A 56,335-nucleotide genomic window follows, 5' to 3' on the forward strand; every position below is an offset into this window, starting at 1 on the left:
TGTGCTTGAGATGGAAGGCGCGGCCGTGCGCAGCCATCCGTGGCCGGCCGCCAATGACTTGTTTGACCTGGACATGGACGCGGACGAGCTTTCATGGCGCAAGTGCCCCGGCCTGAGGCACGCGCCCGCCGCCAACCGATCTGTGGAGAGCCGCGCCGCCTAGAGTGGCCAGAAGCGGCAACACACCTTACTGAACCGCCGGATTGGCGGTTTTTTTTGTGCCAAGAGCGGTTGCCAACGGCTACAAATGCGGGTCGTGACAGTACAATTTTTCGCCATGAACTCGCCCGCAGACTCCCGCGCGCCCGAAGGCGCAACCCTTGTCGATTGCACGCTTGAACGCCACGCGGATCAGATCCTTGCCATCTTCAACGATGCCATCGTCAACTCCACCGCGTTGTACGACTACAAGCCCCGGCCGCGCGAAGCGATGCAGGGCTGGTTCCAGGCCAAGCAGCAGGGTGGCTTTCCAGTGGTCGGGTTTGAAAACGCTGCCGGCGAACTGATGGCGTTTGCCAGCTACGGGACCTTCCGCGCCTGGCCCGCGTTCAAGTATTCCGTTGAACATTCCGTCTACGTGGACGGGCGTTTTCGCGGCCGTGGCCTGGGCGAAGCGATGATGCGCGTGCTGATCGAGCGGGCGCGCGTCAATCAAGTGCACGTGCTGGTTGGCGGCATCGACGCCTCCAACGATGGCAGCATCCACCTGCACGAGAAGCTGGGGTTCAAGCACGCGGGCACGATCCGCGAAGCGGGCTTCAAGTTCGGCCGCTGGCTGGATCTGGCGTTTTATCAGTTGACGCTGGATACGCCCGAACAGCCGGTGGATGGCTGACGAGCCGCCCAGGCCTTATTTGGATAACACCCGCATCGCCTGTTCCAGCCCGGCGACGGTGACCGGATACATGCGGTCCTGCATGATGTCGCGCATCAGCGCGATGGACTGACGGTATTGCCACGACGCAGTGGGCTCGGGGTTGAGCCACACCGATTTCGGCCAGGCATCCAGCAGCCGCCGCATCCACTGTGCGCCGGGTTCCTTGTTGTAGTGTTCGACTGACCCGCCGGGCTGCAGGATTTCGTAGGGGCTCATGGTGGCGTCGCCGACGATGATCAGCCGCCAGTCCGGGTTGTACTTGCGCAGCACGTCCCAGGTGTCGAAGCGTTCGTTCTGGCGGCGCCGGTTGCTTTGCCACAGGCTTTCATACGGGCAGTTGTGGAAGTAATAGACTTCCAGGTTGCGGAATTCGCTGCGCGCCGCTGAAAACAATTCTTCCACGCGGCCGATGTGGTCGTCCATGCTGCCGCCTACGTCCAGCAGCATCAGCACCTTCACGGTGTTGTGGCGCTCGGGCACCATGCGCAGGTCCAGGTGGCCGGCGTTGCGGGCGGTGCTGGCGATGGTGTCGTCCAGGTCCAGTTCCATGTCGGCGCCTTGGCGCGCAAAACGGCGCAAGCGCCGCAGCGCCACCTTGAAGTTGCGCGTGCCCAGTTCGACCTGGTCGTCGTAGTCCTTGAACTGGCGCATGTCCCAGACTTTGACCGCCGAACGGTTGCCGGCCGACGCGCCGCCCACGCGGATGCCTTCGGGGTGATAACCGCCGTTGCCGAACGGCGAGGTGCCGCCGGTGCCGATCCATTTGCTGCCGCCCGCGTGGCGCTCTTTCTGCTCTTCCATGCGTTCCTTGAAGAGCTCCATCAACTTGTCCCAGCCGTGCTTTTCAATGGCGGCTTTTTCTTCGGGCGACAGGTTCTTCTCGAACTCCTTGATCAGCCAGTCCAGCGGGATTTCCTTGTCCGCCGGCAGTGCGGCCTGGATGCCCTTGTAATAGGCGCCAAAGGCCTTGTCGTAGCGGTCGTAGAGTGATTCGTCCTTGACGAGCGTGGCGCGCGCCAGGAAGTAGAACTCGTCCAGCGTGGGCGCCATCAAGTCGTGGCGCAGGGCGTCCACCAGGGTCAGGTATTCCTTGACCGAGACGGGCAGCTTGTGTGCCCGAAGGTGGTAGAAGAAGTCGATCAGCATGGGCGGGCGGCCGGTGGCGTTGTGATCAGCGGCGCTGGCCGCCGCGGGTCATGGCCGCCAGGCGTTCCAGCAGATGCACGTCTTGCTCGTTTTTCAAAAGCGCGCCGGCCATCAGCGGCACGGCGGTGGCCGTGTGGGCGTCGATCTCGGCCGCCGTGGCGTTTTCGGCCAGCAGCAGGCGCAGCCAGTCCAGCAGTTCGGAGGTGGACGGCTTTTTCTTCAGGCCGGGCGCATCGCGCAGCGCAAAGAAGGTGTCCAGCGCCGCGCGCAGCACGTCCTGCTTCAGGTGCGGGTAGTGCACGGCGACAATGTCGCGCATGGTGTCGCGGTCGGGGAAGCGGATGTAGTGGAAGAAGCAGCGGCGCAGGAAGGCGTCGGGCAGGTCTTTCTCGTTGTTGGACGTGATGATGACCAGCGGACGATGGCGCGCCGAGATGGTCTCGCGCGTTTCGTACACATGGAATTCCATGCGGTCCAGTTCGCGCAGCAGGTCGTTGGGAAACTCGATGTCGGCCTTGTCGATCTCGTCGATCAGCAGCACCACCGGTTCGTCCGCCTGGAAGGCTTGCCATAAGGTGCCTTGCACGATGTAGTTGCGGATGTCGCGCACTTTCTCATCACCCAGCTGCGAGTCGCGCAGGCGCGACACGGCGTCGTATTCGTACAGGCCCTGATGCGCCTTGGTGGTGGACTTGATGTGCCACTGCAGCAGCGGCCGGCCCAACGCGCGCGCCACCTCTTCGGCCAGCATGGTCTTGCCGGTGCCCGGCTCGCCCTTGATCAGCAGCGGGCGCTGCAAAGTCAGGGCGGCATTGACGGCCAATTTGAGGTCGTCGGTGGCGACGTAGGAGTCGGTCCCGTTGAAGCGGGCAGGCGTGGCGGAGTGTGCGGACTGGGCTGCGGACATAGGCTTATGGCTTCCGAGGATTGACGGTGATCAATACCCAACGCAAGGTATTAATCCTGAGCAATTATCGTACAATCAGGCGGTTTTGCAGTTGGGTTCGACCCGCAACGTGTTTGCAGGGGGCCGACGTGTGAGCAGGCCCTAGTCCTTAAGCCATACCAAGAAGAGCCATTCCAATGAAGTTGCGAACCTCTCTGAAGTGCACGGTTTCCGTGTTGGCCGCGATAGCATCCTGTGCGATCGCCGGTCAGGCTGTTGCTGCTGACGCAGCGCCTGTCGGTAACATCCAAAACGCCCGCGACAAGGTTTCCATGTGCATCGGTTGCCACGGCATCGAAGGCTACAAGGCGACGTTCCCCGAGCTTTATCACGTGCCGATGATTGCTGGCCAAAATGCCAAGTACATCGAAACCGCCCTCAACGAGTACAAGAAAGGCGCGCGCAGCCATCCCACGATGGACGCCATTGCCGGCAGCCTGTCCGACCAGGACATCGCCGACCTGGCCGCGTACTACTCGAATCTTAAATAAGGGGCAAACAATGAATCGCACGATGCTTGCCCTTCTGGGCGCGACTTTCGCCATGGCGGGCGCCTCCGTCCAGGCGCAGGATCTGGCCGCCGGCAAAGCCGTTTTCGATAAATTCAATTGCGCGTCGTGCCACGGCGCCGACGCCAAGACCGCGGTGGATCCATCCTACCCAACGCTGGCGGGCCAACATGCTGATTACCTGGTTCACGCGCTGAAGGCCTACAAGCGCGGCGCCTCCGGCAGCGCAGCCACCGCCAACGTGCGCAAGAATCCCATCATGGGCGCTTTCGCCACGCAGTTGTCCGACCAGGATATCTCCAACGTCGCAGCGTGGCTGGCGTCCCTGCCCAGCGACCTGGGCGTGCGCAAGTAATTACGCCTTACAGGCTGGCGCGGCGGCGGATCAGGTCGATATAGCTGTCGCTGTCCAGCGGCGTACCCAGCCGCTGCGCTTCCCACACCACTTGCCCCAGGCATTCCATGATTTCATGGGCTGCGTGGTGGGCGTCCGAGCGTGCGGTCAACTGCTGGTAGGCCAGACGGATACCGGGCGGATGGTCGATGGACAATTGTTCCGCAATGGCCAGGTGCATGGACAGGTGCAGGAACGGATTGGTGCGCCCCTTTTCCACCGCGTACTCCATGGTCATGGCCTCAGGACTTTCAAGGTCGCCGTGGTATTCGGGGTGCTCGATGATCCAGTCCAGCGCAATGGCCTCGAGCGGGGTCAGCACCTCGTTGGCGCGGTGCTTGCGCCAGGTGTCGATAAAGAATTCGCGGACTTGGTCGCGTGAGGGATTGAACATCGGCTGGGGACGGAATGCGGTGTAGGACGCATTATTTTACCGCGCGCCCGATGGCGGCCGCTTGCCCCGGGCCTTTGCGATATAGAATTGGTTGCTATCCGCCATCCGGTGTGCGGTTCGCGAGGGCGATTTTCCCCGCGAAATCGGACGCTTTCCGATGCGGCGCGTGCAGAAAACCACCCGGAGCAAATGGAGCATTCATGTCCTACCAACATATCAAGGTTCCCGCTGGCGGCCAGAAAATCACGGTCAACGCTGATTTCTCGCTGAATGTGCCTGAACAACCCATCGTTCCCTTCATTGAAGGCGACGGCACGGGCGCTGACATCACCCCGGTGATGATCAAGGTTGTCGACGCCGCGGTGCAAAAAGCCTACGGCGGCAAGCGCAAGATCCACTGGATGGAAGTCTATGCCGGCGAGAAGGCCACCAAGGTCTACGGCCCGGACGTCTGGCTGCCCGATGAAACCCTGGAAGTCGTCAAGGACTACGTGGTGTCCATCAAGGGCCCGTTGACCACCCCGGTTGGCGGCGGCATCCGCTCGCTGAACGTGGCGCTGCGCCAGCAACTGGACCTGTACGTCTGCCTGCGCCCGGTGGCGTACTTCAAGGGCGTGCCCTCACCGGTGCGCGAACCCGAAAAGACCAACATGGTGATCTTCCGCGAAAACTCGGAAGACATTTATGCGGGCATCGAATACATGGCCGAAAGCGAGCAGGCCAAGGAACTGATCCAGTTCCTGCAGACCAAGCTGGGCGTGAAGAAGATCCGCTTCCCGAATACCTCGTCCATCGGCATCAAGCCCGTGTCGCGCGAAGGCACCGAGCGCCTGGTGCGCAAGGCCGCGCAGTACGTCATCGACAACGACCGCACGTCGCTGACGCTGGTGCACAAGGGCAACATCATGAAGTTCACGGAAGGCGGCTTCCGGGACTGGGGCTACGAGTTGCTGCAGAAGGAATTCGGCGCGCAACTGATCGATGGCGGCCCGTGGTGCAAGTTCAAGAACCCCAGGACGGGCCGCGAGATCATCGTCAAGGACGTGATCGCCGACGCCTTCCTGCAGCAGATCCTGCTGCGTCCGGCCGAATACGACGTGATCGCCACGCTGAATCTGAACGGCGACTACATCTCGGACGCGCTGGCGGCGCAGGTGGGCGGCATCGGCATCGCGCCGGGGGCCAACCTGTCGGACTCGGTCGCCATGTTCGAAGCCACCCACGGCACGGCGCCCAAGTACGCCGGCAAGGACTACGTGAACCCCGGTTCCGAGATCCTGTCGGCTGAAATGATGCTGCGCCACATGGGCTGGACCGAAGCCGCTGACCTGATCATCTCCAGCATGGAAAAGTCCATCCTGTCCAAGAAGGTCACGTATGACTTCGCCCGCCTGCTGGAAGGCGCGACTCAGGTGTCGTGCTCGGGCTTTGGCCAGGTCATGATCGAAAACATGTAAACCCGCGGTCCCTCCGCGATGCTCCGCCGAACCCGTCCGCCGTCATGGCGGGCGGGTTTTGTCTACCTAATCCGCATGAAGCGCGCTGCGCTTGCGCTGTTCTTTCCAGGCTGATCGCTGTGCCCCGAATGTATGTTTCCTTAGCCACCTGGCTGGTGTTGCTGGTTCCCGCGCTGGCCTTGACCAGCCCGGTGGGCGGACCCGCCGTGCTTTATCTCAGCGCGCCGATCGCGCTGGCCGCGCTGGCGATGAACGCCATCAAGCGGTACGAACCCATGAATTTCGGCGCCTTGTGGCCGATGTCATTGGTGCTGCTGCTGCCCCTGGCCTGTATGTTCACCACGTCCGCGGTGCGAGGCGTGTGGAGCGATTCCGAACTTGAAAAGCTGCTGCGCTTTGCGCTGGCGCTGCCGGTGCTGTGGCTATTGCTGCGCGCGCCGCAGCGCTGGCTAAAAATGGTGCAGTGGAGCATCCTGGCGGGCGCCCTTGCCGGGTCGATACTGCTGATCGTCACCATGCAGACCGAGGGCCGCGCCGCTATGATCGACGTGGGCGGGCGCTATAACGCCGTGGCGTTCGCGAACATAACGCTATTGTTCGGCGGCATGACGCTGCTGTCCCTGGGCTTTGGGCCCGCCACGCGCTGGCCGCGCGTGGAGACGGCGGTCAAGCTGTTGGTGGTGGTGTTGACCGTCATTGCCACCTGGATGTCCGAGACGCGCAGCAGCTGGATGCTGCTGCCCATCCTGGGCGTGGTGTTCCTGTTGGGCCTGCGCAATTGGAAGCGCCGCCACAAGGTTTACTGTGCCTTGGCCGTCTGTGTAGCGCTGGTGGCTAGCGCCGCCGCCATCTGGACGTTCAGCAGCCGGATGCACGAGATCTCGAAAGACGTCCAGGGTTTTGCCACGTCGGCCAACCGCGATACGTCCTTCGGCATTCGCTTGCAGCTGTGGCATGCGTCGATCCTCATGTTCGAAAAGAGCCCGATCGTGGGCGTGGGCCCCAGCAAATTCCGCGATGAACTGCGCACCATGCAAACCCAGGGCATCGTCACGCAGGAAGTGGTCGAGGGCTTTGGCGAGCCCCACAATGACATGCTTGGCGCCTTGTCCGGGTATGGCCTGTTGGGCCTGATCACGATCCTGCTCCTGTACCTGGTGCCGGCGGCCGTGTTCTTCCGCCGTTTGGCCAGCGATGACCGGGTGATTCGCGTTGGCGCGCAGTTGGGGCTGTTGTTCTGCCTGGGTTACTGCGCCTTCAGCCTGACCGAGATGATGTTCCGCAACATGCGCAGCGTGCCCAACTATTCGTTGATCGTGGTGACACTGATTGCCTTGACGACGCCGCGCGCCGTGCAGGTGGCCAAGAGCGCATTGCAGCGCTGACGGCAAGCGGAGAACGCTCCGCAATGCAAGCACTACCGAACGCAAGGCCCACCGGCCTTGCGTTTTTCTTATGGGCCTTGCGTTAGATCAAGCACCCTGCGCCTTCCTGGTGAAAACCCTGCTGCGTCACCGTATCCTGACGGATCGCAATACATAAACCGTCACATTCTGCCGTCAAAAGTTTCATGTGGCAGATTGGAAAATAACGAGGAGAGGCTGTGAAAAATTCCAGTCTGCGCAGGGAGCTGTTGTGGTTCGTATTCGCCATTGGCGCTGCCGTTCTGATGCTGGGCGCCTGGGATGCCTGGCAGCGCCGCGCCGAGATGCTGGCCGAGCGCAAGACCGAATTGCGCCACGTGCTGGATCTGTCGGCAGGCATCCTGCGCAATGGCAAGCAAAGCGTCAGCGAGGGCATGCCGCTGGCGCAGGCCAGGCAGAATGTGGCGCGGCGTCTGGCGCAACTGCGCTACGGCGCTGACGGCTACGTGGGCGTGTTCGGCGATGACTATGCGCTGCTGGTGCACCCGGACGCCAAGCTGGTGGGCACGAACGTGCGCGGCATCAATGATGTGGACGGCTTGCCGATCTTCGAAAACCTCTATGCCGAAGGCAAGGCGGGCGGCGGTTATGTGGAGTACCGCTTTCCGCGGCCGGGCGCCGACGAAGCCTTGCCGAAGATCAGCTACGCGGCCTATGACTCGGATTGGGGGTGGCTGATCTTTACCGGGCTCTATGTGGATGATGTCGACGCCGCGTTCACCAGCACCTTGTGGCGCCAGGGGGGAGTGACGCTGGGCCTGCTGGCCTTGCTGCTGATCGGGGCGTTGCGCTTTTTCCGCACGCATGTGATTGGCCCCTTGGATGAGGCCGTGGCGCTGTGCGAGCGCGTGGCCAATGGCGACTTGTCCGGCAGCGTGTCGCACCATCATCGCGGCGAAATCGGCCGCCTGTTTGAAGGCATGGGGCGCATGCAGGACCGCCTGCAAGCCGCCCTGCGCACGATCGTGCAGTCCACGGGATCCATCGCGGCGGCCTCGCGCCAGATCGCCGCGGGCAGCATGGACCTGTCCGATCGTACCGAGAAGCAGGCCGCGGCGCTTGAACAAACCGCCGCCAGCGTGGAAGAGATCACGGCCACCGCCAAGCAAAGCGCGCAGCACGTGCGTGAAGTCAGTTCCCTGGCCGGACAGTCGGCGCAACTGGCCCGTCAAGGCAGCGAAGAAACGCAACACGCCATCGACGCCATGCGCGAGATCTCGCACAGTTCGCAACGCATTGGCGAGATCATCAGCGTGATCGACGGCATTGCCTTTCAAACCAACATCCTGGCCTTGAACGCGGCGGTCGAGGCGGCGCGGGCGGGCGAACAGGGACGCGGCTTTGCGGTGGTGGCGGGTGAAGTCCGGGCATTGGCGCAGCGTTCCGCCACGGCCGCCAAAGAGATCAAGGGCTTGATTGAAACGTCGTCGGATTCCGTCGCGCGCGGCAGCGAACGGGTGGGCCAGGCCAGCGCAACCATGGGCAGCGTGCTGGAATCGGCGGCCACCAGCGCGCCGCTGATGGGCGAGATTGCCACCGCATCGGCCGAGCAAAGCGTGGGTATCGAACAGATCAACCAGGCCGTCACGCACCTGGACAGCGTGACGCAGCAGAACGCGGCGCTGGTCCAGGAGTTCGCGGCGTCGGCGGCCACCCTGCACGAGCAGGCCGACGGCCTGGCGCGCGCGGTGTCGGTATTCAGGCTGTCTGCAGCCGGCTAGGCAAGCCTTGCAGGGCGCTCATTGCCCGTTGCAGGCGAGGGGTCAGGTCACGGCTGGCGGGCATCATGGGCATGCGCAGTTCGTCGGCGATCAGCCCTTGCAGGGCTAGCGCTCGCTTGATCGGTGCGGGATTCGGTTCGGCGAACAGCAGCCGGATCAGCGCGCGCAACGGTTCGAAAAGCTCGCGCGCGGCTTGTGCCTGGCCTGCGTGCGCAAGCTGCATGATTTCCACATAACGCTCCGGAAACAAGTGTGCGGCGGCCGGGATGGCGCCGCGTCCGCCGGCCAGCCAATGGTCCAGCAAGGACAGGTCATCGCCGCACAGCGCATCCAGCTTGCCGCGCGCGTTCAGGGCGGCAAGCACCGCCGGGTTGCATTCCTTGACGGCGGAAAAGTTGGGTAGCGAGGCCAGTGCTTCCATGGTCTCGACCGTCATGGTCACGCCCGTGCGCTTGGGGATGTTGTACAGAATGATCGGGCGTTCGGTGGCCCACGCGATCTGCCGGTAATGCCACAGGATGCCGGCTTGCGACGGGCCCAGGTAATAAGGCGGCGGCACCAGATAGCCCGCCGGGCAATGCTTGTCCAGGCGCCGGATGGCCGTGGCCACGCCTCGCGTGTCGACGCCGCCCGCGCCGAATATCAGCGGCAGCGCATGCGGGTCGCTGGCAATGGCCTGGGCCATGTCGATCTTCTCTGACAGGCTGAGCAGATTGCCTTCGCCGGTGGAGCCGAACAGCACCAGGCCGGCGATGCCCGCGTTGCGGTAGTAGCGGGCCAGCGCCTGCGCGGCGTCCATGTCCACGTAGCCGCCGCGCAGCGGCGTGACCATCGGTAGCCAGATGCCTTCAAAACGCGGAGTCAGTGGCATGTGAGGCAGTGGCATGTGAGTCAGCGGCATGTCCATGGCCTAGCGCCCCGTGATGGCGGTGGCCGCGCGCACCGGTCCGAATTCCGCCTGGGGCAGCCCGCGCATGACGGCATGCATCATGTCGTCCAGTTCGTGGCGGGCGCATTGCAGTTGCAGCGTACTTTGCGCGTGCGCATGGTCCACCGACAGCAGGTAGATGCCGATACGTGCACCCAGCGCCTGGTGCAGCGCCAGGCGCACCTTCAAGGCATCCAGCGTGTCGATCCTGACCGTCAGCGCCACCTGTTGGCTATGCGGCAGCGGCAGGCTTGGGGTGAGATCGCGCGTGGCAGGGGGGCAAGCGTGCAGTCGGGGAATCATGGCGTCGATGGAGCGGAGACGCCGCTGGCGGCACTCCGCGTTTCCTGTGGTTGATGACGATTCCACTATAGGAATCGCGCCGTAAATCCTGCCGAAAAAGGCGGGCGCGGCGCGTAAAAATCGCGTCAATGTACGGGCTGATCAGCCCGCGAAGCGGTAGCCCACGCCGATCTCGGTCATCAGGAAGACGGGTTGCGCGGGGTCGGCTTCCAGTTTCTGGCGCAGGTGCCCCATGTAGATACGCAGGTAGTGGTTGCTTTCGATGTGCGAGGGGCCCCAGACCTCGCGCAGCAGCTCGCGGTGCGTCATGACTTTGCCCCGGTGCGCAAGCAGCGCGGCAAGCAGGCGGTATTCCATGGCGGTCAGATGCACGTGCTGGCCGGCGCGTTCGACGACGCGCTTGGCGAAGTCGATGCGGACGTCGCCGAACGTGATCTCGGCCGCGTTGCCGGCGCCCGCCCGCGCATGGCGGCGCAACAGCACGCGCAGCCGGGCCAGCAGCTCGCTGACGCCAAAGGGCTTGGTCAGGTAGTCGTCCGCGCCCGCGTCCAGCGCGGCCACCTTGTCAGGCTCGGCGCTGCGGGCGGACAAGACCAGCACGGGTACTTGCGTCCAACTGCGCAGTTCGCGGATCAGCGTCATGCCGTCTTCGTCAGGCAGCCCCAGGTCCAGCACGATGGCGTCGGGCTGGCGCGTGCCGGCTTCGATCAGGCCGCGTTTGACGGTGTCGGCCTCGTGCACGACGCAGCCCTCGCTTTCCAGGGCCTGGCGCACAAAGCGCCGGATGTTGGCGTCGTCTTCGATGATCAGAACGATAGGCTGGTAGTCGAACATGCTGGCCGTGTCTTCAAGGGATGTCGGGTTGAGTTTCGGGTTGAACGTCGGGCGGCGTTCCCAGCGGCAGGCTGAAGACGAATTGCGCGCCCGAGGCTTGGCCTGGGGCGTGTTCGACCCAGATGCGGCCGTGGTGGGCCTGGATGATGGCCTCGCACACCGCCAGGCCCAGGCCCACGCCAGGCGTGGCGGACTCGCGGTCGCCGCGTGTGAATTTTTCGAAGATGCGGCGTTCTGTGCCCGGCGCGACGCCAGGGCCGTTGTCGCACACGGCCACGCGCATCATGCCGTCGTGAACCGCTGCGTGGATGTGCACGGTGCTGCCGGGGGGTGTGTACTTGGCCGCGTTTTCAAGCAGGTTGCACAGCACGCGTTCGATCAGCACCCCATCGCACTCCACCAGCGGCAGGTTCGACAGGGGGGCCACGGTCACGCGGTGCGCGGCCAGGGGTTCGCGCATGGCGGCCAGCGACGCGCCGACCAGCTCTTCAATGGATTGCCATTCCAGGCGCAGCGGCGTGTCGTGGCTTTGCAGCCGCGCCATATCCAGCAGATTCACCACCAGCGCATGCATGCGCTGTGCCTGGTCGCGCATGGCGCGGATGGTCTCCTGGACATCGTCGGGCAGCGATCCTGGCCGACGCGTCAGCGTGTCGGTCATGCCGACCAGGCTGGTGAGCGGTGTGCGCAGATCATGCGACACCGCCGCCAGCAGCGAGTTGCGCAGCCGTTCCGATTCCATGCTGACCAGCGCCTGCTGGGCCACCTCGACGTAATGCAGTCGTTCCAAGGCAATGGCGATAAGCGTTGCGTAGGCTTCGATCTGGCGGCGTGCGTCGGGATGCGTGAACAGGCTGCGGCGGGGCGCGGCCAGGGCCAGCACGCCGCGTGTGCGCATCGGCGCCTTCAAGGGCAGATACAGCAGTTCGCTATTGGACAGCGTGGTGGTGCCCGCGCCGGCGGGCTGGCCGTGGTCATACACCCATTGGGCCAGCGCCGATTCCAGGGCCGGCATGTCGGCGGCGGGCGAGGCCAGCTTCAAGCGGTCGTCCAGGGCCAGGATATAAAGCGCGCAGCGCGAGCCGAAGGTTGCATGCACGAACGCGCCGGCCAGGGCCACGATCTGCTCGGGCAACAGCGCCGACGACAATTCGCGCGCGAACTCATACAGGCTGCGCGCGTCGGCTTCGCGCTTGACCGACACCTGCGCCTGCAGCCGCAACCCCGCCGTCAGTTGCCCGATCAACAGGCCCACGGCCAGCAGCACGGCGAACGTCAGCAGGTATTGCACGTCTGACACGGCAAACGAGGCCAGCGGCTGCACGAAGAAAAAGTCGAACAACCCGACGCTGACGACGGATGCCAGCGCGGCCGGACCGCGCCCATGGCGCAGCGCCACCGCTACCACCGCCAGCAGGAACAGCATGACGATGTTGGTCTGGTGCAGCGCGGGAAACGCCAGCATCGACAAGCCTGTGGCCGCCGCGCAATAGCAGAGCGCCCAGGCATAGCCCGGCCAGGGGCCGGCGCCACGGTCGTCGGCGTTGATGCGCGCGCCACGCCCCAGTGTCAGCGGGTCGCGCCCTGGCGGGGCGCTGGCGGGCAGCGAGGGGGCGCCCAGCCGGATGATGTCGATTTCGGGGCAGCCCGCGGCCAGCATGTCGGCAAAGCTGTGCCGGCGCCACAGCCAGCCCGGCGCGAGGGCGGCGGACAGCAATGCGGACAGCGACACGCGCAGGCGCTGCAAGCCGCTGGCGCGCGTACGGCCCACGACGGCCTTGGTGATGTTGTGCCGGCGCACGTAGCGCACCACCGCATCGACCATGTCGCCGCCCGGCAGCGTTTCCGTGCGCGCGCCCAGGCTGTCCGCCAGCGCCAGGCTGCGTTGCATGCGGTCTTGCTCGGCTTGAGGCGTGGGCGCCGCGCGCGGCGTGTCGATGGTGACCACGTGCAGGTCGCATTCCAGTTGCTGGCTCAGGCGGTGGGCGCTGCGGATGATGTATTCGGCGTCGGCGTCCGACCCGATGCAGGCCACCACGGCTTCGCGCGTACGCCATACCGGTTCGATGGCGCGGTCGCGTCGATAGGCCTGCACGTCGTCGTCCACGTGGTCGGCGGTGCGGCGCAACGCCAGCTCGCGCAAGGCGATCAGGTTGCCTTTGCGAAAGAAATTGCGCGTGGCGTGGCGGGCTTGTTCGGGCAGATAGACCTTGCCTTCTTTCAGCCGGCGCAGCAGTTCATCGGCCGACAGGTCCACCAGAATGACTTCGTCGGCGGTGTCGAAGACCTCGTCGGGCACGGTTTCCCAGACGCGTACGCCGGTGATGCTGCCCACTGCCTCGTTCAGGCTGTCCAGGTGCTGCACGTTCAGCGTGGTCCAGACGTCAATGCCCGCGGCCAGCAGTTCGTGGATGTCTTGCCAGCGCTTGGCGTGGCGCGAACCGGGCGCGTTGGAATGCGCCAGTTCGTCCACCAGCACCAGGCCGGGGCGCGCGGCCAACGCGCCGTCCAGGTCAAACTCTTTCAGCACGTGGCCTCGGTACGCCACGTCTTTCAGTGGCAGGGCCGCGATGCCCTCCAGCAAGCTGGCCGTTTCGCGGCGGCCGTGGGTTTCGACGATGCCGGCCAGCACGTTCACGCCCTGGGCTGCTTGGGCGCGGGCAGCCACCAGCATGGCGTAGGTCTTGCCGACGCCGGCCGATGCGCCGAAGTACACGCGCAACTTGCCGCGCGCCGCCTCGCGCGCGGCGTCGTCCAGCGTTTTCAAAAGCGCGTCCGGATCGGGACGCTCGCCAGCAATGTCAGCCATGAACGCGCAAGAGTGGGGTGGGAAAGGCTGGCGATACTATACGCCGCGCCATCATTGTGCCGGGTGCAATTTGTCCAGCGCCAGGTTCAGCGTCAACACATTGACAACCGGCTCACCCAATACGCCCAGCCAGGGCTTTTCGGTGTGGGCCTGGATCAGCGCATCCACCTGCGCGCGAGGCACATGGCGGGCGCGCGCCACCCGCGCGGCCTGGTAGTTGGCGGCGGCAGGGCTGATGCTGGGGTCCAGGCCACTGCCGGAGGCGGTGACCAGGTCCACCGGCACGGGCGTGGGGTTGTCGGGGTCTGCCGCTTTCAAGGCCGCGATGCGAGCCTGGATGGCCTCGGCCAACGCGGGGTTGCGCGGACCCAGGTTCGAACCGCCCGAGGCCGCGCCGTTGTACGGCATGGGCGCGGTGGCCGACGGCCGGCCCCAGAAGTACTGCGGCGCGGTGAACGACTGGCCGATGAGTGCCGACCCGACCACCTTGTCGCCTTGCCTGATCAGCGAGCCGGCCGCTTCGTGTGGGAACACCACGGCGGCCACGCCGCGCGTCAGAAAGGGGTAGGCCAGGCCAGTCACCAACGACAGCGCGGCGAATACGACCAGCGCGGGGCGCAGCACGCCGCCTTGGCGCACTTGGCCGGAGGGAGAGGTAGTGATGGATTTCATGATGGATTCCTTGTTTGTAGGGAGAGGCGACGGCGGGACTCAGGCTTGGCCAGGTCAGGCGCGGCCGGCTCAGGCGCGGCCGGCCTAGGCGCGGCCGGCCTAGGCGCGGCCGGCCTAGGCCCACCCCAGCGCGGTCAGCACCATGTCGACCAGCTTGATGCCGACGAACGGCACCAGCAGACCGCCCAGCCCGTAGATCAGCAGGTTGCGGCGCAGCAGCACCGATGCGCCCAACGGCCGGTAGCGCACACCCTTGAGCGCCAGCGGAATCAGCACCACGATGATCAGCGCGTTGAAGATCACCGCCGACAGGATGGCCGAGGCGGGCGTCGTCAGGTGCATGATGTTCAGCACGTTCAACTGCGGGAAGACGGTGGCGAAGGCGGCGGGGATGATGGCGAAGTACTTGGCCACGTCGTTGGCCACGCTGAACGTGGTCAGCGCGCCGCGCGTCATCAGCATCTGCTTGCCGATCTCGACGATCTCGATCAGCTTGGTGGGGTTGGAGTCCAGGTCCACCATGTTGCCCGCTTCCTTGGCGGCCTGCGTGCCCGAGTTCATCGCCACGGCTACGTCCGCCTGCGCCAGCGCGGGGGCGTCGTTGGTGCCGTCGCCCGTCATCGCCACCAGGCGGCCTTCGGCCTGGTAGGCGCGAATCAATTGCAGCTTGGCTTCGGGCGTGGCCTCGGCCAGGAAGTCGTCCACGCCGGCTTCGGCCGCGATGGAAGCGGCGGTCAGCTTGTTGTCGCCGGTGATCATCACGGTCTTGATGCCCATGCGGCGCAGTTCGGCAAAGCGCGTCTGAATGCCGGGTTTGACGATGTCTTTCAGTTCCACCACGCCCAGCGCGCGGTTGCCGTCGCTGACCAGTAGCGGCGTGCTGCCGCGCCGCGCCACGTCTTCGGCCTGATGCAACACGGCGTCGGGCACGCTGGCGGCCAGCGCCTTGAGCCAGGACTGCACGGCGTCGACCGCGCCTTTGCGGATCATGCGTTCGCCCAGGTTCACGCCGCTCATGCGGGATTGCGCGGTGAAGGGAACGAACTCGGCGTCTTCAACACGCGCGGCCGGAGCATGGGTGGTCTTGTCGGCCAGCGCCACGATGCTGCGGCCTTCCGGTGTTTCGTCGGCCATGGAGGCCAGGCGAGCCGCGTCAGCCAATTCACGCGCCGATACGCCCGGCGCGGGCAGGAACGTGGATGCCTGGCGGTTGCCGAAAGTGATGGTGCCGGTCTTGTCCAGCAGCAGCACGTCCACGTCGCCGGCCGCTTCGACCGCGCGGCCGGACGTGGCGATGACGTTGGCGCTCATCATGCGGCTCATGCCCGCCACGCCGATGGCCGACAGCAGGCCGCCGATGGTGGTCGGGATCAGGCAGACCAGCAGCGCCACCAGTACCGTCACCGTGACCACCGCGCCGCCACCCGCCGCGGTGACCGCGTAGATGGAGAACGGCATCAGCGTCACGACCACCAGCAGGAACACCACGGTCAGCCCGACCAGCAAAATGGTCAGCGCGAGTTCGTTGGGTGTCTTCTGGCGCTTGGCGCCTTCCACCATCGAGATCATGCGGTCCAGGAAGCTTTCGCCGGGGTCGGCCGCGATGCGCACGAAGATCCAGTCGGACAGCACCCGGGTGCCGCCCGTGACGGACGAGAAGTCGCCGCCCGACTCACGGATGACGGGCGCGGATTCCCCGGTGATGGCGCTTTCATCCACGGAAGCGACGCCGGCGATGACCTGGCCGTCGCCGGGGATGGTGTCGCCCGCTTCGACCAGCACCACGTCATTGCGCCGCAGCAGTCCCGAGGCTTGGCTCGACGCCTGGCCGCGCCATTGGTCCGGGTGCGCATCGCGGACATCCACGTCGCGAAAGCCCTTGAGCAAACGCGCGTTGATGGTGGTGCGCAAACCGCGCAGGGTCGCGGCCTGCTGTTTGCCACGGCCTTCGGCCAGTGCTTCGGCGAAATTGGCGAACAGCACCGTGAACCACAGCCATACGGCGATGGCCAGGATGAAGCCCGCCGGGGCTTCGGCCTGGCCGCGCAGGGCCATGACCCACAGCACGGTGGTCAGGATGCTGCCCACGTACACGACGAACATCACTGGGTTCTTCAACTGCGCGGCGGGCGACAGCTTGCGCAGGCTGTCCAGCAGGGCGGGCGCGACCAGCGAGCGGGACCACATGCCGAAGGGGCGCTCTTCCAGGGTGACCGCGGGGGCGTGGGCGGCGGCGCCGCCTGCGCTTGAGGTTGGCATTTCAATCTTGGCCATGTTGTTTCCTAGCCTGTTGTATTCAGGGTTGCAGGTGTTCGGCGACCGGCCCCAGGGCCAGCGCGGGCACATACGTCAGCGCGCCCACCAGCAGCACCGCGCCGATCAGCAGCACCACAAAGAGGGGGCCGGTAGTGGGCATGCTGCCGGGGCCAGCGGGCAGGCGCCGTTTGGCCGCCAGCGAGCCAGCCATGGCCAGCACCGCGACAATCACGGCGAAGCGGCCGAACCACATGGCGATGCCCAGCAGCACGTTGTAGAACGGCGTATTCGCGGACAGCCCGGCAAACGCGCTGCCGTTGTTGTTGGCCGCCGAGGACAGCGCATACAGAATTTCCGAGAAGCCGTGGATGCCCGGATTCAGCACACCGGCCTGTCCGGCCGACACGGAGACGGCCAGCGCGGTGCCGCCCAGCACCAGCAAGGGCGTGGCCAGGATGATGATGGACACCATCTTCATGTCGTAGGCTTCGATCTTCTTGCCCAGGTATTCCGGGGTGCGGCCGATCATCAGGCCGGCGATAAAGACCGCCAGCACCGCAAAGGCCAGCATGCCGTACAGCCCGGAGCCCACGCCGCCGTAGACCACTTCGCCCAACTGCATTTGCAGCATCGGCGGCAGCCCGCCCATGGCGCTGAATGAGTCATGCATGCCGTTCACGGCGCCGCAGGACGCGGCCGTGGTGATGATGGCAAAGAGCGAGGTGGCCGCGATGCCGAAGCGCGATTCCTTGCCTTCCATGTTGCCGCCCGGTGTCAACGCGCTAAGCGCGCTGCCGGCGCCTGCCTGCGCGGCCATGGGGTTGGGCTGCTGTTCGAAATAGGCGGTAGTCAGCGCGAAGACGGCGAACAGCACCGTCATGGCCGCCAGGATGGCGATGCCCTGGCGACGGCTGCCGACCATTTCTCCGAACGCAAAGCAGAGCGCGGCGGGAATCGCCAGTATGGCCAGCATCTGCAGGAAGTTCGACAGCGGCGTGGGATTCTCGAACGGATGCGCCGAGTTTGTATTGAAGAAGCCGCCGCCGTTGGTGCCCAGCAGCTTGATGGCTTCCTGCGAGGCCACGGGGCCCATCGCGAGCGTCTGCGTCGAGGTGGTCACGGGATCCATCACGGGCTGGCCGGCGGCATCAAGCACGGGCTGGCCGTCCGCGTTCATGCGCGGCTGCTCGTAGTGCAGGGCTTGAACGGTCTGCACGTCTTGATACGGGCTGAAGTTCTGGATGACGCCCTGGCTCACCAGAGCAAGCGCCAGCACGAAGGACAGCGGCAGCAGCACATACATCGTGCAGCGGACCATATCCGCCCAGAAGTTGCCGATCGTGGCCGAGCTGTGACGCGACAGGCCGCGTATCAGCGCGAACAGCACGGCGATGCCGGTGGCGGCCGATACGAAGTTCTGCACCGTCAGCGCCAGCATCTGCGTCAGGTAGCTCATCGTGGTTTCGCCGCCGTAGCCTTGCCAGTTGGTGTTGGTGACAAAGCTGATGGCGGTGTTGAGCGCGGAATCGGGAGTGACGGCACCCATGGCGGCGGGATTCAGCGGCAGCATGCCCTGGAAGCGTTGCAGGCCATAGACCATCGCGACGCCGATCAGGTTGAAGGCCAGCACTGCCACGGCATAGCGCTTCCAGCCCATTTCAGCCTGCGGGTCGATGCCCGCAAGCCGATAAATACCGCGTTCCAATGGGCGGCCCCAGGCGGTCAGCCTGGACTGGCCGTTTTCCATGGCAATGCGGATGTAGCGCCCCAGCAGCGGCGCAATCGCAAGCAGGACCGCCAGGTACAGGACCAGCAGTCCGATGAATTCGGCGGTCATCAGAATTTCTCCGGTTTGAACAGCGCCACCAGCAGGTAGACGAACAGCGCGGCGGCCGTCAGGCCGCTGAATGCATAGAGCCAGTTCATGACGGCTCTCCCGACGACAAGCCGGCGCAGAACCGCAGCAGGCCGAATGTCAGCCCGGCCATGACGGCGAAGGCGGCGATATAGATGGCATCCACGTTTTTCCTCCCGGGAGCGATGCTCCCTTCGAACGACGGGCCTGCGCGGCAAAAGCGGATGCGCGCCGGGCAGGCCAGGTGACCAATGCAGGACACCGGCAGGTTACGGAGCGGGGGGTAAAAACGGGGTATAGCTTCGGGGGCGGCGCGTAAACAAGAAATAAACGCCGCCGGCGGCAAGGCGGCCACCGGTGATGAGCGGCCGCGTGCATGCCTGGCACGCCGCGCCCGATTCCGGGCATGGCGCGGTGGCAAGCGTCATATTCCGGGACGGGCGAGATTCCTGAATTCGGCTCAATTTCGGGATTTCAGCCGCAAAATCCCAATATTTAGAACTTTGCAGTCGTTCGGCACCAACATGGGGCAGGAAATATGTAAATGAATGCTCCGTCTTAGGGCATTCCCCTAGTGTGACAATCCCGCACATGGTGCAGAATCTCTTCCCATGCAGGTGAGGAGACAAAGCCCTGCATGGGCAAATACCGGCGGCACCGGTACATAAAAAAAGTAAAGCAGTACTCAAAAAAAGCAAAACGCACAACGGCTGGCACCAGGCAGTGCCAGCCGTTGTCGCATAAAAAGCCTGAATTTCTTCCGCAAGGGCTTTTCAGACGCAGCGTTTCGCGCTATCCAGGTAGGGTCTGAAAACATCCTAGCCATGCCGAAATCCCGCGCACCTCTTCCTGTTACCACCCCGACTCCCTATTGGCGCCGCAACTTGCGGCTGATCCTGTTGCTGCTTGCCGTCTGGGCGGCGCTGACGTTCGTGCCCACTTTCTTCGCGCGCCGCCTCAGCTTTGATTTCATCGGCTGGCCGTTCGCCTTCTGGATGGCGGCTTATGGCGCACCGCTGGCTTATCTGATCATCATTGGTATCTACGCCCGGATCATGAACAGCGCCGATGAGGTGGCCGAAGAGTCGTCCATCGACAATGCCGGGGGAGAGCGCTGATGCCGTTTTTCAGCGGAGACACGCCCCAGGAATTCAAGATTCGGCTGCGGCGTATCTACGTGCTGTACACGGCGGGCTTTGCGCTGATGATCCTGTTGCTGGCGCTGGCCGAAGTGCTGGGCATGCCCCGCAACTGGATCGGCTACGTGTTCCTGCTGGTCACGGTGAGCTTGTACGCGGGCATCGGCATCGTCTGCCGCACGTCCGACCAGGTGGAATACTACGTGGCCGGGCGGCGCGTGCCGGCCATCTACAACGGGATGGCCACGGCCGCCGACTGGATGTCGGTGGCGTCCTTCATCGGCGTGGCGGGCACGCTGTACCTGACGGGTTATGGCGGGCTGGCTTACATCATGGGCTGGACGGGCGGCTATGTGCTGGTGGCCATGCTGCTGGCCCCCTACCTGCGGCGCTTCGGTCAGTACACCATCCCCGACTTCATGGGCGCGCGCTACGGCGGCAACATGCCGCGCCTGGCCGGCGTGGCCTGCGCCATCCTGTGCTCGTTCACGTATCTGGTCGCGCAGATCTACGGCGTGGGCATCATCACCACGCGCATGACCGGCATTTCGTTCGAGTTGGGCATTTTCGTCGCGCTGGGCGGCATGCTGGTGTGCTCGTTCCTGGGCGGCATGCGCGCCGTCACCTGGACGCAGGTGGGCCAGTACATCATTCTGGTCATTGCCTACCTGGTGCCGGTGGTGTGGCTGTCGGTCAAGCATACGAACATGCCCCTGCCACAGTTGTCCGCGGGCGTGGTACTGCAGCAGGTGACCGAAAAAGAGATTTACCTGCAGAACGATCCGTCCGAGATCGAAGTGCGTCGGCTGTGGCAGCAGCATGCGGATGAAATGGCCAAGCGTGTGCAGGCATTGCCGGAATCCTGGACGCTGGAAAAGGACAAGCTGCGCAGCCGCCTGGCGCAGTTGAATGCCACCGACGCGCCCATGGTCGACATCCGGTCGGTCGAGCGTGAACTGGCCACCTACCCGCCCAGTGTTGAAGACGCGCGCGTGGCCTGGTCGCAGGCGCGCGCCACGTTCGAGGCGCGTGCCGCGCCCGCCACGCCTCATGCCGAACCATTCCCCGCCAAGGACCCCGAGGAACAGCGCAACATGCGCGTCAACTTCCTGGCGCTGGTGCTATGCCTGATGCTGGGCACGGCCGGCATGCCGCACATTTTGATGCGCTCATACACCACGCCTTCGGTGATCGAGGCGCGCAAGTCGGTGTGCTGGTCGCTGCTGTTCATCCTGCTGCTGTACTTCATGGCGCCCGCGCTGGCGCTGCTGGTCAAGTACGAGGTTTACACGCAAGTGGTCGGCTCCAACTTCCTTAGCCTGCCCAACTGGGTGCATGCCTGGAGCGCGGTCGACAGCAACCTGCTGGATGTCACCGACATCAACCGCGACGGCGTCGTGCAGTTAAGCGAAATCAGCATGGGGGCGGACGTTGTGGTGCTGGCCATGCCGGAAATCGGCGGCCTGCCTTATGTGATCTCGGGCCTGGTCGCGGCGGGCGGATTGGCCGCGGCCTTGTCCACGGCCGACGGCCTGCTGCTGACCTTGTCCAATTCCCTGTCGCATGACATGTGGTACCGGATGGTGTCACCGCGCATGTCGGCCGCGCGCCGCGTGATGGTGTCGAAGATTCTGCTGCTGGTGGTGGCGTTTGGCGCGGCCTGGGTGGCCGCGCGCAAACCCGCCGACATCCTATTCATGGTGTCGGCCGCGTTCTCGTTCGCGGCCTCGTCATTCTTCCCGGCGTTGGTGATGGGCGTGTTCTGGCGCCGCGCCAACAAATGGGGCGCCACATTGGGCATGGCGGCGGGCTTGTTGGTGACCTTCGCCTATATGACCTACACGCATCCGTGGCTGCGCGAATCGGTGCTGGGCATCTCGCGCATACAACCGGTGGATCTGTGGTGGGGCATACAGCCGATCGCGGCGGGCGTGTTCGGCGCGCCGGTGGCCTTCCTGACGATCATCGTGGTGTCCTTGCTGACCCCGCCACCCGACAGCGCGACGGTGGCGCTGGTGGATTATCTGCGTCGTCCTGGCGCGACCCGGCCGCCGGCCGAAAGCACCTAGGCAGCATCCAGGGAACGTTTAGGGGGCTTTGCAGGCGCCTGGCTGGCGGTTATCCGGGTTGGTGCAGGCCTGCCAGACCGGGTCGGGCAGGGCTTGCAGCAGGGTGTAGATCTGCCCCGGCGCCCACAGCCATTGCACGCCGCCGGGGTGTCGGCCCGCTGCTTCCCAGACCTGACGGCGCTGTGCCGCGCTTAGCGTGAAGCGGCCGTTCGCGCCGCTGTTGCCCTGCGCTAGCACGGCGGTGGGGTCTCGGCGGGCGGCATAGACCTCGCGGCCATCGCCCTTGGGCCGCACGATGGCCCAGTCGTAATGGAACGACGCCAATGCCGGCGCCGCCCAGTCCGGGCCGGGCAGCACCAGGATGGAATATTCCGACGCCTGCTCCTGGTGGGGCAAGCCCAGCACCACCTTGTCGTTGTCCCAATCCAGCCGCTGGCGCAGAGTGCGCTGGCCAGGCTGGCCTTGCGTGTCGAACTCCCTGACTTCGAGCGCGTCGCCTTGTCCTTCCTGGTAGGAAATCGTGCGCAGCAGGCGGCCCGCCGTATCGTGCACATAGCGCATCAGCGGCCGCGACGGCTTGTTGCAGGCGTTGGCGCCATGTTCGGCCAGCCAGCCGTTGCGGTCATAACGCAGGCAGTAATGCTGCGTGGGGTTGGCACGGCCCGCGGCATTGCGCGAGCGCAGTTCATAGCCTGCAAGCCGCCCCGCGTCGTCGTAAAGAAAGCGGGTTTCGTTGTCGGGCATGGGCAGCGAGGGCTGCCTGGATTCCATTGCCTCGTGAACGGCGCGGGCACTGTATTCGGCGATGCCGCAAATGTGCTTGACGCCATCCGGGCCACGCTCGAAACGCAGCAGGGTAGGGCCGATGGTGGCGCCCGGTTCGGCGGTGTACACGGACCACTCCACGGCTTCAGCCCAAATGTAGGGCGTGGCGCGTGGGCCGGTACGCACACCCACGGGGGGCTCCCATGTCTTGATGCGCGAGCCATCCAGCGCCAGCAGGGTGTTGGTGTCGTTCAAGCGCACGTCGGCGACCACGGTTTCCCGTTGGCCGGATGCCGCCATGGGCTGGCACAGTGCGTGTGCGAAGGGGGACGCCAGCGGTAGCGTGGCCACGGCAATCAGGCGCAGGGCGGACTTAATACGCGGCATTGTGCAAATACACGATCAGGCCCCAGAGTTCGCTGCTGACACCGCCCAGGCGCAAGGCGCCGTGGTCGGTCTGCATCAGCAGGAAGGGGTAAGCCTTGCGTTCCAGCTTGCCGGGCGGGGGCAGCCGGTAGGGCGTGAAATGGTCGGGCGACAGCAGGTACGTATTGGTCATGTCGCCCACGTCCACATGCAGGTACCAGACCGTCAGGTCGCCGACGTCAAGCGCCGGATCTGTTTCGGGGTATATGCCGCCTTGACCGGCTGGAATGCCGCTTTCCAAAACGCCCAGGAACACGCGGCGTGGCCCGGTTTGGGGAATGTACGACCCGTCCTTGGCGCGCCGCGCAAAACTCTGGCGGATGAAGCCGGCGGCGCGCGAGCCGGGCACGACCGTGCGCGCGAACATCTCGTCCAACTGGGCGTCGCTAAGCGGGCGCCGCGTGGCGGACAGCCGGTCGAGATCTCGTGTGAAGTCTTTCAGCCACGCGCGGTAGCGGGAGAGTTCGGCGGCGCGGTTGAATTCCTGCGCGGCGGCGTTGGCGGCCGGCAGGTAGCTCAGGCAAGCCAGCCAGGCCAGGCAAGCCAGGCAAATCCAGGCCGCCTGCCTGCGCCACAACGCGGGCCACCCAAACCGCCCGGTGCGCGCCGTCAATGCGAGACCGATTTCGAAAACACGTTCATCACCACCACGCCGGCGATGATGAGGCCGATGCCGATCAGCGCGGGCGTGTCCAGATGCTGCTTGAACAACACCGCGCCCACGATGGAGATCAGCACGATGCCCACGCCCGACCAGATGGCGTAGGCGATGCCGACGGGAATTTCGCGCAGCGTCAGCGACAGGAAGTAAAACGAGATCAGGTAGCCGAACACGGTGATGAGGGACGGCATCAGGCGCGTGAAGCCTTCGGAGCCCTTCAAGGCGCTGGTGGCGAAGATCTCGGCAATGATCGCCACGCCCAGGTATAGCCATTTCATTTGCGCGATCCTTCGGATTGCCGCAGCAGCACCAGCAGCGCGCCGGCGCCGCCTTCGCGTTCGGGCGCTTCGGAAAACGCCAGCACCTCGTTCTTCTGCACCAGCCAGGTGCGCGCCTTGTCTTTCAGCACCGGCTCCAGCCCTTCCGAGCCATAGCCCTTGCCGTGCACGATACGCACGCAGCGGATGCCGTGGTCCTGGCATTCATCCAGGAACGACAGCAGCGCATGGCGCGCCTGTTCCACGCGCAAGCCGTGCAGGTCCAGTTCGGCGCCCGCGCGCCATTGGCCGCGACGCAGATTGCGCGCGGTATCCGGCGCCGCGTCACTGCGCACGAAAGCGGTGCCGCCTTCGGACAGCAGGTGCGTGATTTCTCCACCGTCGGACACGCCGATATCGGCGCGTGACGGCGTTTCGCCCAGCGCGTTGGCCCGGCGCAGCGCGGGCGCGGGTTCCACCACGGGCTTGTGTTCCACCCGGGCGGCCTGCTTGATCGGCGTGACGGACTTCATGGTGCGCTGAAACGCCGCCATGTCGTCCATGGGGGCCGTTTCAGGCTTCTTCAGAACAGCAACCCGCTTGGCAAGCGCTTCGCGTTCGCGCTCGGCTTGCAGGTCTTTCTTCAGGCGTTTCAGGTCGGCCAGGCCGACCTTACTGCCCCGCATTCTCCAACCACCGTTGCGCGTCCAGGGCGGCCATGCAGCCCGTGCCGGCGCTGGTGATGGCTTGGCGGTAGACGTGGTCCTGCACGTCGCCCGCGGCGAACACGCCCGGGACGGAGGTCATCGTGGCCATGCCGGACAAGCCGCTCTTGGTGACGATGTAGCCGTCTTTCATTTCCAGTTGGCCCTGGAAGATTTCGGTGTTGGGCTGGTGGCCGATGGCGATGAAGGCGCCCGTGACGGGCATATCTTCGGTAGCGCCAGTGTCCACGTGGCGTACGCGCACGCCGGTTACACCGCTGTCGTCGCCCAGCACCTCTTCCAGGGTGTGGAACAGCTTCAGCTCCATGTTGCCGTTCTCGACCTTGGACATCAGCTTGTCGACCAGGATGGGTTCGGCGCGGAACTTGTCGCGGCGATGGATCAGGGTGACCTTGCGGCAGATGTTCGACAGGTACAGGGCTTCTTCGACGGCGGTGTTGCCGCCGCCCACCACGACCACGTCCTGGTTGCGGTAGAAGAAGCCGTCGCAAGTGGCGCAGCCGGACACACCGCGGCCCATGAAGGCCTCTTCAGAGGGCAGGCCCAGGTATTTGGCCGATGCGCCGGTGGCGATGATGAGGGCGTCGCAGGTGTAGATCTTGCCCGTGTCGCCCGTCAGCGTGAAGGGACGCTTGGACAGATCAACCTTGGCGATGTGGTCGAACAGCATTTCGGTGTTGAAGCGTTCGGCGTGCTTCTGGAAACGCTGCATCAGGTCGGGCCCCTGGACGCCATCCGCGTCGGCGGGCCAGTTATCGACGTCCGTGGTGGTCATCAACTGGCCGCCTTGGGCCAGGCCGGTCACCAGGACGGGGCTCAGGTTGGCGCGTGCCGCATAGACGGCCGCCGTGTAACCGGCGGGGCCGGAACCGAGTATCAAAACTTTAGCGTGCGTGGGCGTGGACATGGGCGGGTATCTTTAGGTTAACGCCCAATTATAATGAGCCGCATGCCGCGTATCTCGACTGCTTCCCCGCGCGCCTCGCGCAACACCCGCAACGGTCCCTCGCCGCTACAAACGCGTATCTCCGCGTTGCTGCGCGAAGCCCGCTGGATCCTATTTGCCGCCCTGGCGGCCTGGCTCACCCTGGTGCTGGCCACCTGGAGCGCGTCCGACCCTGGCTGGTCGCACTCCGTGCCCGGCGACGTCGTGCGCAACCATGGCGGCCGGCTGGGCGCTTATTTGGCGGACATCCTGCTTTATCTCTTCGGTTTTTCCGCCTGGTGGTGGGTCATCCTGCTGCTGCACCGGGTTCGGGCAGGCTATCGGCGCCTGGCCAGCCAGCTTAAGGTAACTAATGGTAAGCAGCCGGAAGTGCTGCCGCGTGTCCATTGGGAAGAGGGCATCGGCTTTTTCCTGCTGCTGGTGGGGTCGCTGGGCATGGAAGCCTTGCGACTGGCCAGCCACGGCACGCATTTGCCCGGCGCGTCCGAGACCGCCAGCGGCGCGGGCGGCGTCATCGGCCACATGTTGGCCGATCTGATCAGCCGCAGCATCGGCTTTACCGGCAGCACGCTGGCCTTCCTGGTCATGCTGGCGATTGGCCTGAGCCTGTTCTTCTCGTTTTCGTGGCTGGCGGTGGCCGAGCGCGTGGGCGCGTGGCTGGAAGGCCTGGTGCGCCGCGTTCGCGATTCCTACGCCGCGCGCGAAGACCGCAAGGTGGGCCAGGTGGCCAAGGCCGTGCGCACGGAACAGGTCGTGGCCAAGCAGGAAAAGCTGGTGCACGAGCAGCCGGTGCGGATTGAACCCGCCATTACCGTCGTGCCCAAGTCCGAACGGGTGGAAAAGGAAAAGCAGCAGTCGCTGTTCTTTGCGCCGTCCGGCGGCGCCGAGGGCGACCTTCCCGCCATCAGCCTGCTGGACCCGCCGCTTACCAACCAGGAAACCGTCTCTGCCGAGACCATCGAATTCACGTCGCGCCTGATTGAAAAGAAGCTGGCCGACTTCGGCGTGTCTGTTACGGTCGTGGCGGCCCAGGCTGGCCCCGTCATCACGCGCTATGAAATCGAGCCCGCCACCGGGGTAAAGGGCAGCCAGATCGTGAACCTGGCCAAGGACCTGGCCCGCGCGCTCAGCCTGGTCAGCATCCGGGTGGTGGAAACCATTCCGGGCAAGAACCTGATGGGCCTTGAACTGCCCAACCCGCGCCGCCAGATGGTGCGCCTGTCCGAGATCCTGGGGTCGCAGACCTATCACGCCAGCCATTCGGTGGTGACCATGGCGCTGGGCAAGGACATCGCCGGCAACCCCGTGGTGGCCGACCTGGCCAAGATGCCCCACCTGCTGGTGGCCGGTACGACCGGTTCGGGTAAGTCGGTCGGGATCAACGCCATGATCCTGTCGCTGCTCTACAAGGCCGATGCGTCGCACACCCGCCTGATTTTGATTGACCCGAAGATGCTTGAAATGAGCGTCTACGAAGGGATTCCGCACCTGCTGGCGCCGGTGGTCACCGACATGCGCCAAGCCTCCAACGCGCTGAACTGGTGCGTGGGCGAAATGGAAAAACGCTATCGCCTGATGAGCAAGATGGGCGTGCGCAACCTGGCGGGCTACAACACCAAGATCCGCGACGCCATCAAGCGCGAGGAACCCATCCCGAATCCGTTCTCGCTGACGCCCGACCAGCCCGAGCCGCTGGCGCCGTTGCCCACCATCGTGGTGGTGATCGACGAGCTGGCTGACCTGATGATGGTGGTGGGCAAGAAGATCGAAGAACTGATCGCCCGCCTGGCGCAGAAGGCGCGCGCGGCTGGCATTCACTTGATTTTGGCCACGCAACGCCCCAGCGTGGACGTCATTACCGGCCTGATCAAGGCCAACATCCCGACGCGTATCGCGTTCCAGGTGTCGTCCAAGATTGATTCCCGCACCATTCTTGACCAGATGGGCGCCGAAACCCTGCTGGGTCAAGGCGACATGCTCTACATGCCGCCGGGCACCGGTCTGCCGGTGCGGGTGCACGGTGCGTTCTGCAGCGATGACGAAGTGCACCGCGTGGTGGAAAACCTGAAGGCGCAGGGCGAGCCGAACTATATCGAAGGGCTGCTGGAAGGCGGCGTCGAAGGCGACAACGGCGAAGGCGCCAGCAGCGTCACCGGCATCGGTGGCGACGCGGAATCCGACCCGATGTACGACCAGGCCTGCGAAGTGGTGCTCAAGCACCGCCGCGCGTCGATTTCGCTGGTGCAGCGCCACCTGCGCATTGGTTACAACCGCGCCGCCCGGTTACTCGAGCAGATGGAGCAATCGGGTATGGTGTCGGCGATGCAGTCCAATGGCAACCGCGAGATCCTGGTCCCCGCCGCTGCCGCTGCCCGAGAGGAAGCATGATGAAGACGTTTCGCCGCCTGGCCGTCGTAGCCGCTTTGAGCCTGGCGCCCGCGCTGTCGTTTGCCGCCAGCGCGCAAGAGCAGTTGAAGTCGTTTGTGGCCACGGTCACGTCGGCGACGGGTTCGTTCTCGCAATACACGGTGAACAACCAGGGCCGCACGCAGCCCGCGCAAACCGGCGTGTTCTCGTTCCAGCGTCCGGGCAAATTCAAGTGGGCGGTGCAGAAGCCCTATGAGCAACTGGTGGTGTCCGACGGCCGCGTGCTGTTCCAGTTCGACCCCGACCTGGCGCAGGTCACCGAACGCAAGGTCGACGCCGCCATCGGCACGTCGCCCGCCGCGATTCTGTTCGGTTCGGGCTCGCTTGAGCAGTCGTTCGATGTGTCGGCCTTGCCATCCAAGGACGGCGTAGACTGGCTGCGCGCCAAGCCGCGTACGGCAGACGCCGGCTTTTCGCGCGTGGATATCGGCATGAAAGACAACTTGCCGGTGCGTGTGGAATTGTTGGATTCGTTCGGCCAGACCACGCGCGTGGACCTATCGGCGATTAACGCCAACCCCACGCTACCCGCCAAGGAATTCCAGTTCACGGCCCCCCAAGGCGTAGACGTAGTGAAAATGTAGGATGGGTGAAGCGCGGGAGATTGGTCGCAAGAACCCCGGCGTCGAACGCGCGTAACCCATCAAGCAACGCCCCGGTTCTTCTGGGGTTTTGCCATACCGCCACCTTCGTCTGATGGGTTACGCGCGTTGGGCAGCGGGGTTCTTGCCTCCTGCCTTCCGCGCTTCACCCATCCTACGACAAGCCGGCGCTGTCCAGTTACGACGAGCCGGCATTGTCCAGTTACGACAAGCCGGCGTTGGCCGGTTACGGCAAGCCGGGCGTTGGCCAGTTACGACAAGCCGGCGTTGGCCAGTTACGGCAAGCCGGGCGTTGGCCAGTTACGACAAGCCGGCGTTGGCCGGTTACGGCAAGCCGGGCGTTGGCCAGTTACGACAAGCCGGCGTTGGCCAGTTACGGCAAGCCCGCGTTAGCCGGTTACGGCCGCTTGTACGCCACGCAATCCACTTCCACCTTGGCGTCCACCATCAGGCTGGACTGCACGCAGGCGCGGGCGGGTGGGTTTTCGCCGAAGTATTCCTTGAAGACCTTGTTGAACGACGGGAAATCGCGGGCGTCGTCCAGCCAGACGCCGCAACGCACCACGTGTTCCGGGCCGTAGCCGGCTTCCTTCAGAATGCCCAGCAGTTGCTGGATCGCCTTGTGGCATTGCGCGACGGTGCCGCCTTCAATCACTTCCCCGTTTTCCATCGGCACCTGGCCGGACACGTACAGCCAGCCGTCGGCGGCGACCGCGCGCGCGAACGGCATGTGCGAACCGCCTTGGCCGGTGCCGCCGGCGACGCCGTAGCGGGTGATGCCGTTGTTGTCGGGGGTGGGGGCGTTGCTCATGAGTGCACTCCTTAAATTTGGGTGGATGCGGAAGAATAGGGCGATGCGGCGGCAAAGCTGGCGCGCAGGTCGCCGTTGCGTGGCAGCCAGCGGCCGGCGCGCTCGCCCGTGGATTGCCCGTGCCGATAGGACAGCGCGCCGTTGACCCACACGGCCTCGATGCCCGCGGCGGTTTGCACGGGGGCGGCGAAGGTGGCGCGGTCGATGACGGTATCCGGGTTGAACAGCACCAGGTCGGCGTGATAGCCCTCGCGCACCAGCCCGCGCTCGGCCAGGCCGAAGCGGGCGGCGGACAGGCCCGTCATCTTGTGCACGGCCTGGATCAGCGGCAACAAGCCCACGTCGCGGCTGTAGTGGCCCAGCACACGCGGGAAGGCGCCCCACAGGCGCGGATGCGGCATCGGGTCGTTGGGCAAGCCGTCCGAACCCACCATCGTCAGCGGATGCGACAGCACCCGCCGCACGTCGTCCTCGTGCATGTTGTGATAGACGGCCCCGGCCGGTTGCAGGCGGCGCGCGGCGTCCATCAAGGACACGCCCCAGTCGGCCGCGATGTCGGCCAGCTTGCGGCGGGCTTGCTCGGGGTGCGGCACCGACCATGTGATGTCGATATCGAATTCGTCGGTGACCTGCTTCAAGTCCAGCGTGGACGAGCTGGCCGAATAGGGATAGCAGTCGCAGCCCACGTGCTGCATGCGGCCGGCGTTCTCCAGCGCAAACAGCACTTCCTTCGTGCGGCCCCAGTTGCCCGCGCCCGCGCATTTCAGGTGCGACACCACCACCGGCACGCGGGCGTGCTGGGCGATGTCGAAGGCTTCCTGCATGGCGTCAAGAATGGCCGCGAATTCAGAGCGCAGATGCGTCGTGTACAGCGCGCCGAATTCGTCCAGCGCTTCGGCCAGCAGCTTGACCTCGTCCGTGTCTGCCTCGATGGCAGAGGCGTAGGCCAGGCCCGTGCTCAGGCCGATGGCGCCATGCGCCAACGCCTCTCGTAGTTGCTCGCGCATGGCCAGGACTTCGTCGCGGGTGGCGACGCGGTCCAGGCGGTCCATGTGATTGCTGCGCAACGCGGTATGGCCCACCAGCGCGGCCACGTTGACCGCGGGCTGGGCTGCTTCGATGGCGCGCGTGTAGTCGCTAAAGCTGGGGTAGGCGAAGTCCTCGCGGCTACCCAGCAGATTCATCGGGTCGGGCGGGTCGGCGCGCAGCGACACGGGCGATGCGCTGATGCCGCAGTTGCCCACCACCACGGTGGTCACGCCCTGCGACAGCTTGGGCAGCATGCCCGGCGTGCGGATGACGTTGGTGTCGTCGTGCGTATGCACGTCGATAAAGCCGGGGGCCAGGGCCAGGTCCGTGCCGTCGATGATCTGGCGGGCTTGCGCGCCGGGCAGGGCGCCGATGGCGGCAATGCGGCCGTCGGCCAGCGCCACGCTGGCGCGATATTCGGGGCCGCCCGTGCCGTCCAGGACACGGACGTTGCCGATAAGGGTGTCGTACATCTTGGGTTCCAGGTTCAATCGCCCAGCGGTAAACGGTTGGGGCCGCCGCGATGCTCGTCCAGCGCCAGCTTGATGCGGCGCAGCCGTTCGCGGTTTTCCTCTTGGTTCAGCATGGCCAGTTCAGTCGATAGCAAATCAATGGCCAGCATCATCGCGTAGCGCGATGCCGAGGGTTTGTAGATGAAGTCGGTTTCGTCCGTGCGGATGGGCAGTACCACGTCGGCCAGCTTGGCCAGCTCGGACGTGGCGTCGGTGATGGCGACGATGCGGGCGCGGTACTGCTTGACGATGCGCGCCGCGCCAAGGATTTCCGGCGTCAGGCCCGATGCCGACAGCACCAGCACGGCGTCGCGCTCGTCCAGCGTGGCGGCCACCATGCGCAGCAGCACGGCGTCGCTGTACACGGCGATGGGGTAGCCCAGCCGCACCAGCCGCGATTGCACTTCCTGCGCCAGCACGGCCGACGCGCCGCCCATGCCGAACACGTAGATCATCCGCGCGCCATCCACGATGGAGGCCGCCTGTTCGAAAAGCTGTTCGGTAAACGTGGGCAGATGTGCGCGTAGCGTGCTTTCGATGTCGGCGTAGATGCGCGCGTAGAAGGTGCTTTCCTCGGCCGGCGCGCTGGGGTCCAGAAAGCGGCTGCCCACCGTGCTGGCTTGCGCCAGTTTCATCTTCAGGTCACGGGTGTCATCGCAACCCACCGTGCGCGCAAAGCGGGAAATCGTGGCGATGCTGACGCCGGCCTTCGTGGCCAGCTGGTCCACGGTGGCGCTGGCGCCCCAGATGATGTCGTCAAGAATGGCGTCGGCCACCTTGCGTTCGGTCACGCTCAATGCGTCCCGCCGACTGCGTATCTGGAAGACGATGTCGCGGATGATGTTCATGTGGGATTCCTGGGTCGGATCGTTTGGTGCAGTGGCTAGGCCGCCAGCTCGGGGGCGTCAAGGCGCGTACAGGCCACAAAGTGGCCCGGACCCACTTCCACCGCTTGCGCCTCGATGGTGGCGCAGGCGTCGGTGGCGTGGGGGCAGCGTGTGCGGAACACGCAGCCGGACGGCGGATTGATCGGGCTGGGGATGTCGCCCTTGAGCAGAATACGCGAACGTGGCGCACGCGGATCCGGCACGGGGGCGGCCGACAGCAGTGCGCGAGTATAGGGGTGGCGCGGGCGTGCGTAGACTTCGCTGGTCGGGCCGCGCTCCATGACGCGGCCCAGGTACATCACGACGACTTCGTCGCACAGGTAGTCCACCACGGCCAGGTCATGCGCCACGAACAGCATCGTCAGGCCCAGGTCGCGTTGCAGGTCTTGCAGCAGGTTCAGCACCTGCGCCTGCACCGACACATCCAGCGCCGACACGGGTTCGTCCGCCACGATGAAATCGGGTTCCACCGCCAGCGCGCGCGCAATGCCGATGCGCTGGCGCTGGCCACCCGAGAATTCATGCGGGTAGCGGCGGCTGTGGTCCGCGTTCAGGCCCACGCGCTCAAGCAGTTCGCCGATGCGGGCCGAGTGGCGGTGTTGCGCCAACTTGTGCGTGTCCAGCGCCTCGCCCAGAATCTCGGCCACCGTCATGCGGGGGTTGAGGCTGGCGTAAGGGTCCTGGAACACAATCTGCATGCGGCGGCGCCACGGCAGCATCTGCTTTTCGTTCAGATGCGTGATGTCCTGGCCGTCGAACAGCAGGCGGCCGGCGGTGGGCTTGAACAGGCGCAGCAAGGCGCGGCCCGTCGTGGTCTTGCCCGAGCCGGATTCACCGACCAGGCCGACGATGGTGTTGCGGGGCACGTCGAAGCTGACGCCGTCCACCGCACGCACGACGGGCGCATTACGCGCTTGCGACGTGGGGAAGTGGACTTTCAGATCTTCAATGCGGACCAGCGGGTCTTCGGCCCGCACGGTGGCTTGGGGGCTAGTCATATCGGGTTCACCTTGATGCAGCGCGCGCGGTGTTCGGCCTGCACGGCTACCAATTCGGGCACGGCGGCGCGGCAATCGTCGGCCGCCATGTCGCAGCGCGGCGCGAAGGTGCAACCGGCCGGTAGCGACAGCACGCTGGGCACGTTGCCCGGAATGGCGCGCAGGCGCTCACCGGAAGCCAGCAGCGCCGCCGTGGGCAGACAGGACAAGAGGCCGCGGGTATACGGATGCGTGGGCTTCTCGAACAGGTCGTACACGCCCGCGTCTTCCACCACGCGCCCGGCGTACATGACCGCTACGCGATGCGCGATTTCTGCCACCACACCCAGGTTGTGCGTGATGAACAGGATGCTCATGTTCATCTCTTTTTGCAGCCGGCGCAGCAGATCAAGAATCTGCGCTTGCACGGTGACGTCCAGCGCGGTGGTGGGCTCGTCGGCGATCAGCACCGCCGGGTTGCAGGCCAGGGCCAGTGCAATCATCACGCGCTGGCGCATGCCGCCCGACATCTGGTGCGGGTATTCGTTGACGCGCCGATCGGCGGCGGGAATCTCCACGCGTTCCAGCATTTCGCGGGCGCGCTTGATGGCCGCCGCGTAGGAGCCGCCTTCGTGCTGCAACACGGCTTCGGCGATCTGGTCGCCCACCGTGTACAGCGGGTTCAGGCTGGTCATGGGCTCCTGGAAGATCATGGCGATTTCGGCGCCGCGTATCTTCTGCAGGGTGGCGGACGACGCATGGGCCAGGTCGTGCTGCACGCCCTGGCGGTCGCGGAACAGGATCTTGCCCGCTTCGATGCGGCCCGCCGGCTTGGGCAACAGGCCCATGATGGACAGGCTGGTCACGGATTTGCCGGAACCGGATTCGCCCACGATGGCCAGCGTTTCACCGCGTGCCAGATCGAAGGTGACGCCGTCCACGGACTTGGCGATGCCGTCGCGGCTGTGGAACCAGGTCTTGAGCCCTTCCACGGACAGCACGACGTCTCGGGTGCTTGCCGTCATGATTACAGCTCCTTGCGCAGGCGCGGGTCGAGTACGTCGCGTAGTCCGTCGCCCACCAATTGCAGCGACAGTACGGACAGCACAATGGCAATGCCGGGAAAAACCATGATCCAGTCGGCCGAGCCCACGTATTGCTGGCCGGCGTTGATCATGGTGCCCCAGGTGGGAATGTCGGGCGAAACGCCCACGCCCAGGAACGACAGACCGGCTTCGGCCAGAATCGCGTAGGCGAAGATGAACGTGCCTTGCACCAGAATGGGCGACACCAGGTTGCGCAGCACGTGCACGGTGACGATGCGCCACGTAGGCACGCCCAGCGCGCGGGCAGCTTCCACGAAAGGCAGTTCGCGGATCACCAGCGTCGAGGCGCGCACGATGCGGGCCAGGCGCGGCGTGTAGACGATGCCCAGCGCAATCACCACGTTGATCAGCGACGGCCCCAGCGCGGCCACCAGCGAAATCGCCAGCAGGATGTCCGGGAAGGCCATCATGGCGTCGATCAGGCGCGACACGAACTTGTCGGCCGAGCGGAAGAAGCCGGCGATGAGGCCCAGTGCAATGCCCAACACGCTGGATACGATCACCACGGAAAAGCCCACCATCAGCGACAGGCGGCCGCCGTAGATGACGCGGCTGAACACATCGCGGCCGAAGTCGTCGGTGCCGAACCAGTGCGCGGCGCCCGGCGCTTTCAGCCGGTTCATGATGGACAGCTTGAAGGGGTCGTAGGGGCTGACCCACGGCGCCAAGAGCGCGGCGGCCACCAGCACGATGATCACGATCAGGCTCAACAGTACGGTCTTGCGCGACACCAGCAGGCGCAGCACCTGCCAGCGGTCCGCGCCGCCGGTGGATTGGGGGGAAGTTGCAATAGCCATATCAGTAGCGCACCCGGGGGTCGACCAGCAGGTACAGCAGGTCGATGATCAGATTGATCAGGACGTAGATGGCCGCGATGATCAGCAGCGCGCCCTGGATGACGGGATAGTCGCGGCGCAGCACGGCCGACACCACCAGGCTGCCCACGCCGGGCAGGCCGAACACGGTTTCGGTCACGACGGCGCCGCTGATCAAGAGCGCGGTGGTCAGGCCCAGCACGGTCAGGATGGGGATCAGCGCGTTGCGCACGGCGTGCTTCAGGATGACCTTGCTTTCCGGCAGGCCCTTGGCCCGCGCGGTACGCACGTAATCATCGCGCAGCACGTCCAGCATGCTGGCGCGGATGAAGCGGGTGATCAGCGCGGAATTCACCAGCCCTAGCACCACGGCGGGCAGGATCAAATGCGACAGGCGCGTGGCCAGCGAGGCGTCCGGGCCGCCATAGCCCGACACCGGCAGCCAGCCCAGCTTCACCGAGAAAATCTGCATCAGCAGCAAGCCAAGCCAGAAGCTGGGCACGCTGGAAGTAAACATCGAGAACGACAGCACCGACTGGTCCAGCGTGGTGCCGCGCTTGACCGCGGACAGAATGCCCACGGGCAGCGCGATGGCGCTGGCGATCAGCAGCGACATCAAGGTCAGGAGTATCGTGGGCTCGGCGCGGTCGGCCAGCGCCGACAGCACGGGCTTGTTCATGAAGATGGACTGGCCCAGATCACCCTGCACCAGTTTGCCCAGCCACGACACATACTGCAGCGCCATGGGCTGGTCCAGCCCCAACTGCGCGCGCAGCGCCGCGATGTCTTGCTGGCTGGCCTGCGGCCCGAGCATCACCGCGGCCGGGTCACCGGGCGTGACGCGAATAATGACGAACACAATGGTCGCGACGATAAACATCACAGCCACCAGCCCGACCAAGCGGTTTAAAAGATAACGCAACACGATAAAGTCCTAAAAAGCGTCATTCGACACGGCGGCTCGTTCGGCACGGCGATTCGTTCGGCACGGCGGCTCGTTCGGTACGGCGATTCGTTCGGCACGGGGGCTCGTAGGATGGGTGGAGCGCGGCAGGCGGGGAATCAGAACAACGACCTCCATCGCGCGTAACCCATCAAGCAGCGGTGATGTTGTGGCTGAAACCGTTAAGAACCCACCGCTGCTTGATGGGTTGCGCGCGGCAGGCAATCGGGTTCTTGCCCCGAGCATGCCGCGCTTCACCCATCCTACGTGCTTTGCAGGGGTTACTTCGGGGCCTTCCAGGCGTTCCAGAAGAACGGCCAGGGGGCGGGCTTGGTGCCTTGCAGTGACGGCGAGCGGGCGGATTGGGCGTTGAAGTCACCGACCTTCACGAAGGGCACTTCGTCATACACGGCTTGCTGCACGTCGGCCCAGCGCTTGATCCGTTCTTCCTGCGTGCGGGCCTGGTTGAAAGCGTCCATGACTTGAGCGCGACGCGGCGTATCCCACCAGCCCGGCGCATCTTTCGACGGGAAGTCGATCAGCGCGGGTTCCGGCAGGAACACGCTGTGGGTGATGAAGATGTCCCACACGGCGGGGTCCTGGCGGCGTTGCGTCAGCGTGGCCCAGTCCACCACCTGCATGTCCACCGTGAAGCCGGCGGCCTTCAGGTATTCCGCGGCCACCAGCGCCATCTTGTAATGGAACTCGTACTGCTGGCTGGTCAGGATGCGGATCTTCTTGTCGGCCACGTTGGCGCTGTCCAGCAGCTTCTTGGCAGCGGCGGAGTCGGCCTTGTTGTAGACCTTGCCGCCCAGCGACGTGGCCCACGGGTAGCCTTCCGGATAGAGGTCGCCGTTGAGCTTGTAGAAGTCCTTGTTGCCGAAGGCGGCGTACAGCATGTCTTCTTCGTTCAGCGCCAACTGCACGGCCTGGCGCACGGCCAGGTTGGACATGATGCCTTGCTTGGTGTTGAGCACCAGGCGCGGCCAGCCGAAGGGCTTGAGCATTACCGGATCGGAACGGCCGCCCTTGAGCTTGTCCAGCGCTTCCACGGGCAGCGAGTCGACGTAGTCGAACTGGCCGGCGGCGGCGGCTTCGGAACGGGTGTTGGCGTTGCTGACCGGCACGAAGCGAATTTCGTCCAGGTATTGCTTGCGCGCGCCGCCGTAACCGTCGGGCTCGCCTTCGCGTTGCTTGTAGCCTTCGAAGCGGACCAGTTGGATGTACTGGTCCGGCATGCGGGCCTTCAACTGGTAAGGCCCCGTGCCGACGAATTCGGTCAGCACCGGCGCGATCTTGCTCTTGGGCATGATGACGGCCGCGGCGTTGTTCATGGCCAGCAGCGCGGTCAGCGGCGCATAGGGTTGTTTCAGCGTGATGCGGATGGTGTTGGCGTCAGGCGCTTCGATGCTGCTGATGACTTTGGCCGCGCCCTTGCCGCGCGTGGCGGTTTCGGTCCAGCGCTTCAAGGACGCCAGCACGTCCGACGAGTCCATCTTCGACCCATCATGGAAGGTGATGCCCTGGCGCAGCGGGATCGTGTAGACCAGGCCGTCGGGGGTGACGTCCGGCATCTTCTCGGCCAGCAGCGGTGTCAGGTTCCACTTGGCGTCGAAGGTGTATAGCGTTTCAAAGAAATGCTGCGTCAGGATGCCCACCAGGTCGGCGGTGCTGCTCATCGGGTCCAGCGTCGGGGGTTCACCGATGGTGGCGACGGATATCGTGCCCCCCTTGACCGGCGTGGCACTCAGGGCGGGGGACGTCAATGCGGTCAAGCCAATAGCGCCGGCCGCGAGCAGGCTGGTCAGCCCACTGCCTCGCCGGGAGGGTCGGAAGTTCATGATTCTCTCTCCAGAGGGTCAAAAACAGGTTGTCGCGTGATTGGGTATGCGCCGGGATCCCGGTTTTTTGCAGCAGCCCCCTCGGGCCAGGCGCGGTGCGGCGGGCGGGGGGCGGTCAGAAAAAGGTTTCGGCCACGTCGGTGACGCGGTATTGCTCGTCCACCAGCAGCACCTGGCGCCACTTGTCGAACGTCAGGCAGGGGTGGGAAATGTCGAAGGCGATCATGTCGCCGACCTGGATGTCGTCGCCGTCGGCGAGCTGCATGAAGGCGTGCTGGTCCATCATGGCGGTCAGCTTCCAGGCTTGCGGCGCGGCGCTGGGCGTGTCTTGGTCGGGCCGCGTCAGGCCGGGCCGCGTCAGGCCGGGCCGCGTCAGGCCAGGACGGAAGTGCAGGGCGGGAGTGGGCAGGCCGGCGTCGAACGCGGCATCGCGCTTGCCCAGGGCAATGATGGCGCGGCCGGGTTCGGGCAGCGATTGCACATAGGCCCAGACCTGCAAGGCGGGCAAGAGGCCCGGTTCCATTTTTTGCGCCACGGGGTTGTGGGCGTTGATGCGCTCAGCGGCCGATCGGTACACGCCAACGTCGTGCGACAGGTAGCAACCGGGGCGCAGCACCACTTCCAGCGGCGCACCGATATCCAGTTGCGAGAATTCCTCGGCCACCACGTCGAACCAGGCCGAACCCGCGCCAGAGATGACGGCGGGGCCGTTCTTGCGCAGGCGGCCCGAGGTGGCCAGGCCGCGCAGGGCGTCGGTGGCGCGGCGCAGGAAGGCGCGGATGGCGCTTTCTTCCTGCAACACGCCTTCATAGACTTCAATGCCGGCCAGCGCCAGGCTGGGCCAGCGGCCAATCTCGTCGACCACGGCCTGCAATTGCGCGTCGTCGCGCACGCCGGTGCGTCCGCCCGTGGGACCAAGCTCGATCAGCACCGGCAGGGTCAGGCCTTGCTCGCCGAAGAACTGGCCCAACTGGGCGGCGTTGGCGGGTGAATCGACGATGCAGAAGAAGGTGAATGCGGGGTCTTGCAGCAGGCGCGCGATGATGGCCATGTTGGCGCGGCCCACCAATTGGTTAGCCATCAGCACGCGGCGGATGCCGTGTTGATACGCGGCCAGCACTTGCGGCGCGGTGGCCAGCGTGATGCCCCACGCGCCGTTGTCGATCTGGCGCTTGAACAGGGCGGGGCTCATCGTGGTCTTGCCATGCGGCGCCAGCTTGACGTGGTACGCCTCCATGAACTGCTGCATCCATTGCAGGTTGTGGCGCACGCGCGCTTCGTACAACACCGCCACGGGCAGGCTCACGTCTTCGTTCAGCAGGTTCCAGTTCAGCGCGGCCACACCGGCCGTCGTACAGGACTCGGGGAACGCGCCCAGGCCTTTGCCGTTCACATCCAACAAGGCGGCGGGGGAAGATGAATTCGTCATGGCGGGCGCTCGATTCTGGAAAATATTTACGTGAAAGTTTGTTTTTTTCATTATCGTGAAAGAAATTTACAAACGGCAGCTAGGGCTTACCCGTAGGCTGTGTCGAGGGCTGGTTGGCGCGACAATAGGAAATCCGCGAAAGCACCGCGCTCCTTGAAGGAAAAGCCATGTTGAAAGTCGCCTTGGGCCAGTTCGCCGTAAGCCGAGTCTGGGAAGAAAACGCGCAGGTCTGCATTGACCTGATGGAGCGCGCCCGCGCAGGCGGCGCGGGGCTTTTGGTCTTGCCCGAAGGCATCCTGGCCCGCGACATAACCGACCCGCAAATCGTGCTGAAAGCGGCCCAGCCGCTGGACGGTCCATTCATGACCCGGCTGCTTGAAGCCAGCCGTGGTTCGTCCCTTGCCACCATGATGTGCGTGCACGTTCCGACGGGCGAAGGGCGGGTCTGGAATACTTTGGTTACCGTCCAGGACGGGCGGATCGTGTCGCAATACCGCAAGTTGCACCTGTATGACGCCTTCACGATGAAGGAATCCACCAACGTCACGGCCGGCACCGAGCTTCCCCCGCTGCTGGACATTGGCGGCCTGCGCGTGGGGCTCATGACCTGCTACGACGTGCGATTCCCTGAACTGGCGCGCCGCCTGGCGCTGGATGGCGCGGACCTGCTGGTGCTGCCGGCAGCCTGGGTGCGCGGCCCGCTGAAGGAAATGCACTGGGAAGTGCTGGTTACGGCACGCGCGCTGGAAAACACCTGCTACGTGGCGGCCACCGGGGAATGCGGCGAGCGCAATATCGGTTGCAGCATGGTCGTGGACCCCCTGGGCGTGGTGACGGCGCGCGCGGGCGAGGGCCCGGCGCTGGTGTTTGCCGATATCGACCCCGAACGTCTGGCGCATGCCCGCAAGGTGCTGCCGGTGCTGGCGAACCGCCGCTTCGCACCGCCCGAACTGGCCTAGGCGCCTCCGCCCGCTCCACGGGGCGGAGGCGGCGGTCATGGTGTAATGCTGACTTGTATTTCTTGCCGTCTTCCCCCATCTGCTGCCAATGAGCAACGATCTCTTCGCGGCCGATCCTGCGCATCGGCCCTATGTGCCCCTGGCCGAGCGCCTGCGCCCGCGTTCCTTGTCCGATGTGGTCGGGCAATCGCACCTGCTGGGTCCTGACAAACCGCTGCGCGTGGCGTTTGAGTCCGGCCGTCCGCATTCCATGATCTTCTGGGGGCCGCCCGGCGTGGGCAAGACCACGCTGGCGCGCCTGATGGCTGATGGCTTTGATGCGCAATTCATCGCCATTTCGGCGGTGCTGGGCGGCGTGAAGGACATCCGCGAAGCCGTCACGGTGGCGCAGGTGGCGCAAGGCCAGGGCCGCCGCACCATTCTTTTCGTGGACGAGGTGCATCGCTTCAACAAGGCGCAGCAGGATGCTTTTCTGCCTTATGTGGAAAGCGGGCTGTTCACCTTCATTGGCGCCACGACCGAAAACCCGTCCTTCGAAGTCAATTCGGCGCTGTTGTCGCGCGCGCGGGTGTATGTGCTGCAGTCGCTATCGCCCGAAGAATTGCAGCAGTTGGTCGATCGCGCGGTACACGCGCTGAACGAAGGGCTGGATGAAGGCGAGTCAATCCGCATCGAGCCCGACGCGCGCGAGCAATTGGCCGCCTGGGCCGACGGCGACGCGCGGCGCTTGATCAGCGCAGTGGAAGTGGTGGCGGAATCCGCGCAATCGGCGGGCCGCGACACCGTGGATGCGGCCTGGCTGGAAATATCGCTGTCGCAGAACCTGCGCCGTTTCGACAAGGGCGGCGACGCCTTCTACGACCAGATCAGTGCGCTGCATAAATCGGTGCGCGGCTCCAATCCCGACGCCGCGCTGTATTGGTTCTGCCGCATGATTGACGGTGGTGCCGATCCCAAATACCTGTCGCGCCGCCTGGTGCGCATGGCGGTGGAAGACATCGGCCTGGCCGACCCGCGCGCCACCGACCTGGCCGTGAACGGCGCCGACATCTACGAACGACTGGGTTCGCCCGAAGGCGAGCTTGCGCTGGCGCAAGCGGTGGTCTACATGGCCTGCGCGGCCAAGTCCAACGCCGTCTACAACGCCTACAACCAGGCGCGCCAGTTCGCGGCCGAACACGGCAGCGCGCCGGTGCCCATCCACCTGCGCAACGCGCCTACCAAACTGATGAAGCAGTTGGGCCACGGCAAGGCCTACCGCTACGCCCACGACGAGCCGCACGGCTACGCCGCCGGCGAACAATATTTCCCTGATGGACTCAAGCCTTCCTTCTATCGGCCGACCGATCGCGGCCTGGAGGCTAAAATCCAGCAAAAGTTGGCATTCCTGCGCGAGCTGGACGCACAGGAACGCGCCAAGAACCGGTAACAGGCCCCGCCCGTTGCTTTCACAAGAACCTCAACCGACATCAACATGCTAGACCCGATACTGCTGCGCAAAGACCTGCAAACCGTCGTCGACCGCCTCAAGAGCCGTGGCGTGTCCTTCGACACGGAACGGTTCAACGACCTGGAATCCCGCCGCAAGGCCGTCCAGACCGAAACCGAGTCCCTGCAAGCCCGCCGCAACGCGCTGGCCAAGCAGATCGGTCAGTTGAAGGCCAAGGGCGAAGACGCCAGCGCCGTCATGGCGGAATCGCAGGCGGTGCCTGTCCGCCTGAAGCAGTTGGAAGAAGAGCTGGCCGCCTTGCAGGCGCCGCTTAACGACCTGCTGATGTCGGTGCCGAACTTGCCGCACGCCAGCGTGCCCTTGGGCGAATCCGCTGACGACAACGTCGAAGTCCGTCGCTGGCTGCCGGGCGAAGCGGGGGCCGACGGCAACCCGCCGGCGCTTGCGTTCGAGGCGCGCGACCACGTCGCCATTGGCGAACCGCTGGGCCTGGATTTCGACATGGCCGCCAAGCTGTCGGGCGCGCGCTTCTCGTTCATGCGCGGCCCCATCGCCCGCCTGCACCGCGCGCTGTCGCAGTTCATGCTGGACCTGCAAACGGGCACGCACGGTTATACCGAGTGCTATACGCCTTACATCGTCAACGCATCCACCTTGTACGGCACGGGCCAGTTGCCCAAGTTCAAGGACGACATGTTCGCCGTGTCCAAGGGCGGCGGCGATGACGACCCCAAGGTTGATGCCGCGGGCAATCCTTATGTGCGTGAAGACCAGTACCTGATCTCCACGTCGGAGATTACGCTGACCAGCGTGGCGCGCGACACGATCCAGGCCGCCGCCGACCTGCCGCTGAAGCTCACCGCGCACACGCCGTGCTTCCGTTCCGAAGCCGGCAGCGGCGGCCGCGACACCCGTGGCATGATCCGCCAGCATCAGTTCGACAAGGTCGAAATGGTGCAGATCACGCAGCCGGACCAGTCGTACGAAGCCCTTGAAGACATGGTCGGCCACGCCGAGCGCGTCCTGCAATTGCTGGGCCTGCCGTACCGCGTCATGCTGCTGTGCACCGGTGACATGGGCTTTGGCTCGGCCAAGACCTATGACCTGGAAGTGTGGCTGCCGGCGCAAAATACCTGGCGCGAAATTTCGTCGGTGTCCAATTGCGAAACCTTCCAGGCCCGCCGCATGCAGGCGCGTTTCCGCAACGCCCAGGGCAAACCGGAATTCGTGCATACCTTGAATGGTTCGGGTTTGGCCGTGGGCCGCGCGTTGGTCGCCGTGCTGGAAAATCATCAGCAGCCGGATGGCAGCGTTTTGATTCCCGAGGCGTTGCAGCCATATATGGGTGGTTTGACGGTGCTGAAACCCTGACGCGCTGTGCGTCTATCGGCCAAATGGCTGATAAGAAAACGGAGCCTTTGGGCTCCGTTTTTTTTTATCATGTCGACATATTGCTGTCGTTTTTGCTCATTATGCTACGCGGGTGAGTGCATGATTTTGATGTGAGCAATTGTGTATTTTTAATAAAAGGGCCGGATAGATGCGGCACAATACACCCGCGTTCTACACGCTTCATTCACTTATATAACAAGGAGTTGTCCATGACTTCAAGAATGATTGGAGATTTTCGTGTGAGATGCTCTGTCGCTCGTGAAGACGAACAGGGCTACCGCGTGCAGATATGGACCCGCCGAGTTGGCGGAACCGCGCCGGAAAAATGCTGGACTGTGCCCGGACAGGCGCCGTTCTCAGACTTGCACGAAGCAGAACAGGAAAGCCGTCAATTGTTCCAAGAAATCAATGGTGTGCGTTTTAACGGTGAGCCGGAGTTTGCCCATGCGTCCGCATAATGGTTGGTGGCGGGCGTCCAGTGCGCCCCGCAGATGGATTGATCTTGTTCAGGAATCCCCGCGTTGGGTTGATGGCAAGCCCGCGCAGGTATCCCAAAAATCCGCCGTCGTGGCGGAAAAGCCGGTACGGGTCCCCGCGGCCTGATCGTCATTCCAACGGGGCACCGGACAATGTCCCAATGGAAAAAAGGCCACTCGCTAGAGTGGCCTTTGCTTTTAGCGACGCCAGTCGCCGTGTCCCTTGCCGTGTCCATGACCACGGTAATGGCCGGGGCCCGGACCGTAATAACGCGGGGGCGGGCCGCCGCGCCAGTGGGGGCCGCCACGGTAATAAACCGGGGCGGGATAAACCACCCGGGGAGCCACATAGACGGGCGCGGGCCGGTAGTACACCGGTGGGGGAGGCGCCACGTAGACGGGCGCGGGCGCCACGTACACCGGAGCGGGATACACCACGCCGGGCACGCCGATTGAGATCCCCACGTCCACCCGGGCAAGGGCCACGCTGGAAATCAGCAGACCCGCGGCACCGGCACCAGCAATAAGCCATTTTTTCATGTTGCACCTGCCTGCTGCGCGACACAGCAAAGTTGAGTATTCGACGCCCCTATTTTCGGGCTTTTCGGCTGCGGATTCGTAAGCGTCGCCTCCTCAATAGCGACAATCCGCAACCGGTGCATCCACTGCGCAACGCGCGCCTGCTGCGGTGCGGGATAGTGCTTGCGCTCTGGTAAACGCAGACCTGAAATCGATTGAAATGCAGTGGAATCAGATGAAGTCAGACCGCTGCGTTACACACGGTCACTATCATGGCGGGCAGCGCGGCCCGAATAGGTCAGACCGATAAGGTCAGATCGACTGCGCGCCGCGGAACTCCACCACCCAAACCCAGGGATTGGCCGCCCAGGCATGCGAGCCATAGCGTTCGCACCACGTTAATGCAAACGCTGTTTGAAGTGGAACGCCGGGCAATAGGGCGGAAGATTGGTACAGGGCTTCCGTGCCTTCGGCGCGCGCATCGGCTTCGGTCAGGTTTTGCAGGCGCTGGATGCGGACCCCGACGATAAGCGCGGTGGCGAACTCATTACCCGCTTCGTCGGTCAGGATGATGGTTTCACCGATTTTCCCGTAGGGACACCTGACCCAACTGGACGTCTTTCGTAATTCTGAGGGGTTATCGCGAACGGGACCCATTGCTACCCAGCGGCCCGAATCGGCGGCATCCGCATACCAAACCGTCGTGAGTTTGGTGGGTTGCGGCTTCAGAATGCGGCGGCTCTGCACTTTCAAGCCTGCCAGGACGGCTTGCTTGAGCGGCTCGCTGAATTGAAGTGACTGCCTTTTCATGCGCTCGCTGTTCTCCTCTCGGTCGAAGTCCGCGTATTACGTCCGCGTATTGCGTGTCGCTTCAAAACCGATGTGTGTCAAAAGCACCAGCTAATTCAGATTAGGAGCAGGCAGTATGACGCGTCGTGTTCTTGCTGTCAGGCAGGCTTTGTATTTCTGTTGTCTTTTTGTACAGGCAGTGTTGTTTGTATACTCGAGCAATGACTACTGACCTGCATAATCTCAAGCCCGGGTACTACTGGTACACCATGGCCAATGACCCGCTGGCCGTTATCCATATCCATGAAGACGGCGGCGCATCGCTGATGGGTTCGGACTACCGCATTGGCGCCGAGGGCGTCGCCGATATGGTCCGCCAAGGCGAACGCTTCTTCTGGATCGAACCGCCGCAAGTCTGAACCATTGGGCTGATACGTGGCCGGCCTTTCGGGCCGGCCGCTTTCGTTCGTCCGGGAAAATGCCATGACCGACCTGTTGTTGAAAAACGTCCGCGTGGCGGCGAACGCCGCTGCCGAAGCGGTCGACGTATTGGTGCGTGGTGGACGCATCCAGCACATCGATCCCTGTATCCCGGCGCCGGCCGACGTTCTTGTTGAGGATGGCGGCGGCGCCTTGTTGTTGCCGGGGCTGGTTGAAGGCCATACCCACCTGGACAAGACCAATTGGGATTCGCCTTGGTATGTGAATGCGGTTGGCCCCGCGCTGACCGACCGCATTGAAAACGAACGCACCTGGCGCGCCAGTACGGGCCACGACGCGGCCAGCCATGCGCAGGCGTTGGCGCAGGCGTTCCTGCGCGAAGGCGCCACCCGCATCCGTAGCCATGTCGACGTGGATACCGACGCGGGCCTGCGTCACCTGGATGGCGTGCATGCCACGCGCGAAGCGTTGGCCGGCCGCGTGGAAATTCAAACCGTGGCCTTTCCGCAGTCGGGGCTGTTGGTGCGTCCCGGCACGGCAGAACTGTTGGATCAGGCGCTGGCGCAAGGCGCTGATGTGTTGGGTGGGCTGGACCCCTCCGCCATCGATCGCGATCCCGCCCAGTCATTGGATGTGCTGTTTGGCCTGGCCGAGAAGCATGGCAAGCCGGTCGATATCCACCTGCACGAACCCGGCGAACTAGGCGCGTTCACGCTGGACCTGATCCTGGACCGCGTCCAGGCGTTGGGCATGCAAGGCAAGGTGGTCATCAGCCACGCTTTCTGCCTGGGTGGCATTGACGCCAAGCGGCTGGAAGGGTTGCTCAAACGCCTGGCGATGCTGGATGTGGCCGTGTTGACCACCGCGCCGCCGTCGCGGCCGGTGCCCGGCGTGCGTGCATGCCGCGAGGCGGGCGTGACGATCTTTGGCGGCAACGACGGCATCCGCGATACCTGGACGCCGTATGGCAGCCCCGACATGCTGGCGCGCGCCATGATGATCGGCCTGCGCAACGATCTGCGCCGCGACGACGAAGTGGAATGGGCGTTTGATTGCGTCACCGGCGCCGCCGCGCGCGCCTGCGGCTTTGCGGACTACGGTCTGACGCCGGGCGCGCGGGCCGATCTGGTGCTGGTCGACGCCAGTTGTGTGGCCGAAGCCGTGGTGACGCGCAAGCCGCGCCGGCTGGTCGTGACCCACGGCGTGGTGGCCGTCCGCAATGGCCAGGACGCCATCGCCTAAGCCTGGCCGCGCGCCAGGCCCAACTGCGATTCCGTCAACGCGACGAACGCCCGCATCAGTTCCGAGCGCACACCGGCCCGCTGCCAGATGGCGCCCACCGTGCGCACCGGGCAGGGCGCAGGCAGCGGCCAGCGCTTCACCCGCGCAGCCGGTTCGCCCGTGACGGCCCAGTCGGGCAGCACCGCCACCCCCAGCCCCTCGGCCACCAGCTTCGCAATGGAATCGATGCCGTCCAGCTCGAAGCGCACGTGCGGCCGCAGGGTATGCGTGCGCAGGTAGTCGTCGGCCATCTTGCCGCCCACTACGCTGCGGTCATAGCGGATGTAGGGCTCGCGCGCGATGACGGCCAGGGGGTCGCGCACCTTCATGTCGGCCGGCGTCACCAACACCAGTGGTTCGTGGCGCAGGTCGCGCCAGTCGCAGGTCTTGGGTAATGCAAACAGCGGGTGCACCAGCAGCGCGCCATCCAGCTCGCCCGACAGCACCTTGCTGTAGAGCAGGGTGGTGGGCGCGGGCTCAATGTAGATCTCGATATGGGGATGGCGGGCCACCCAGGTGCGCAGCACCGGTGGCATGATGCCGGTCAGCGCCGTGGGCGTTGCCCCCAGGCGCAAGGGGCCGGCCGGAAGCTCCGTGTCGCTGGCCGCCGAACGCAAGTCGCGCACGTCCCGCAGGATATGCCGGGCCCGCTCAAGAATGCGGATACCGGCCGGCGTGGGCTTGACCGTGCGGCCAGAGCGGGCGATCAGGGCGCTGCCCACGTCGCCCTCCAGCGCGCGCAATCGCTGCTGCACGGTGGCGGGCGTCAGGCCTTGATGGCGCGCGGCCTGGGCGATGGAGCCCAGCTCTACCACATGCACATAGGTTTGAAGAAAGCGGGAGTCCACGGTGCTTGCCCTTCGTGAAGATGGATTTTCCGTATTCTAAAGATGGGTGAAGATAATTGTTGTTTTCTTTGGCGGCGGGAAGAATACGTCCAGAGCGACCCGCCCGCGCACGCTGCGCCGGCCCCGCCCGTTGGAATTCCGCCATCAAGGAGCTTGCCGTGCCCATTATTGAATCCATCGACGTTTGCGCCGCCGCGGTGCCCCTGGATAAAGTCACGTCGTTTTCGAACCGAAGCGTGTCCACCCGCCACTACGGCCTGGTCAAAGTCCGTTCCAGCGACGGCGTGGAAGGCATCGGCTTTTGCTATGTGGGCAGCGCCGGCGGCGCCATCTTCGAAGCGGCCGTGCAAAGCCTGCTGGCCCCGGTGCTGCTGGGCCGTGATTCCCACGCCGTGGAAGGCCTGTGGCAAGCCATGTACCAGGAAGCGCTGCTGCAAGGTCGGCAGGGCACGGTGATGCGCGCGCTGAGTGCGCTGGACATTGCGCTGTGGGACCTGAACGCCAAGACGGCCGGCCTGCCGCTGCACAAGTTCCTGGGTGCGATGGAACTCGAAACCGTGCCTGCCTACGCAAGCGGCGGCTATTACCTGGACGGCAAGACACCCCAGCACTTGGGCGAGGAAATGGCCAGCTATGTGGACAAGGGCTTTCGCGCCGTCAAGATGAAGACCGGCCGCCTGTCCCCGCGCGAGGAAGAGGCGCGCTTGAAGGCGGCGCGCGAAGCCGTGGGCCCCGATGTCGAATTGATGATGGATTGCAACAACGCCTGGCAGGACGTGACCCAGGCCATGCAGTACATCCGCCGCTTCGAGCAGTACGAGCCTTATTTCATCGAAGAGCCCTTCGGGCCGGACGATATTGACAGCCACGCCAAGCTGGCGCGGTTGACGCATCTGCCGATCGCCACGGCCGAAATCGGCTATGGCCGCTGGTATCACAAGGAACTGCTCGACAAGGGCGCGGCCGGCATCCTGCAGACCGATGCGGCGGTGTGCGGCGGCATCACCGAGTGGAAGCGCATTGCGGCCACGGCCGCCAGCTACGGCGTGGTGGTCTGCCCGCATTGGTTCCACGACGTGCATGCGCCGCTGGTCGCGGCGACGCCGAACGCGCGCTACGTCGAATTTTTCTGGGACGACCAGGTGTTGAATTTCCGCAAGCTGATCGACCGGCAACTGACTCACAAGCTGGGCCGCGTGGTCTTGCATCAAGAGCCTGGGCTGGGCTTCGGCTTCGAAGAGCGCATGGTCGAAAAGTTTGGCAAGTGGGTCCGCATCAGTCGTTGAACGCCATCGTCGGCAGGCGGCGCCTTTTCAAAACAAGCAGCCGGCCTTCGAGGCCGGCGCGAGGAGACAAGCATGCAACGCAGGCAATTCATGACCGGCGCCGCGGCGCTGGGGGCGGCGCTTGTGCTGCCCACGGCGGCAAGGGCACAGCAGGACATGCCGGCTGGCCCGGTGAAAATCGTGGTTGGCTTTCCGGCGGGCGGCGGCACCGACGTGCTGGCCCGCCTGTTGGGGCAGAAGCTGGGCGTGATGTGGAACATTCCCGTCATTGTGGAAAACCGTGCCGGGGCGGCGGGCGTCATCGCGGCCGAGCAGGTGGCGCGCCAACCCAACGATGGCAACACGCTGTTGATGGCGCATGTGAACAGCCACGGCATCGCGCCGGGCCTGCATCCCAAGCTGGCCTATTCGGTGGAGCAGGATTTTTCGCCCATCGCCTTGGTGGGCAAGACGCCCACCATCCTGATCGGCGGCGCGTCGCAGCCCGCCAAGACGCTGCCTGAATTGGTCAAGCTGTGCCGCGCGCAGCCCGGAAAAATCGTGTTCGGGTCGGCGGGGGCAGGGTCGGCCCAGCATCTGGCGCTGGAAATTTTCAAGGCGCGCGCCGGCATCGACGTGCTGCATGTGCCGTACAAGGGCTCGGCGCCGCTGATGAACGATCTATTGGGCGGCCATGTGCAGTACTGCTTTGAAGGCATGACGACGGCCACGCCGCTGGTGCAGTCCGGCAAGGTGATCGCCTTGGCGCAGACCTTGCAGCAACGTTCAAAGAGCCACCCCAATGTGCCGACAGTGGCGGAACAAGGCTACCCCGGCTTCGAGGCCAGCATCTGGTTCGGCATGGTGGGCCCGGGCAAAATGCCCGACGCCATGGTCCAGCGCATGAACCGCGACATCGATCAGGTGTTGGCGATGGCGGACGTGCAGGAAAAGCTGGCGCAGGTGGGCGCGGAAGATGGCGGGGGCAGCGTGCAGCGCTTTGCCGACTTCATGGTGCAGGAACAGCGCAAGTACGCCCAGACCATCAAAGACGCGAAGATCATCGTCGAAAGCTGATGTGCGCGGTCGGGGCCGTGTTCGGCTCCGACCCTTCCCACCCCGCCATCGCCGAGATCGACCGCGCTTTTTCACGCAGCAGGCGCGCGGTGTCGGAATCCAGGTCGTCGTCGATGGCGCCCACCGGCCCCATCAAGGTGATGGCCGCCGTCATCTCGCCCAGCATGTCGAAGATGGGCGCGGACAGCGACGTGAAGTGCGGCAGCAGCGCATGCCGGCAGCGGCTGATGTGGTGCTTTTGCACCTCGTCGCGGATGGCCTGCACGTCTTTCGCCGTATAGGAATTGCCGGGCGCGCCGCCCTGGCTTTCGGGTATGGATGAGGCCATCTCGCGGTCCAGTAGGTCGCGGGTCAGGGCGTCCGGCAAATGCGCCAGGAAGTTGCGGCCCAATGCCGACGACAGCAGCGGCATCACCGTGCCTACGCGCAATTCCAGCAAGGGCCGGCTACGGCTGCCTTCCACCCGGTACACGATGGTCGGCCCCTTGTTGCCCCATACCCCCAGAAACACGGTGTGCCCGGTCACCGCCGCCACCTCGGCCATGATGGGGCGCGCCGTGGTGAACACATCGAACTGCTCCAGCGCCGCCAGCCCCAGGCGCAGCGCGTAGGGCCCCAGGCCGTAGTGGCCCGTGTCCGCATGCTGCTGCACCACGCCCACCTTCTGAAAACTGACCAGGTAGTAGTGCACGTTGGGCACGGTCAGCTCACAGGCGTCGGCAATTTCCTTCAGCGGCAAGGGCCGGCCCGTCTTGCGGATCAGGTCCAGGATCCGGAAGCCCACTTCAATCGACTGAATCCCCCTGCGCGCAGCAGTCGGCGTCTTTTCCGTGTTCTTTTCTACCTTGCCGGCGGGCCTTGCCATTGCTGCCTCCACTGTGTGTTTGGCGGCAGTGTAGCAGCGGCTCGCAGGGGCTTGCGGCTGCTTGCCGGACCCCGTTTCGGGTTTCCCCCAGCTTTGTCCGGGCCGGTTTTAAGTTTGATAATAGTTAATGCATACAGCAGTATCAATCTAAAAACACAGGGGAAAGCAAGCATGGAAGCAAACGTGGCAGCAGTGGGGCGGATCGGCGACGCGCCGACGCTAAGCAGAAAAGAGGAACGTCAGGTGGTGGTGGCGTCCACCTTGGGCACCTTGTTCGAGTGGTACGACTTCTTCATCTACGGGACCCTGGCGGTGTTCATGAGCCAGGTGCTGTTCCCGCAGGACAACCCCACCGTGGCGCTGCTGGCCGCCTTGGGCGCGCTGGCGGTGGGTTTCATCATTCGCCCCTTGGGCGCCGTGATGTTCGGCTACCTGGGCGACAAATGGGGCCGCAAGTACACGTTCCTGATCACGGTCGTGATGATGGGTGGGGCCACCGTGCTGATCGGCTGCCTGCCCACCTATGAATCCGCCGGCCATTTGTCGTGGATCCTGCTGCTGACGTTGCGCGTCGTGCAGGGCCTGGCCGTGGGCGGCGAGTACGGCGGCGCGGTGATCTACGTGGCCGAGCATTGCGAGCCCAAGCGCCGTGGCTTGCTGACCGGGTGGATCCAGATCACCTCGTCGGCCGGCCTGATCCTGTCGCTGGTCGTCATCCTGTGCACCCAGGCGTCCATGAGCGCCGAGGACTTCCGCCAATGGGGATGGCGCCTGCCGTTCATCCTGTCGATCGTGATGCTGGCGATTTCGATCTACGTGCGCGCCAAGCTGCATGAATCGCCCGTCTTCACGCGCATGAAGCAGCAGAACCGCCTGTCGAAGAATCCCATCAAGGAAACGTTCGGCCAATGGTCCAGCCTGCGCCTGGTGCTGCTGGCGCTGATCGGCGTCACCGCCGGCCAGGGCGCCACCTACTTCACGGGCCAGTTCTACGTGATGATCTTCCTGCAGCAAGCCGTGCAGTTGGACCAGACCAGCGTCTACACGCTGATCCTGATCGGCTTCATCATCGGCGCGCCCACGTTCGTGCTGTTCGGCTGGCTGTCTGACCGTATCGGCCGCAAATGGATCATGATGGCGGGCCTCTTCATTGCCGCTCTCGGCTATCACTCGATGTTCGAGGTGCTGTTGAAAGCCGGCAACCCGGCGCTGGCCCAAGCCATGCAGAGCACGCCGGTGCTGGTGCATGCCGATACCAGTGGCGGCGCGTGCGACTTCGGTTTGCAGGCCGCGATGGTCGGCAGCCATGCCGACCACAAGAAAGTGTGCGTGCAGGCCAAGAAATTCCTGGTCGGCAAGGGCATCAACTTTGAATACGCCGCGCCCCTGCCGGGCCAGACCATAGCCATGAGCGTGGGCGGCGTCACCGTCAACGGCTTTGACCGCGCGGGCTATGCCCAGGCTTTGAGCGCGGCTGGCTACCCGGACCGGGCAGACCCCAACCGCGTCGACCGCACCACCATCATCTTGATCCTGGTGCTGATGACCGCCGTGGTCGCGATGGTCTATGGACCGGTGGCATCCTACCTGGTTGAGCTGTTCCCGGCCCGCATCCGCTACACCGCGCTATCCTTCCCGTACCACATCGGCGCGGGCATCTTCGGCGGCATCGTGCCCTTTACCGCCACCTACCTGGCGCAGGCCAGCGGCAATATCTTTGGCGGCTTGATGTATCCGGTTGTCGTGATGGTGGTGGTGGGCATCATCGGCAGCTTGTTCCTGCCGAATACCCGCGCCCAGGCCATCGACGAAGACCCTATCCACTAAAAAAAGCGAGGAGAAACATGTCTGTGCAAGCGAGTTTCAAGGCCGCCGTCATCCAGGCGGCGTCCATCCCGACCGACAGCGTTGCCTGCGCCAACAAGGCCGCGTCGCTGATCCGGCAAGCAGCCGAGCAGGGCGCCCGGGTGCTGGTGTTTCCGGAAGCCTTCCTGGGTGGCTACCCCAAGGGCAATTCCTTCGGCGCGCCCATCGGGGTGCGCAAGCCCGAAGGCCGCGACGCCTTCGCCAGCTATCACCGGCAGGCCGTGCGGCTGGACGGCGAAGAGGTCGGCATCGTGGCGCAGGCCGCCGCCGATACCGACAGCTTTGTCGTCATGGGCTGCATCGAAGCCGACGGCGGCACGCTGTACTGCACCGTGCTGTACTTCAATGGCCGGGAAGGCCTGGTCGGCAAGCACCGCAAGCTGATGCCGACGGCGGGCGAAAGGCTGATCTGGGGCTTTGGCGACGGCTCGACAATGCCTGTCTTCGATACGCCCTATGGCAAGATCGGCGCCGTCATCTGCTGGGAAAACTACATGCCCATGTTGCGCATGTATATGTACAGCCAGGGCGTGGCGCTGTACTGCGCGCCCACGGCCGACGACCGCGATAGCTGGATTCCCAGCATGCGCCACATCGCGCTGGAAGGCCGCTGCTATGTGCTGACCGCCTGCCAGCACCTGCGCCGTGATGCGTATCCTGAAGACTTCGAATGCTCGCTGGGCAATGCGCCCGACACAGTGTTGATGCGGGGCGGCAGCGCCATCATCGACCCCTTGGGCGAAGTGCTGGCCGGCCCGGATTTTTCCGACGAAACCATTCTGTACGCCGACATCAACCCCAACCAGATCCTGCGCGGCAAGTACGACTTCGATGTATCCGGCCACTATGCGCGGCCGGACGTGTTCCAGCTTCGGGTCGACACTCGCGAAAAGCGGGCCGTTTCCGCTGTTTCTGCCGTGTCCACCGGCCATGCGGGCAGCGTGCAGGAGCCTTGAAACATGCATTTTGATTTCAGCGCTCTGCCTTCGCAGACGGTCTACAAGCTGCTGACCTCGACCGTCACCCCCCGCCCGATCGCGTGGGTCACCACGATATCGGGCGACGGGTGCGTCAACGCGGCGCCGTTCAGCTTTTTCAACGTCATGGGGCACCAGCCACCCACGGTTGCCATCGGCCTGATGCGCCGCGCCAACGGTGAACTGAAGGACACCAGCGCCAACATCATCGAAAACGGCGAGTTCGTGGTGAACCTGGTGCCCGAAGCCCTGATGCAGCAAATGAACCAAACCTGCGCGGACTACCCGCCAGGGGTGGATGAGCTGAGCAAGGCGGGGCTGACGGCACTGCCCGCCGCGCACGTGCGCCCGCCCTTGATCCAGGGCAGCCCGGTGTCTTTGGAATGCGTCAGCCAGGCGACCATCGTGACCGGCCCGCGCCAGGTTGTCGTGATCGGCCGGGTGCTGGGCGCGCATGTGGCCGACGCCTATGTGCAAGACGCCGAGCGTGGCTATGTGAACACGACCGAGATGGGCTTGGTGGCCCGCATGCACGGCAGCGGGTGGTACGCTCGCAGCACGGATTTGTTCCAGTTGGCGCGGCCCACGGAACCCTAGCCAAGTCACGGAAAGGAGAAAAGATGGTTGCTCGTTGGCGCTGGGCGTTTAAGCAATTGACCAGGCGCCTGTGGTTCAGGGCCAGTCTTTTCTCGCTGCTGGGCGTGGCGACCGCCTTGCTAGCCGTCATCTTCAAGGGCGCCATTCCTGAAACCTTGCCCGCCCGCATCGGCGCCGATGCGGTGGACAAGATCCTGGGCATCATTGCGTCCAGCATGCTGGCGGTGACCACCTTTTCGCTCAGCACCATGGTGGCGGCTTACGGCGCCGCAAGCAGTGGCGTGACGCCGCGCGCAACCACGCTTGTGATGCAGGACACCACCACGCAGAACGCCCTGGCCACGTTCATCGGCTCGTTTCTGTTCAGCCTCGTGGGCATCATCGCGCTAAGCACGGGGGCCTATGGCGCGCAGGGGCGGGTCTTGCTGTTCGCGGTGACGATCGCGGTGGTGATCCTGATTGTCTACACACTGCTGCGCTGGATCGATCACCTGTCAAAGCTGGGGCGGGTCGGCGAAACCATCGACCGCGTTGAAACCGCCACAATCGACGCTATCCGGCACCGCGTTCAATGGCCATGCCTGGGCGGATCGCCGTATCCGGCGGCCGGCGTGCCTCCCGAGGCTGGACTGGCCGTGGCGAGCGATCAGACGGGCTACGTCCAGCACATCGACGTGCAGGCGCTGGGCCAGATCGCGCGGGAACATCAGGCCTTGATTTACCTGGATGTTTTGCCCGGCGCCTTTGCCCATGTGGGCATGGTGCTGGCGTGGATGGTGCCCGAAACAAGCAACGCGCCGACCACGCGCGAGGCGCCGACCGAGCAAATCCTGGGCGCCATCACCCTGGGCACGCATCGCACCTTTGAGCACGACCCGCGCTTTGGCTTGTCGGTGCTGTCCGAAATCGCGTCCCGCGCCTTGTCGCCAGCGGTCAATGACCCCGGAACGGCCATTGACGTCATCGGCAGGGGCATCAGAAGCCTGACCTGCTGGGGGCAGCCACCGGCCGCGCAAGCGGAGGCCGAACCGGATTGCCAGCGCGTCTACGTGCAAAGCCTGGACGTGGATGATCTGTTCGACGACTTTTTCGGCCCCATCGCCCGAGATGGCGCGGGTTTGCTGGAAGTGGACATGCGCATGACCAAGGCGCTGTTGAGCCTGGCGGAGATCAACCCGACGCTATTCAAGCCGGCCGCTTCCCGGCATGCCGCGCGCTTGCTCAGGTACGCAGAGAATGCGCTGGGGCTGGATGAAGACAAGCGCCGACTTCGCGAGCTGGCTCTGCCCCTGCTGCGTTGAGGGGAGGGGCGGCTTTTGTCGTCGCGGGCGTGCGAAACGCCGCACGTAAAGCGGCGGTCCGGACCCGATTTTGCAAAGGGACGAGCTTGTGCCAATTCGTTCTCCAGTTCCTTGATTGCGGCGCAAATCGCCGCTGCTAGCATCTGCCCGACCACTGCGAGAACCCTCGGTTCACGACTTCTCCGCTGGCAATTCTCATCATCTTTGAACACCATATTTGGGGGCAGATCCATCCAGGGGCTGGCGGGCGTCTGGCTTGCGCGAGCGGCGTTTTAGCAGCCGCGCGCAACTGCCGAAACTGCATTCGCGCGCCTGTCTGGATGGCTGGACGCGGCATGAATAATCTGAAACTTGGAACCCGCCTGGCGGGTGGATTCGGCATTTTGCTGGCCATGATCATCATCATGTGCCTGGTCGGGCTGGTCAGCCTGGCCAACATCAATGCATCGGTTGAAACGGTGACCCAGCGGTCACTGATCAAGGAACGCTGGATCAGCGACTGGGCCCGCAACATCCAGGCCGGTGTCACTCGCACCACCGCCATTGCAAAGAGCACCGACACCAGCCTGGCGGCGTTCTTCACCGAAGAAGCCGCCGCGTCCACGCGGAATTCTTCCGCGTTGCAAAAGCAGATCGAGCCGCTGATACACACTCCCGAAGAGACACAGTTGTGGCAAGGCATCGGCAAGTCCCGAGGCGACTATCTGCGCACGCGCGACGCCATCTTCAAGGCCAAGCAGAGCGGCGACGTGGACACGGTCAACCGGGTCTTCACCGGCGAATTCCTGCCGGCCACACGCCAGTTCATCGACCAGATCACCAAACTGTCTGCCTTGCAGCGCGCCGAGATCGATGCGCGGGCGGCCGATATCCAAAGCGCGTATCGCACGGCTAATTTCTGGATGATCGTCATTGGCTCGGTTGCCCTGGTCAGCGGCTTGCTGCTGGCCGTGCTGCTGACGCGCGGCATTACCCGCCCGCTGTCGGACGCCGTGCGCGTGGCGCGCACCGTTGCCGCCAATGACCTGAGCAGTACCGTTGTTGTGAAATCACGCGACGAGATCGGTCAGTTGATGCAGGCCCTGGCGTCCATGAACGCCAACCTGGCAGGCACCGTCGCGCGCATCCGGACCGGTGTGGACAGTATGGCGTCCGCGTCGGGCGAGATCGCGGCGGGTAACACCGACCTGTCCTCGCGCACCGAACAGCAGGCGGCGTCCCTGGAAGAAACCGCGGCATCCATGGAGCAACTGTCGTCCACCGTGAAGCAGAATGCCGACAGCGCGCGGCAGGCCAACCAGTTGGCGGCCGCCGCGTCGGACACCGCATCGCGCGGCGGC

At 64.7% G+C, this 56,335-nt stretch carries 53 protein-coding genes (2 of these 53 cut by a window edge); 24 read left to right on the forward strand and 29 right to left on the reverse strand.

Annotated features, from left to right (window positions below; translation table 11 throughout):
- Together P8T11_RS25535 and P8T11_RS25540 are read left to right on the forward strand one after the other, a co-directional pair.
- Positions 1-163, forward strand: the end of a protein-coding gene (locus tag P8T11_RS25535; RefSeq protein WP_268079444.1) for a hypothetical protein. 215 nt of this gene lie to the left of the window's left edge; the window shows 163 of its 378 coding nt (coding positions 216-378); the start codon falls outside the window, past its left edge; it ends in the stop codon at positions 161-163.
- Positions 164-277: 114 nt separating this feature from the next.
- Positions 278-835: a GNAT family N-acetyltransferase gene (locus tag P8T11_RS25540; RefSeq protein WP_268079443.1), complete on the forward strand. Its 558-nt coding sequence runs from the start codon at positions 278-280 to the stop codon at positions 833-835.
- Positions 836-850: 15 nt separating this feature from the next.
- Here the strand turns inward: P8T11_RS25540 and P8T11_RS25545 are convergent, their stop codons facing one another.
- Both P8T11_RS25545 and P8T11_RS25550 read right to left on the reverse strand, forming a co-directional pair.
- Positions 851-2,023 carry a vWA domain-containing protein gene (locus P8T11_RS25545; RefSeq protein ID WP_100852847.1) on the reverse strand — a complete coding sequence of 391 codons (1,173 nt, stop codon included), beginning with the start codon at positions 2,021-2,023 and terminating at the stop codon, positions 851-853.
- A gap of 25 nt (positions 2,024-2,048) precedes the next feature.
- Entirely contained in the window at positions 2,049-2,930 is an 882-nt protein-coding gene (locus P8T11_RS25550; RefSeq protein ID WP_100852846.1) for an AAA family ATPase, read from the reverse strand.
- Positions 2,931-3,106: 176 nt separating this feature from the next.
- On the opposite strand from P8T11_RS25550, the gene P8T11_RS25555 reads away from it, so the two are divergent.
- Complete coding sequence (locus P8T11_RS25555) at positions 3,107-3,460, forward strand: c-type cytochrome (RefSeq protein WP_050447225.1); 354 nt, start codon at positions 3,107-3,109, stop codon at positions 3,458-3,460.
- 10 nt (positions 3,461-3,470) lie between these two features.
- Entirely contained in the window at positions 3,471-3,833 is a 363-nt protein-coding gene (locus tag P8T11_RS25560; RefSeq protein WP_268079442.1) for a c-type cytochrome, read from the forward strand.
- Between the two features lie 7 nt (positions 3,834-3,840).
- On the opposite strand, the gene P8T11_RS25565 is transcribed toward P8T11_RS25560, so the two are convergent.
- Complete coding sequence (locus P8T11_RS25565) at positions 3,841-4,266, reverse strand: DUF1841 family protein (protein ID WP_259252154.1); 426 nt, start codon at positions 4,264-4,266, stop codon at positions 3,841-3,843.
- A 200-nt stretch (positions 4,267-4,466) separates the two neighbouring features.
- Here P8T11_RS25565 and icd point away from each other — a divergent pair, with 200 nt between their 5' ends.
- The 3 genes from icd (at position 4,467) to P8T11_RS25580 (ending at position 8,868) form a co-directional block, all read left to right on the forward strand.
- On the forward strand, positions 4,467-5,723 hold the full coding sequence (gene icd, locus P8T11_RS25570) for an NADP-dependent isocitrate dehydrogenase (protein ID WP_050447222.1): 1,257 nt from the start codon (positions 4,467-4,469) through the stop codon (positions 5,721-5,723).
- Positions 5,724-5,842: 119 nt separating this feature from the next.
- Complete coding sequence (locus tag P8T11_RS25575; RefSeq protein ID WP_418910271.1) at positions 5,843-7,108, forward strand: O-antigen ligase family protein; 1,266 nt, start codon at positions 5,843-5,845, stop codon at positions 7,106-7,108.
- Between the two features lie 218 nt (positions 7,109-7,326).
- The gene (locus P8T11_RS25580; protein WP_268079440.1) at positions 7,327-8,868 is read left to right on the forward strand and encodes a methyl-accepting chemotaxis protein; all 1,542 of its coding nucleotides are present in this window, start codon (positions 7,327-7,329) and stop codon (positions 8,866-8,868) included.
- Here P8T11_RS25580 and dapA read toward each other — a convergent pair.
- The 8 genes from dapA to kdpF form a co-directional block, all read right to left on the reverse strand.
- Positions 8,846-9,769 carry a 4-hydroxy-tetrahydrodipicolinate synthase gene (gene dapA / locus P8T11_RS25585; RefSeq protein ID WP_268079439.1) on the reverse strand — a complete coding sequence of 308 codons (924 nt, stop codon included), beginning with the start codon at positions 9,767-9,769 and terminating at the stop codon, positions 8,846-8,848. The genes P8T11_RS25580 and dapA overlap by 23 nt on opposite strands.
- Positions 9,770-9,778: 9 nt before the next feature.
- A complete protein-coding gene (locus P8T11_RS25590) occupies positions 9,779-10,099 on the reverse strand; it encodes a hypothetical protein (protein ID WP_268079438.1) in 321 nt (106 codons plus the stop codon).
- Positions 10,100-10,240: 141 nt separating this feature from the next.
- Positions 10,241-10,933, reverse strand: coding sequence for a two-component system response regulator KdpE (kdpE, locus tag P8T11_RS25595; RefSeq protein WP_100852838.1), 693 nt, complete (start codon positions 10,931-10,933; stop codon positions 10,241-10,243).
- 13 nt (positions 10,934-10,946) lie between these two features.
- Positions 10,947-13,742 carry a sensor histidine kinase gene (locus P8T11_RS25600; protein WP_268079437.1) on the reverse strand — a complete coding sequence of 932 codons (2,796 nt, stop codon included), beginning with the start codon at positions 13,740-13,742 and terminating at the stop codon, positions 10,947-10,949.
- Positions 13,743-13,793: 51 nt separating this feature from the next.
- A complete protein-coding gene (gene kdpC, locus P8T11_RS25605) occupies positions 13,794-14,414 on the reverse strand; it encodes a potassium-transporting ATPase subunit KdpC (protein WP_268079436.1) in 621 nt (206 codons plus the stop codon).
- Between the two features lie 114 nt (positions 14,415-14,528).
- Positions 14,529-16,688 carry a potassium-transporting ATPase subunit KdpB gene (gene kdpB / locus P8T11_RS25610; RefSeq protein ID WP_418910270.1) on the reverse strand — a complete coding sequence of 720 codons (2,160 nt, stop codon included), beginning with the start codon at positions 16,686-16,688 and terminating at the stop codon, positions 14,529-14,531.
- Positions 16,689-16,710: 22 nt separating this feature from the next.
- Entirely contained in the window at positions 16,711-18,507 is a 1,797-nt protein-coding gene (gene kdpA, locus P8T11_RS25615; protein WP_268079435.1) for a potassium-transporting ATPase subunit KdpA, read from the reverse strand.
- Positions 18,507-18,596, reverse strand: a complete 90-nt coding sequence (gene kdpF, locus P8T11_RS25620) for a K(+)-transporting ATPase subunit F (protein WP_050447213.1) — start codon at positions 18,594-18,596, stop codon at positions 18,507-18,509. The genes kdpA and kdpF overlap by 1 nt, the downstream gene beginning before the upstream one ends.
- A gap of 753 nt (positions 18,597-19,349) precedes the next feature.
- Between kdpF and P8T11_RS25625 the strand changes: the two genes are divergently transcribed.
- Together P8T11_RS25625 and P8T11_RS25630 are read left to right on the forward strand one after the other, a co-directional pair.
- Positions 19,350-19,643 (forward strand): DUF4212 domain-containing protein, encoded by a 294-nt coding sequence (locus P8T11_RS25625; protein WP_268079434.1) that lies wholly within the window; start codon positions 19,350-19,352, stop codon positions 19,641-19,643.
- A complete protein-coding gene (locus P8T11_RS25630) occupies positions 19,643-21,733 on the forward strand; it encodes a sodium:solute symporter family protein (protein ID WP_268079433.1) in 2,091 nt (696 codons plus the stop codon). Before P8T11_RS25625 ends, P8T11_RS25630 begins: the two co-directional genes overlap by 1 nt.
- A gap of 18 nt (positions 21,734-21,751) precedes the next feature.
- On the opposite strand, the gene P8T11_RS25635 is transcribed toward P8T11_RS25630, so the two are convergent.
- From P8T11_RS25635 to trxB, 5 genes are read right to left on the reverse strand one after another with little or no spacing between them, the layout of a single operon-like run.
- On the reverse strand, positions 21,752-22,885 hold the full coding sequence (locus P8T11_RS25635) for a hypothetical protein (RefSeq protein ID WP_268079432.1): 1,134 nt from the start codon (positions 22,883-22,885) through the stop codon (positions 21,752-21,754).
- Positions 22,872-23,537 carry a hypothetical protein gene (locus P8T11_RS25640; protein WP_268079431.1) on the reverse strand — a complete coding sequence of 222 codons (666 nt, stop codon included), beginning with the start codon at positions 23,535-23,537 and terminating at the stop codon, positions 22,872-22,874. Before P8T11_RS25640 ends, P8T11_RS25635 begins: the two co-directional genes overlap by 14 nt.
- Positions 23,534-23,863 (reverse strand): DMT family transporter, encoded by a 330-nt coding sequence (locus P8T11_RS25645; RefSeq protein WP_050447207.1) that lies wholly within the window; start codon positions 23,861-23,863, stop codon positions 23,534-23,536. The genes P8T11_RS25640 and P8T11_RS25645 overlap by 4 nt, the downstream gene beginning before the upstream one ends.
- Complete coding sequence (locus tag P8T11_RS25650; RefSeq protein WP_268079430.1) at positions 23,860-24,528, reverse strand: Smr/MutS family protein; 669 nt, start codon at positions 24,526-24,528, stop codon at positions 23,860-23,862. Before P8T11_RS25650 ends, P8T11_RS25645 begins: the two co-directional genes overlap by 4 nt.
- Positions 24,515-25,474 (reverse strand): thioredoxin-disulfide reductase, encoded by a 960-nt coding sequence (gene trxB, locus P8T11_RS25655; protein WP_050447205.1) that lies wholly within the window; start codon positions 25,472-25,474, stop codon positions 24,515-24,517. The genes P8T11_RS25650 and trxB overlap by 14 nt, the downstream gene beginning before the upstream one ends.
- Before the next feature lie 42 nt (positions 25,475-25,516).
- On the opposite strand from trxB, the gene P8T11_RS25660 reads away from it, so the two are divergent.
- Positions 25,517-27,901: a DNA translocase FtsK gene (locus tag P8T11_RS25660; protein WP_268079429.1), complete on the forward strand. Its 2,385-nt coding sequence runs from the start codon at positions 25,517-25,519 to the stop codon at positions 27,899-27,901.
- Positions 27,901-28,524 (forward strand): outer membrane lipoprotein chaperone LolA, encoded by a 624-nt coding sequence (gene lolA, locus P8T11_RS25665; protein WP_259252656.1) that lies wholly within the window; start codon positions 27,901-27,903, stop codon positions 28,522-28,524. The genes P8T11_RS25660 and lolA overlap by 1 nt, the downstream gene beginning before the upstream one ends.
- A 415-nt stretch (positions 28,525-28,939) precedes the next feature.
- Here lolA and P8T11_RS25670 read toward each other — a convergent pair whose 3' ends face one another.
- From P8T11_RS25670 to P8T11_RS25710, 9 genes are all read right to left on the reverse strand, one after another.
- Positions 28,940-29,353: a RidA family protein gene (locus P8T11_RS25670; protein WP_268079428.1), complete on the reverse strand. Its 414-nt coding sequence runs from the start codon at positions 29,351-29,353 to the stop codon at positions 28,940-28,942.
- Between the two features lie 11 nt (positions 29,354-29,364).
- A complete protein-coding gene (locus P8T11_RS25675) occupies positions 29,365-30,855 on the reverse strand; it encodes an N-acyl-D-amino-acid deacylase family protein (protein WP_268079427.1) in 1,491 nt (496 codons plus the stop codon).
- Positions 30,856-30,869: 14 nt separating this feature from the next.
- Entirely contained in the window at positions 30,870-31,742 is an 873-nt protein-coding gene (locus P8T11_RS25680; protein WP_268079426.1) for a MurR/RpiR family transcriptional regulator, read from the reverse strand.
- A 35-nt stretch (positions 31,743-31,777) separates the two neighbouring features.
- A complete protein-coding gene (locus tag P8T11_RS25685) occupies positions 31,778-32,779 on the reverse strand; it encodes an ABC transporter ATP-binding protein (protein ID WP_268079425.1) in 1,002 nt (333 codons plus the stop codon).
- Positions 32,776-33,783, reverse strand: coding sequence for an ABC transporter ATP-binding protein (locus P8T11_RS25690; protein WP_100852822.1), 1,008 nt, complete (start codon positions 33,781-33,783; stop codon positions 32,776-32,778). The genes P8T11_RS25685 and P8T11_RS25690 overlap by 4 nt, the downstream gene beginning before the upstream one ends.
- A gap of 2 nt (positions 33,784-33,785) precedes the next feature.
- Positions 33,786-34,661 carry an ABC transporter permease gene (locus P8T11_RS25695; RefSeq protein ID WP_268079424.1) on the reverse strand — a complete coding sequence of 292 codons (876 nt, stop codon included), beginning with the start codon at positions 34,659-34,661 and terminating at the stop codon, positions 33,786-33,788.
- A 1-nt stretch (position 34,662) separates the two neighbouring features.
- Positions 34,663-35,604, reverse strand: coding sequence for an ABC transporter permease (locus P8T11_RS25700; RefSeq protein ID WP_046803377.1), 942 nt, complete (start codon positions 35,602-35,604; stop codon positions 34,663-34,665).
- A gap of 299 nt (positions 35,605-35,903) precedes the next feature.
- Positions 35,904-37,463 (reverse strand): ABC transporter substrate-binding protein, encoded by a 1,560-nt coding sequence (locus P8T11_RS25705; protein ID WP_268079423.1) that lies wholly within the window; start codon positions 37,461-37,463, stop codon positions 35,904-35,906.
- 115 nt (positions 37,464-37,578) lie between these two features.
- A complete protein-coding gene (locus P8T11_RS25710) occupies positions 37,579-38,892 on the reverse strand; it encodes an amino acid deaminase (RefSeq protein WP_268079422.1) in 1,314 nt (437 codons plus the stop codon).
- Positions 38,893-39,059: 167 nt separating this feature from the next.
- Between P8T11_RS25710 and P8T11_RS25715 the strand changes: the two genes are divergently transcribed.
- The 4 genes from P8T11_RS25715 (at position 39,060) to P8T11_RS25730 (ending at position 43,151) form a co-directional block, all read left to right on the forward strand.
- Positions 39,060-39,851: a deaminated glutathione amidase gene (locus P8T11_RS25715; RefSeq protein ID WP_268079421.1), complete on the forward strand. Its 792-nt coding sequence runs from the start codon at positions 39,060-39,062 to the stop codon at positions 39,849-39,851.
- An 88-nt stretch (positions 39,852-39,939) separates the two neighbouring features.
- A complete protein-coding gene (locus P8T11_RS25720; RefSeq protein ID WP_268079420.1) occupies positions 39,940-41,280 on the forward strand; it encodes a replication-associated recombination protein A in 1,341 nt (446 codons plus the stop codon).
- A 45-nt stretch (positions 41,281-41,325) separates the two neighbouring features.
- A complete protein-coding gene (gene serS, locus P8T11_RS25725) occupies positions 41,326-42,672 on the forward strand; it encodes a serine--tRNA ligase (RefSeq protein ID WP_100852816.1) in 1,347 nt (448 codons plus the stop codon).
- Between the two features lie 230 nt (positions 42,673-42,902).
- The gene (locus P8T11_RS25730; protein WP_082134366.1) at positions 42,903-43,151 is read left to right on the forward strand and encodes a hypothetical protein; all 249 of its coding nucleotides are present in this window, start codon (positions 42,903-42,905) and stop codon (positions 43,149-43,151) included.
- 216 nt (positions 43,152-43,367) lie between these two features.
- Here the strand turns inward: P8T11_RS25730 and P8T11_RS25735 are convergent, their stop codons facing one another.
- Positions 43,368-43,709 (reverse strand): virulence factor, encoded by a 342-nt coding sequence (locus tag P8T11_RS25735; protein ID WP_268079419.1) that lies wholly within the window; start codon positions 43,707-43,709, stop codon positions 43,368-43,370.
- 291 nt (positions 43,710-44,000) lie between these two features.
- Positions 44,001-44,498, reverse strand: a complete 498-nt coding sequence (locus P8T11_RS25740) for an ASCH domain-containing protein (RefSeq protein WP_268079418.1) — start codon at positions 44,496-44,498, stop codon at positions 44,001-44,003.
- A 200-nt stretch (positions 44,499-44,698) separates the two neighbouring features.
- Here P8T11_RS25740 and P8T11_RS25745 point away from each other — a divergent pair, with 200 nt between their 5' ends.
- Together P8T11_RS25745 and P8T11_RS25750 are read left to right on the forward strand one after the other, a co-directional pair.
- The gene (locus P8T11_RS25745; protein WP_082134365.1) at positions 44,699-44,896 is read left to right on the forward strand and encodes a hypothetical protein; all 198 of its coding nucleotides are present in this window, start codon (positions 44,699-44,701) and stop codon (positions 44,894-44,896) included.
- Positions 44,897-44,960: 64 nt separating this feature from the next.
- The gene (locus tag P8T11_RS25750; protein WP_268079417.1) at positions 44,961-46,160 is read left to right on the forward strand and encodes an amidohydrolase family protein; all 1,200 of its coding nucleotides are present in this window, start codon (positions 44,961-44,963) and stop codon (positions 46,158-46,160) included.
- Here P8T11_RS25750 and P8T11_RS25755 read toward each other — a convergent pair.
- Entirely contained in the window at positions 46,157-47,047 is an 891-nt protein-coding gene (locus tag P8T11_RS25755; RefSeq protein ID WP_268079416.1) for a LysR family transcriptional regulator, read from the reverse strand. The genes P8T11_RS25750 and P8T11_RS25755 overlap by 4 nt on opposite strands.
- 158 nt (positions 47,048-47,205) lie before the next feature.
- Between P8T11_RS25755 and P8T11_RS25760 the strand changes: the two genes are divergently transcribed.
- Complete coding sequence (locus P8T11_RS25760) at positions 47,206-48,333, forward strand: mandelate racemase/muconate lactonizing enzyme family protein (RefSeq protein ID WP_100852810.1); 1,128 nt, start codon at positions 47,206-47,208, stop codon at positions 48,331-48,333.
- A gap of 72 nt (positions 48,334-48,405) precedes the next feature.
- Entirely contained in the window at positions 48,406-49,389 is a 984-nt protein-coding gene (locus P8T11_RS25765) for a Bug family tripartite tricarboxylate transporter substrate binding protein (RefSeq protein ID WP_268079415.1), read from the forward strand.
- Here the strand turns inward: P8T11_RS25765 and P8T11_RS25770 are convergent.
- A complete protein-coding gene (locus P8T11_RS25770; RefSeq protein ID WP_268079414.1) occupies positions 49,373-50,254 on the reverse strand; it encodes an IclR family transcriptional regulator in 882 nt (293 codons plus the stop codon). The genes P8T11_RS25765 and P8T11_RS25770 overlap by 17 nt on opposite strands.
- A gap of 171 nt (positions 50,255-50,425) precedes the next feature.
- On the opposite strand from P8T11_RS25770, the gene P8T11_RS25775 reads away from it, so the two are divergent.
- The 5 genes from P8T11_RS25775 to P8T11_RS25795 all read left to right on the forward strand — a co-directional run.
- Positions 50,426-52,081 carry an MFS transporter gene (locus P8T11_RS25775; protein WP_268079413.1) on the forward strand — a complete coding sequence of 552 codons (1,656 nt, stop codon included), beginning with the start codon at positions 50,426-50,428 and terminating at the stop codon, positions 52,079-52,081.
- 17 nt (positions 52,082-52,098) lie between these two features.
- A complete protein-coding gene (locus tag P8T11_RS25780; RefSeq protein WP_268079412.1) occupies positions 52,099-53,076 on the forward strand; it encodes a carbon-nitrogen hydrolase family protein in 978 nt (325 codons plus the stop codon).
- A 3-nt stretch (positions 53,077-53,079) separates the two neighbouring features.
- On the forward strand, positions 53,080-53,694 hold the full coding sequence (locus P8T11_RS25785) for a flavin reductase family protein (protein ID WP_268079411.1): 615 nt from the start codon (positions 53,080-53,082) through the stop codon (positions 53,692-53,694).
- Positions 53,695-53,717: 23 nt separating this feature from the next.
- The gene (locus P8T11_RS25790; protein ID WP_268079410.1) at positions 53,718-54,995 is read left to right on the forward strand and encodes a DUF2254 domain-containing protein; all 1,278 of its coding nucleotides are present in this window, start codon (positions 53,718-53,720) and stop codon (positions 54,993-54,995) included.
- Between the two features lie 335 nt (positions 54,996-55,330).
- Positions 55,331-56,335 carry the 5' portion of a methyl-accepting chemotaxis protein gene (locus tag P8T11_RS25795; protein ID WP_268079409.1) on the forward strand. It continues 603 nt past the right edge of the window, so only the first 1,005 of its 1,608 coding nucleotides appear in the window; the start codon lies at positions 55,331-55,333; the stop codon falls past the right edge of the window.

Source organism: Achromobacter spanius (genome assembly GCF_029637605.1).
GTDB lineage: Bacteria > Pseudomonadota > Gammaproteobacteria > Burkholderiales > Burkholderiaceae_B > Achromobacter > Achromobacter spanius_E.

Bases quoted from the DNA above. Each gene is read 5' to 3' on its own strand.
- P8T11_RS25540 (WP_268079443.1), top strand. From the start codon at position 278: ATGAACTCGCCCGCAGACTCCCGCGCGCCCGAAGGCGCAACCCTTGTC.
- dapA (WP_268079439.1), bottom strand. From the start codon at position 9,769: ATGCCGCTGACTCACATGCCACTGCCTCACATGCCACTGACTCCGCGT.
- P8T11_RS25690 (WP_100852822.1), bottom strand. From the start codon at position 33,783: ATGACGGCAAGCACCCGAGACGTCGTGCTGTCCGTGGAAGGGCTCAAG.
- P8T11_RS25740 (WP_268079418.1), bottom strand. From the start codon at position 44,498: ATGAAAAGGCAGTCACTTCAATTCAGCGAGCCGCTCAAGCAAGCCGTC.
- P8T11_RS25710 (WP_268079422.1), bottom strand. From the start codon at position 38,892: ATGACGAATTCATCTTCCCCCGCCGCCTTGTTGGATGTGAACGGCAAA.
- kdpF (WP_050447213.1), bottom strand. From the start codon at position 18,596: ATGAACTGGCTCTATGCATTCAGCGGCCTGACGGCCGCCGCGCTGTTC.
- P8T11_RS25790 (WP_268079410.1), top strand. From the start codon at position 53,718: ATGGTTGCTCGTTGGCGCTGGGCGTTTAAGCAATTGACCAGGCGCCTG.
- P8T11_RS25770 (WP_268079414.1), bottom strand. From the start codon at position 50,254: ATGGCAAGGCCCGCCGGCAAGGTAGAAAAGAACACGGAAAAGACGCCG.
- lolA (WP_259252656.1), top strand. From the start codon at position 27,901: ATGAAGACGTTTCGCCGCCTGGCCGTCGTAGCCGCTTTGAGCCTGGCG.
- P8T11_RS25660 (WP_268079429.1), top strand. From the start codon at position 25,517: ATGCCGCGTATCTCGACTGCTTCCCCGCGCGCCTCGCGCAACACCCGC.
- P8T11_RS25650 (WP_268079430.1), bottom strand. From the start codon at position 24,528: ATGCGGGGCAGTAAGGTCGGCCTGGCCGACCTGAAACGCCTGAAGAAA.
- P8T11_RS25730 (WP_082134366.1), top strand. From the start codon at position 42,903: ATGACTTCAAGAATGATTGGAGATTTTCGTGTGAGATGCTCTGTCGCT.
- kdpC (WP_268079436.1), bottom strand. From the start codon at position 14,414: ATGAAATCCATCACTACCTCTCCCTCCGGCCAAGTGCGCCAAGGCGGC.
- P8T11_RS25560 (WP_268079442.1), top strand. From the start codon at position 3,471: ATGAATCGCACGATGCTTGCCCTTCTGGGCGCGACTTTCGCCATGGCG.
- P8T11_RS25715 (WP_268079421.1), top strand. From the start codon at position 39,060: ATGTTGAAAGTCGCCTTGGGCCAGTTCGCCGTAAGCCGAGTCTGGGAA.
- P8T11_RS25625 (WP_268079434.1), top strand. From the start codon at position 19,350: ATGCCGAAATCCCGCGCACCTCTTCCTGTTACCACCCCGACTCCCTAT.
- P8T11_RS25565 (WP_259252154.1), bottom strand. From the start codon at position 4,266: ATGTTCAATCCCTCACGCGACCAAGTCCGCGAATTCTTTATCGACACC.
- P8T11_RS25550 (WP_100852846.1), bottom strand. From the start codon at position 2,930: ATGTCCGCAGCCCAGTCCGCACACTCCGCCACGCCTGCCCGCTTCAAC.
- P8T11_RS25720 (WP_268079420.1), top strand. From the start codon at position 39,940: ATGAGCAACGATCTCTTCGCGGCCGATCCTGCGCATCGGCCCTATGTG.
- kdpA (WP_268079435.1), bottom strand. From the start codon at position 18,507: ATGACCGCCGAATTCATCGGACTGCTGGTCCTGTACCTGGCGGTCCTG.
- P8T11_RS25765 (WP_268079415.1), top strand. From the start codon at position 48,406: ATGCAACGCAGGCAATTCATGACCGGCGCCGCGGCGCTGGGGGCGGCG.
- trxB (WP_050447205.1), bottom strand. From the start codon at position 25,474: ATGTCCACGCCCACGCACGCTAAAGTTTTGATACTCGGTTCCGGCCCC.
- P8T11_RS25735 (WP_268079419.1), bottom strand. From the start codon at position 43,709: ATGAAAAAATGGCTTATTGCTGGTGCCGGTGCCGCGGGTCTGCTGATT.
- P8T11_RS25635 (WP_268079432.1), bottom strand. From the start codon at position 22,885: ATGCCGCGTATTAAGTCCGCCCTGCGCCTGATTGCCGTGGCCACGCTA.
- P8T11_RS25670 (WP_268079428.1), bottom strand. From the start codon at position 29,353: ATGAGCAACGCCCCCACCCCCGACAACAACGGCATCACCCGCTACGGC.
- P8T11_RS25590 (WP_268079438.1), bottom strand. From the start codon at position 10,099: ATGATTCCCCGACTGCACGCTTGCCCCCCTGCCACGCGCGATCTCACC.
- P8T11_RS25745 (WP_082134365.1), top strand. From the start codon at position 44,699: ATGACTACTGACCTGCATAATCTCAAGCCCGGGTACTACTGGTACACC.
- P8T11_RS25780 (WP_268079412.1), top strand. From the start codon at position 52,099: ATGTCTGTGCAAGCGAGTTTCAAGGCCGCCGTCATCCAGGCGGCGTCC.
- serS (WP_100852816.1), top strand. From the start codon at position 41,326: ATGCTAGACCCGATACTGCTGCGCAAAGACCTGCAAACCGTCGTCGAC.
- P8T11_RS25695 (WP_268079424.1), bottom strand. From the start codon at position 34,661: ATGGCTATTGCAACTTCCCCCCAATCCACCGGCGGCGCGGACCGCTGG.
- kdpE (WP_100852838.1), bottom strand. From the start codon at position 10,933: ATGTTCGACTACCAGCCTATCGTTCTGATCATCGAAGACGACGCCAAC.
- P8T11_RS25555 (WP_050447225.1), top strand. From the start codon at position 3,107: ATGAAGTTGCGAACCTCTCTGAAGTGCACGGTTTCCGTGTTGGCCGCG.
- P8T11_RS25675 (WP_268079427.1), bottom strand. From the start codon at position 30,855: ATGTACGACACCCTTATCGGCAACGTCCGTGTCCTGGACGGCACGGGC.
- P8T11_RS25750 (WP_268079417.1), top strand. From the start codon at position 44,961: ATGACCGACCTGTTGTTGAAAAACGTCCGCGTGGCGGCGAACGCCGCT.
- P8T11_RS25775 (WP_268079413.1), top strand. From the start codon at position 50,426: ATGGAAGCAAACGTGGCAGCAGTGGGGCGGATCGGCGACGCGCCGACG.
- P8T11_RS25645 (WP_050447207.1), bottom strand. From the start codon at position 23,863: ATGAAATGGCTATACCTGGGCGTGGCGATCATTGCCGAGATCTTCGCC.
- P8T11_RS25785 (WP_268079411.1), top strand. From the start codon at position 53,080: ATGCATTTTGATTTCAGCGCTCTGCCTTCGCAGACGGTCTACAAGCTG.
- P8T11_RS25545 (WP_100852847.1), bottom strand. From the start codon at position 2,023: ATGCTGATCGACTTCTTCTACCACCTTCGGGCACACAAGCTGCCCGTC.
- P8T11_RS25600 (WP_268079437.1), bottom strand. From the start codon at position 13,742: ATGGCTGACATTGCTGGCGAGCGTCCCGATCCGGACGCGCTTTTGAAA.
- P8T11_RS25705 (WP_268079423.1), bottom strand. From the start codon at position 37,463: ATGAACTTCCGACCCTCCCGGCGAGGCAGTGGGCTGACCAGCCTGCTC.
- kdpB (WP_418910270.1), bottom strand. From the start codon at position 16,688: ATGGCCAAGATTGAAATGCCAACCTCAAGCGCAGGCGGCGCCGCCGCC.
- P8T11_RS25685 (WP_268079425.1), bottom strand. From the start codon at position 32,779: ATGACTAGCCCCCAAGCCACCGTGCGGGCCGAAGACCCGCTGGTCCGC.
- icd (WP_050447222.1), top strand. From the start codon at position 4,467: ATGTCCTACCAACATATCAAGGTTCCCGCTGGCGGCCAGAAAATCACG.
- P8T11_RS25630 (WP_268079433.1), top strand. From the start codon at position 19,643: ATGCCGTTTTTCAGCGGAGACACGCCCCAGGAATTCAAGATTCGGCTG.
- P8T11_RS25680 (WP_268079426.1), bottom strand. From the start codon at position 31,742: ATGAACATCATCCGCGACATCGTCTTCCAGATACGCAGTCGGCGGGAC.